Raw genomic sequence first — 57671 nt, 5'->3', positions numbered from 1 at the left:
TCAAAAAAGAATGGCTCTATGATCTGATTGATATGCCATACGAAAACATCGTAGTGAAGGCTCCGAGAAAATACCATGAAATTCTTGTCTACGAATTTGGAGCAGATTATATGACTCCACCGCCTGTTGAACAACAGGTTCCAGGAACTGATAAGAATTATTGGATTGATTAGTAAGAGATTGTTTTCATCGAGAAAGGAGTGTTCAAGATGAAGAATAAAAAATTAGTTAAATCAGTCAGTTATAGTTTATTTGCTTTCCTTTTTGTGTTGATTGGTTTATCACAACAAGTTAATGCAGACACCATTACTGCTGGTTCAGGCAATCGTATCCATTTCATAAATACTAAAGCAAAATCTGGGAGTGATGCTATCCTTCTGGAAAGCAATGGTCATTATGCCTTGATTGATATGGGGGAAGATTATGACTTTCCTGATGGGAGTGATCCACGCTATCCAAGTCGTTGGGGGATTTCCATGAGAAATTATCAAGTCTTGGAAGACCGTTTGATTCGCCATCTTGATCAGATTGGTGTTAAAAAATTAGATTTTATTATAGGAACTCATGTCCATAGTGACCATATTGGTGGAGCGGACGAAATACTCAATCGATATCAAGTCGGTAAGTTTTATTTGAAAAAATATTCAGATGATCGGATCACAGCAAACTGGGGACTCTGGGATAATCTTTTTAATTACGATAATGCTTTGAGAGCCGCACAAAAACGAGGGGTTACTCTTATTCAGAATATTACAGACGAGGATAGTCACTTTAAATTAGGTGATATGGATATCCAACTCTATAATTATAAAAATGAATATGATGCTGATGGTAACCTGAAAAAAGTTCGAGATGATAACTCAAACTCAATCGTTTCAGTGGTGACTGTGGCAGGAAAGAGAATCTACCTTGGTGGAGATTTGGATAATGCCGAAGGAGCAGAAGATAAGTTAGGTCCAGTTATCGGCAAGGTTGATATGATGAAATGGAATCATCATTATGATGCGACAATTTCAAATACGATTAATTTTCTTGAAAACCTATCACCAAAGATGATTATTCAAACAACTGGTGGTGATATTAATGTTGCTTCAACCAGAGAATATCTCCAAAAGAAAAATATTCAAGTTCTCAGAGCTTCTAGTCAAACTCAGGATGCAACTGTTTTTGATATTAGTGATAGCGGATTTGCTAATGTTTCTAATCTCTTCCCTGACATCCCTGTAGTTGACGAAAAATGGTATCAAGAAGGTGGCTACTGGAAATATCGTTTAGCAGATGGAGAAATGGCTATCGGTTGGAAAGAGATTGGCGGAGCCACTTACTTCTTTAATGGAAAAGGGCAAATGCAAGCAGGACGCTGGCTTCACCTTAATGATGATTGGGGAGAAAATGCTAAGGGGAATGATTACTATCTCAACTCAAATGGCAAAATGCAAACAGGCGGTTGGTTCAAGCTGGATGGCTCTTGGTATTATATCCAATCAAATGGCGCTAGACGATTTAGTGAACTTTCTGAAATTGGAGGGAAGAAATATCTCTTTGCAGCAGATGGAAAGATGCTAACAGGAAATCAAGTCTTTAATGGCAAGAAGATGTTCTTTGCAGACAGTGGTGCACTCCAAACAGCAGGTAATCCTTCAACTTGGCAAAAGATTGATTCAGATTGGTATTTCTATGATGAGGATGGGCTAAAGACCGTTGGTAAAAAGAATATCAATGGAAGCACATACTACTTTAATCAAGAAGGTGTCATGCAAACTGGCTGGGCCTTTGTTGATGGTCACTGGAACTATTTTGCAAGTTCTGGAGCTATGAAAACTGGTTGGGTCAAGGATCAGGATACTTGGTATTATCTGGACAACGATGGTATCATGCTCACTGGAAAACAAGATATAAATGGTACTCGTTACTACTTGAACGCTAGTGGTGCCATGCAAACAGGCTGGAAATGGCTAGAGAACAATTGGTATTACTATGCGAACTCAGGAGCTATGAAAACAGGCTGGATTAAGGATAATGAGAAATGGTATTACCTAAATCAAGATGGTATTATGCAGACTGGGAAACAAGAAATCAACGGTATTCGTTACTATTTGAATACCAGCGGTGCAATGCAAACAGGCTGGCAGTGGCTTGATAAACACTGGTATTACTACGCTGAGTCAGGAGCTATGAAGACCGGTTGGTTGAAGGATCAAGGAACATGGTATTACCTTGAAGCTCAGGAAGGCATCATGTTGGTCGGTTTCCAACAAGTAGATGGTAAGCAGTATTACTTTAGTGCATCAGGAGCTATGCAAACAGGCTGGAAATGGTTTGATAATCATTATCGTTACTTTGAAGCAAATGGAGCTATGAAAACAGGTTGGATAAAGGATAAAGAAATCTGGTATTATCTCAATCCTGAAGATGGCATCATGTTGGTTGGCCTTCATAAAGTAAATGGTGATCATTATTACTTTGATGAATCAGGAGCTATGCAGACCGGTTGGAAACGAATTGACGGTAATTGGTACTATTTCCAAACAGATGGTTCCTTGTTGAAAAATGCCACTACACCGGATGGTTATAAGGTAAACGAGGAAGGCATTTGGAGACAGGCTGTTGCTGCTGTCAATGGCGAAGCAGATCAGTCAGAGAAGAAGCAAGAAGCTAGTTCTTCTATTGCTGAACAGCCAAAACAAGATTCAAATCTAGAAGCCAATACTTCTGACAAGAAAGAAAAAGAATAAATAAGAAACACCCTACTGATAAACGAGCGTTTATCAGTAGGGTGTTCTTTTAGTTTCTTTTGATCTTAGCTAATACTAGGTTCAGTGCATAGTGAAGTGTTTTATCCTTAGTGAGAAAGAGTGTTAAGAGATAGTAGATTCCACAAGTAGCTATGGTAGAGAGAACCATGAGGATCATGTTGAGGTTCACCGTATAGGAACTGATTTGGAAAATCATCTTGAAAATATAGAAGATCGGAATAAATCCAAGGGATATGAGACCATAACGTGTTAAGGTCACAAAGATTTCTTTTAAATTGATTAGTTGATGTTTCCTAATAAAATGAATTTCTAAGAGAACAACGATGGCTTCTGCAATAATGGTAGTAGCAATATAATACTCAGGGGCAAAAATATTATTGATATATAAGATACAGTTGAAGAGGAGATTTGCGCCACCACCAGCAAAGTAGAAAGCAGTCAAGCGGTTCTCGTGGTCATTGATAAAGATAATTTGCTTACCAAGAATCAATTCAATAGCCCAGATAATGGTTCGAAAGGCGAAGACGCTGGTCACGATACCTGCCTCAAGATACTTTTCAGAAGAGTAGATAACCGTTGCGTACTTTCCTAAAATCATAATCCCGAAACTAGTTGGAATCATGAGAAAATAGAATAATGATGCCGCTTGATTTACAAGATAATTATAAGAATTGTAATCCTTTTTCCCAAGGTAGTAGCCGAGACGTGGAATGCTGACACTGATAGCTCCACTTAAGACACCAGCAATCAGCATGACGATGCTATAGGCAATTGTATAATAAGAAATATAGTTTTCATCTGGTCCCTTGGTGATAAACATTCTATCTAGCAAGGTGTAGAGCATATTGGCATTTGCCAGGAGAAGCATAGTAAAGAGTGGTTTAGAAGCCTTAGCTAATTCGATGAAACCAATTTTAACAAAAGAAACTTCTCTCTTAATCCAAAGAAAACTAAGGAGGTAGTTGAGGATAGTGGTCGCTGTCATGACGATAGCATAAGGAACGATATCATCAGCCGTTTTAACGAAGGCAAAGATAGCGACCAGCATGGTAATTCGAATAATCAATGTCTTGTAAAGGATAAAGGCATAGTTTTCATAGGCCTCATTCATCCATTCGATATTGAGGAATTGGAAGAGAGCTTGGGCTCCTAGGATGTAGTAGAGAACTTTCAGGTTCTCAATGCTGGTGTCAAAGAAGATAAAGAGGAAGTAGATACCAGTCGTCAGGAGAGAGGTGAAAACCGAGATATAAAACAACTTAGAAAAGACGTAGTTGATTTTATTCTTGTCATCCTTGACCTTACTGATAGCACGAATCCCGTAGTTGTATATCCCAAAGGCAGCTAGTGGAATAACAAAGCTAGCCCAGGTATTGGCGGTGTTGAAATAACCGTAGTTGGATTTGCTGAGGATCCGCGTCAGATAAGGGTTGGTTATCAGAGGAAAAACGATATTGAGAATATTGACCAGCAAGCTAGCCAAGGCATTAACTTTTATATTTTTCATTGAACTTTCTTTCTTAAATGTAACATTATCTCTAGTATTATATCACATTCCAGCTTCATTCTTTTGATAAAATCGTAAAAATCTAGTATAATAGATAGACTGAAAGTAAGAGGTTACTAGATATGAAGATGAAACAAATTAGTGATACAACACTGAAAATCACGATGACTTTAGATGATTTGATGGATCGAGGAATGGAAATTGCAGACTTTCTCGTTCCTCAGGAAAAAACCGAAGAGTTTTTCTATGCTATTTTAGATGAACTGGAAATGCCAGACAATTTCTTGGATAGTGGCATGCTGAGTTTCCGTGTGACGCCAAAACCTGACAAGGTCGACGTCTTTGTGACCAAGTCCAAGATTGACCAAAATCTGGATTTTGAAGATTTGGCGGATCTGCCGGATATGGAAGAATTGGCCCAAATGTCACCAGATGAATTTCTCAAAACTCTGGAAAAAAGCATCGCAGAAAAGACCAAGGATGATATTGAGGCCATCCAATCTCTAGAACAGGTAGAAGCTAAAGAAGAAGAGCAAGAGCAAGCGAACAAGGAGACGGAGAATAAGAAAGAACCTTATATCTACTACATCCTGCGCTTTGCAAGCCTTGCTGACCTAGTGGCTTTTGCTAAAACAGTGACTTTTGAGATGGAAACATCTGAACTCTATAAGATGAATGACCACTATTATTTGACAATTTTAGTCAATATTGAAAATCATCCAAGTCCATACCCAGCTTGGCTCTTGGCTCGTATGCGTGAATTTGCAGACGACAGTGACATCAGTCGTTCAGTCTTGCAAGAGTATGGGCAAATATTGATTAACCATGACGCAGTTCTCGGTCTGCAAAAGATTCGTTCATAATTTTTAAAATCAATTTTCATTTATCAAGAAAGACGAATCATGGGATTCGTTTTTTCTTTACTAGACTGAAATAGTGATTTACTATAATAGGAATTTTCACAAAATTCTGTTATAATGGCTATATCAGAAAATTTCTAGGAGACAAACATGACAGTTAAAATTGCTTTACTTGGATTTGGTACCGTTGCAAGTGGCGTGCCTTTCCTCCTAAAGGAAAATGGAGAAAAAATCGTTCAGTCAGCTCATTCAGAGATTGAAGTAGCCAAGGTATTGGTCAAGGATGAAGATGAAAAGAACCGCTTGCTTGCAGTAGGAAATGACTTTAACTTTGTAACCAATGTAGATGATATTTTAGCAGACAAGGACATTACAATCGTAGTGGAATTGATGGGGCGTATCGAACCAGCTAAAACCTTTATCACTCGTGCCTTGGAAGCTGGGAAACACGTTGTTACTGCTAACAAGGACCTTTTGGCTGTACATGGCGCAGAATTGTTAGAAATCGCTAAAGATCATAATGTAGCACTTTACTACGAAGCAGCAGTAGCTGGTGGGATTCCAATTCTTCGTACTTTGGCAAATTCATTGGCTTCTGATAAAATCACGCGTGTTCTTGGTGTCGTTAACGGAACTTCTAACTTTATGATGACCAAAATGGTCGAAGAAGGCTGGTCTTATGATGATGCTCTGGCTGAAGCTCAAAGATTAGGATTTGCAGAAAGCGACCCTACAAATGACGTGGATGGGATTGACGCAGCCTACAAGATGGTGATTTTGAGCCAGTTTGCTTTTGGTATGAAGGTTGCCTTTGACGATGTAGCCCACAAGGGAATCCGTAACATCACACCAGAAGACGTAGCTGTAGCCCAAAATCTAGGCTATGTAGTGAAATTGGTAGGTTCTATCGAGGAAACTCCTTCAGGCATTGCTGCAGAAGTGACTCCAACCTTCCTGCCCAAAACACATCCACTTGCCAGTGTGAATGGGGTCATGAACGCTGTATTTGTAGAATCTATCGGTATCGGTGAGTCTATGTACTACGGACCAGGTGCGGGTCAAAAACCAACTGCAACAAGTGTTGTAGCAGATATTGTCCGTATCGTTCGTCGTTTGAATGATGGTACCATTGGCAAAAACTTCAACGAATATAGCCGTGAATTGGTCTTGGCAAATCCAGAAGATGTTAAAGCAAACTACTATTTCTCAATCTTGGCACCAGATTCAAAAGGTCAGGTCTTGAAACTTGCTGAAATCTTTAATGCTCAAGATATTTCCTTCAAGCAAATCCTCCAAGATGGCAAAGAGGGTGACAAGGCGCGTGTAGTGATTATCACTCATAAGATTAATAAAGCACAGCTTGAGAATGTTTCAGCTGAGTTGGCCAAAGCTTCAGAATTTGACCTCTTGAATACCTTCAAGGTGTTAGGAGAATAAGATGAAGATTATTGTACCTGCAACCAGTGCCAATATCGGGCCAGGTTTTGATTCGGTCGGTGTAGCTGTAACCAAATATCTTCAAATTGAGGTCTGTGAAGAACGAGATGAGTGGTTGATTGAACACCAGATTGGCAAATGGATTCCCCACGATGAGCGCAACCTTTTACTCAAGATTGCCTTGCAAATTGCGCCGGACATACAACCAAGACGTTTGAAAATGACTAGTGATGTTCCCTTGGCGCGTGGTTTGGGTTCTTCTAGCTCGGTTATTGTTGCCGGGATTGAACTAGCTAACCAGCTGGGCAAGCTCAACTTATCTGACCACGACAAATTGCAGCTGGCTACTAAGATTGAAGGGCATCCTGACAATGTAGCTCCAGCAATTTACGGTAATCTCGTTATTGCCAGCTCCGTTGAAGGTCACGTTTCAGCAATTGTGGCTGACTTCCCAGAGTGTTATTTTCTAGCTTATATTCCCAACTATGAATTACGCACTCGAGATAGCCGTCGTGTCTTGCCTAAGAAATTGTCCTACAAGGAAGCTGTTGCTGCTAGTTCTATCGCCAATGTGGCCGTTGCAGCCTTGTTAGCAGGAGATATGGTGACAGCTGGACAAGCAATCGAGGGGGACCTCTTCCATGAGCGTTATCGTCAAAGTCTGGTCCGTGAATTTGCGACGATTAAGCAAGTAGCTAAAGAGAATGGTGCCTATGCGACCTATCTCTCTGGAGCAGGGCCGACAGTTATGGTCTTGGCTTCTCATGATAAGATGCCAGCGATTAAGGAAGAATTACAAAAGCAACCCTTCAAAGGCAAACTTCATGATTTGAAAGTTGATACGCAAGGTGTCCGTGTCGAAACAAAGTAAAGAAATAGAAGATAGGATGGGGAAAGTCTCGACTAGAGGGCTTCCTGTCCTTTTTTTGAAAAGAAGTTTATACTCAATGAAAATCAAAGAGCAGACTAGGAAGCTAGCCGCAGGTTGCTCAAAACATGGTTTTGAGGTTGTAGATGAAACTGACGAAGTTAGCTCAAAATACTGTTTTGAGGTTGCAGATGTAAGCTGACGTGGTTTGAATTTGATTTTCGAAGAGTATTAGTTAAAAACTTGATAAAGGAGAAACGAAGATGGCAGAAATTTATTTAGCAGGTGGTTGTTTTTGGGGCCTAGAGGAGTATTTTTCGCGAATTTCTGGAGTGCTAGCAACCAGTGTTGGCTACGCTAATGGGCAAGTCGAAACGACCAATTATCAGCTGCTCAAGGAAACAGACCATGCAGAAACGGTTCAAGTGATTTATGACGAGAAAACAGTGTCACTCAGAGAAATATTGCTTTATTATTTCCGAGTCATCGATCCCTTATCAATCAATCAACAAGGAAATGACCGTGGTCGCCAATATCGAACCGGAATCTATTACCAAGATGAAGCAGATCTGCCAGCTATCTACACAGTGGTGCAGGAGCAGAAGCGTATGCTGGGTCGAAAGATTGCAGTGGAAGTGGAGAAACTTCGCCACTACATTCTAGCAGAAGATTACCACCAAGACTATCTTAAGAAAAATCCTTCAGGTTACTGTCATATCGATGTGACCGATGCGGAGAAGCCATTAGTTGATGCGGCAAACTATGAAAAGCCTAGTCAAGAAGTGTTAAGGGAAAGTTTGTCAGCAGAGTCATACCGTGTTACCCAAGAAGCTGCTACAGAGGCGCCATTTACCAATGCCTATGACCAAACCTTTGAAGAAGGGATTTATGTAGACATCACGACGGGTGAACCACTCTTTTTTGCAAAGGATAAGTTTGCTTCAGGTTGTGGTTGGCCAAGTTTTAGTCGTCCGATTTCCAAGGAGTTGATTCACTATTACAAGGACTTGAGTCATGGAATGGAGCGAATCGAGGTTCGTTCTCGGTCAGGAAATGCTCACTTGGGTCATGTTTTCACAGATGGACCGCAGGAGTTAGGTGGCCTGCGTTACTGTATTAATTCTGCCTCTTTGCGCTTTGTGGCCAAGGATGAGATGGAAAAAGCAGGATATGGCTATCTATTACCTTACTTAAACAAATAAAACTGAGGGTGGGACTTCCCACTTTCTTCGTTTCCAGAATAAGAATAGAAGGGACTTATGAAACACTTACTATCTTACTTCAAACCCTACATCAAAGAATCAATTTTGGCACCCTTGTTCAAGCTGCTAGAAGCTGTTTTTGAACTCTTGGTTCCCATGGTGATTGCTGGGATTGTTGACCAATCCTTGCCTCAGAGAGATCAAGGACACCTCTGGATGCAGATTGGCCTGCTCCTTATCTTTGCAGTGATTGGCGTTTTAGTGGCATTGGTAGCTCAGTTTTACTCAGCAAAGGCAGCGGTTGGGTTTGCCAAAGAACTGACAGACGACCTTTATCGTCATATTCTTTCCCTACCCAAGGATAGCAGAGATCGTCTGACAACTTCTAGCTTGGTGACTCGCTTGACTTCAGACACTTACCAGATTCAGACTGGGATCAATCAATTCCTGCGTCTCTTTTTGCGAGCGCCTATTATCGTTTTTGGAGCCATTTTTATGGCCTATCGCATCTCGGCTGAGCTGACTTTCTGGTTTTTAGTTATGGTTGTGATTTTGACGATTATCATTGTAGGGCTCTCTCGGTTGGTCAATCCTCTCTACAGTAGTCTCAGAAAGAAAACGGATCAGCTGGTTCAGGAAACGCGCCAGCAATTGCAAGGGATGCGAGTTATTCGTGCTTTTGGTCAGGAAAAACGAGAGTTACAAATTTTTCAAACTCTTAACCAAGTTTATGCTAGATTGCAAGAAAAGACGGGTTTCTGGTCTAGTTTGTTAACACCTCTGACCTATCTGATTGTTAATGGAACTCTTCTTGTCATCATCTGGCAGGGTTATATTTCAATTCAAGGAGACTTGCTCAGTCAAGGTGCTCTTATTGCCCTTATCAACTACCTCTTGCAGATCTTGGTGGAATTGGTTAAGCTCGCCATGCTGATAAATTCTCTTAATCAATCCTATATCTCAGCCAAGCGAATTGAGGAAGTTTTTACTGAAGCTCCAGAAGATATTTTTTCAGAATTAGAACAAAAACAAGCTACCGGTGATCGGGTTTTGCAAGTCAAAGAATTAACCTTTACCTATCCTGATGCGGCCCAGCCTTCTCTAAGAAACATTTCCTTTGATATGAAGCAAGGGCAAATTCTTGGTATCATCGGGGGAACTGGTTCAGGTAAATCAAGCTTGGTGCAAGTCTTACTTGGACTCTATCCAGTAGATAAGGGAAGCATTGACATTTATCGAGATGGATGTAGTCCTCATAATCTTGAGCAGTGGCGGTCTTGGATTGCCTATGTGCCCCAAAAGGTCGAACTCTTTAAAGGAACTATTCGTTCCAACTTGACTCTAGGTTTCAATCAAGAAGTATCTGACCAAGAACTCTGGCAGGCCTTGGAGATTGCGCAAGCTAAGGATTTTGTCAGTGAAAAGGAAGGACTTTTGGATGCCCTAGTTGAGGCTGGAGGTCGAAATTTCTCAGGGGGACAAAAACAAAGGCTGTCTATCGCACGAGCGGTATTGCGCCAAGCTCCCTTTCTCATCCTAGATGATGCGACCTCGGCCCTCGACACCATTACCGAGTCCAAGCTCTTGAAAGCTATCCGAGAAAATTTGCCAAATACAAGCTTAATCTTGATTTCTCAACGGACTTCGACACTTCAGATGGCTGACCAGATTCTCCTCTTGGAAAAAGGTGAGCTCCTAGTTGTTGGCAAGCACGAGGAATTGATGAAAACTAGCCAAGTCTATCGCGAAATCAATGCATCTCAACATGGAAAGGAGGACTAGCATGAAACGACAAACTGCAAATCAAACACTCTCACGTTTGGCCAAAGATTTAGCAAACCATCCCTTCCTCCTTTTCCTAGCCTTTCTAGGAACCATTGCCCAGGTTGGCTTATCAATTTACCTACCTATTCTGATTGGGCAGGTCATTGACCAAGTTCTAGTGGCTGGTTCATCACCAGTTTTTTGGCAGATTTTCCTTCAGATGATCTTGGTGGTCATAGGAAATACACTGGTACAATGGGCAAATCCCCTTCTCTATAATCGCTTAATCTTCTCTTATACCAAAGACTTACGAGAGCGAATCATCCATAAGCTCCATCGTTTACCGATTGCTTTTGTGGATCGGCAGGGCAGTGGAGAGATGGTCAGTCGTGTGACCACAGATATAGAGCAGCTGGCAGCTGGTTTGACCATGATTTTCAACCAATTTTTCATTGGCGTCTTGATGATTTTGGTTAGTATCCTAGCCATGCTTCAAATTCACCTCCTCATGACCCTCTTGGTCTTGCTATTGACACCACTGTCCATGGTGATCTCGCGCTTTATTGCCAAGCGATCTTATCATCTCTTCCAGAAGCAAACAGAGACGAGGGGGATTCAGACTCAGTTGATTGAAGAATCGCTTAGCCAGCAGACTATTATCCAGTCCTTCAATGCTCAGACAGAGTTTATCCAAAGACTGCACGAGGCGAATGCCAACTACGCAGGCTATTCTCAGTCAGCCATCTTTTATTCATCAACGGTTAATCCTTCAACTCGCTTTGTTAATGCACTCATCTATGCCCTTCTTGCTGGAGTGGGAGCCTATCGTATCATGATGGGTTCAACCTTGACCATTGGGCGTTTAGTGACTTTTTTGAACTATGTTCAGCAGTACACTAAGCCCTTTAACGATATTTCTTCTGTTCTAGCCGAATTGCAAAGTGCTCTCGCTTGCGCAGAGCGTGTCTATGCTATCTTAGAAAGTCCAGAGGTGGCTGAAACAGGTAAGGAAGTCTTGACCAGCGACCAAGTCAAGGGCGCTATTTCCTTTAAGCATGTTTCTTTTGGATACAATCCTGAAAGGATCTTGATTAAGGACTTATCCATCGATATCCCAGCTGGTAGCAAGGTAGCCATCGTTGGTCCGACAGGTGCTGGTAAGTCAACTCTTATCAATCTACTCATGCGTTTTTATCCTATTAACTCGGGAGATATCTTGCTAGACGGTCGTTCCATTTACGACTATACCCGAGCGTCATTGAGACAGCAGTTTGGCATGGTACTCCAAGAAACCTGGCTCAAGCAAGGAACCGTTCATGACAATATTGTCTTTGGAAATCCTGATGCCAGTCGGGAGCAGGTGATTGCTGCTGCAAAGGCAGCCAATGCAGACTTTTTCATCCAACAGTTGCCACAGGGATATGATACTAAGTTGGAAAATGCAGGAGAATCTCTCTCTGTTGGTCAGGCTCAGCTCTTGACCATCGCCCGAGTCTTTCTAGCTATTCCAAAGATTCTTATCTTAGACGAGGCGACATCATCCATTGATACACGGACAGAAGTGCTAGTACAGGATGCCTTTGCCAAGCTCATGAAGGGACGTACAAGCTTTATCATTGCCCACCGTTTGTCAACCATTCAGGATGCGAATTTGATTCTTGTCTTGGTAGATGGTGACATTGTGGAGCATGGCAATCATCAAGAGCTCATGGCTAGAAAGGGCAAGTATTACCAAATGCAAAAAGCTGCAGCTTTTAGCTCTGAATAAGCCTTTCTATTTTAAAATCTTATGAACGAAAAAAGTTGCCTTCGGGTGACTTTTTTGTTACAATAGCTAGAAAAAATCAAGGTCTTAGAAGGAGAAAACAATGAAAGTCTATCAGCATGTAAATATCGTGACTTGTGACCAAGATTTCCATGTCTATTTGGATGGTCTCTTAGCTGTTGAAGCATCTCAAATCGTCTATGTTGGTCAAGAGAAGCAAGAAATTTTAGAGCAAGCTGAGCAGATTATAGATTATCAGGGAGCCTGGATCATGCCTGGTTTGGTCAATTGCCACACCCATTCTGCCATGACAGGCTTGCGAGGGATCCGGGATGATAGTAATCTCCATGAATGGCTCAATAACTATATTTGGCCAGCAGAAGCAGGATTTACTCCCGACATGACTACCAAGGCGGTCAAAGAGGCTTTGACGGAGATGCTCCAGTCAGGGACAACAACCTTCAACGATATGTATAATCCCAATGGTGTGGATATTGAGCAAATTTATCAGGCAGTCAAGGCTTCCAAGATGCGTTGTTATTTCTCACCGACCCTCTTTTCTTCAGAGGCAGAAACAACTGCTGAGACCATAAGCAGAACACGAGCTATCATCGAGGAAATCTTAGGATATGAAGATCCAAATTTCAAGGTTATGGTAGCGCCACATTCTCCATACAGCTGTAGCAAAGACTTGCTTCAAGCGAGCTTAGATATGGCAAAAGAGCTGGACATTCCTATCCATATCCATGTAGCGGAGACCAAGGAAGAGTCAGGAATTATCCTGAAACGCTATGGCAAACGTCCCCTCGCCTTTCTAGAAGAACTGGGTTACTTAGATCATCCGTCTGTTTTTGCTCATGGGGTCGAATTAAACGAGCGGGAAATTGAACGTTTGGCAACCTCTCAAGTGGCTATCGCTCACAATCCTATTAGTAACCTCAAACTGGCCTCAGGAATTGCTCCAATTATTCAACTCCAAAAAGCAGGGGTAGCAGTCGGAATTGCGACTGACTCGGTAGCTTCTAATAACAATCTAGATATGTTTGAGGAAGGACGGACTGCAGCCCTCCTTCAGAAAATGAAGAGTGGAGATGCCAGTCAATTTCCTATCGAAACAGCCCTCAAAGCTCTGACAATAGAAGGTGCTAAGGTTCTAGGAATGGAAAAGCAGATAGGAAGCCTAGAAGTTGGCAAACAGGCAGATTTTCTGGTCATTCAACCACAAGGAAAAATCCATCTTCAACCTCAGGAAAATATGCTCTCTCACCTGGTTTATGCTGTCAAATCCAGTGATGTCGATGATGTTTATATCGATGGAGAACAGGTGGTCAAGCAAGGTCAAGTTTTGACAGTAGAACTTTAAAAAATTTTTAAAAAAAGTTTGCAAAAATCTTGCATTCTTTTTTTGTCTATGCTATACTTATATACGGTTTGAAAAAACTGCCTAAGACAGTAGGGGAGCTCGACTCATAAATATCCTACCGAGGACAAAACGTATCATGTAAAAAGAAGCGTATTGTACTTTCGTGTCTAGGTTTGGGCGCGTTTTTCTTTTGGAAAAATTCCCCAAGCAAAATAATTACGGAGGTGAACACACTAATGAGTGAAGCAATTATTGCTAAAAAAGCGGAACTAGTTGACGTAGTAGCTGAAAAAATGAAAGCTGCTGCATCTATCGTCGTTGTAGACGCTCGTGGTTTGACAGTTGAGCAAGATACAGTTCTTCGTCGTGAGCTTCGTGGAAGCGAAGTTGAGTATAAAGTCATTAAAAACTCAATCTTGCGTCGTGCAGCTGAAAAAGCTGGTCTTGAAGATCTTGCATCAGTATTTGTTGGACCATCTGCAGTAGCATTTTCTAACGAAGATGTTATCGCACCAGCGAAAATCTTGAACGATTTTGCTAAAAACGCTGAAGCACTTGAAATCAAAGGTGGTGCAATCGAAGGCGCTGTCGCATCTAAAGAAGAAATCGTTGCTCTTGCAACTCTTCCAAACCGCGAAGGACTTCTTTCTATGCTCCTTTCTGTACTTCAAGCGCCAGTGCGCAACGTTGCTCTTGCAGTCAAAGCGGTTGCAGACAACAAAGAAGACGCAGCTTAATCTTAAGCTACGTAGCGTAGCCTAGCTACGAAAAAAACTATTATAAAATTTAAAACTTATTTGGAGGAAATAACAATGGCATTGAACATTGAAAACATTATTGCTGAAATTAAAGAAGCTTCAATCCTTGAATTGAACGACCTTGTAAAAGCTATCGAAGAAGAATTTGGTGTAACTGCGGCTGCTCCTGTAGCTGTAGCTGCTGCTGGTGGCGCTGAAGAAGCTGCTAAAGATTCATTTGACGTTGAATTGACAGCTGCAGGCGACAAGAAAGTCGGCGTTATCAAAGTTGTACGTGAAATCACTGGTCTTGGACTTAAAGAAGCTAAAGAACTTGTTGATGGTGCACCAGGTGTCATCAAAGAAGGCGTTCCAACTGCAGAAGCAGAAGAAATCAAAGCTAAATTGGAAGAAGCTGGAGCTTCAGTTACTCTTAAATAATAAGGGTACGCAATTACATTGCGAAATCCCAGTTTAGCAAGATTTTGAGTAATGTCAAATAGCGAAATATGGTGGAAAATGATTTCATTCTCCACCTAAATCCCACCAAACAAATGTTTGGTGGGATTTTCTTTATTTTTTGATATAATGAATATATTAGTTATTAAATTTTAGTATTATTTGTAAGACTGATATATTTTTTAATTAGAAAACACGGGTAAAAGAAATGAAATCAGCAATATACTGGAGTATTAGAAATAAAATATTAAATTTTATTTTTTATATTAAAAAAATACGTTTAAAAATAAATAGTAAATGGCAATTATCCAAAGAGTATAAATCTTTTAGAAATATTCTTTTTGCAAGATTTATCTCTGGTGCAATAAAAGGACTTGTTTTAGCTTTGCTTTTAGGGATAGTTGATAGAATTCTTCTAAATTTTAGTGTAACAACGATAATAGAAAGTAATCTATTAGGAGATGTTATTTTGGGGGAACTAGGTGTTGCTGGTGTGATTTTAGGTTTGTATTGTTCTAATATTTCAAGTGTATATTCCACAAGATATGCTAATGCACCTGAAAAAATTGCAATCGCTTTTCAATATGATCATTTGACTGTTAGGAGTTTAGATGTAATTAGTAGTTTTATTATTTATGGAACAATTATACTAGTTGAATTATTATTGAATTGTAAAGTTAGTTGGGCAACTGTTTCAGTATTGATAATATGGTCTATACTTGTAGTTATATACTTTGGAATTACAGGGAATAGAATTTATCAGTTATCTGATGTTTTTAGATTATCAGATGATGCACATTTATATTTAGAAAGAGTGATTTCAAAAAATCTTAAACATAAAATATACGTTAGTGATAATAGCTATCAGGCTTATTTTAGAAAAGTTACTTCAAATAGAATTGAGTTACTAAAAATAATTCAAAAATATGGTTGCAATCCAGACATAGCCGATAATTCTTCTGTATTTAATTTTATGTGTAAAAATTTAGGACTAATAAATAAATATTGGTCAATTAAACAGGGTTTACCAAAGGATTCACTCTGGTTTAGAAAAAAATCTAAATATCAACAATGGCATTTAGCAGATAATATAGAGGTATTAGTAGCATTAGATACGGGAACGCCGTTAAGTACAAAAGAAGAAGCAGATATTTATTGGTTTGAAAATGAATTGATGGCTATAAACAAGACATGTGTAAACTACTTGATAAAAGAAAAAGATTTTGAAACTGTATACAGTTATTTAGTTGTATTAGATAAAATTTGTCAATCTGCAATTAAATACAAAGAAGCGAGCTATTACCTAGAACATATAGACTGGATAAATAACATTATTCAAAATTCTATTGAAGTTCAAAATAAGGAAGAAAATATTTCCTTTATTGCAGTTATTGAATATATTTCTGTTCTATATTTAAATATCATTTTAGAATCAAGAGATTATTTTAAGACACTAGACATTGATAAAATAAGTAAAGCTGTTATAGATGGAATTGATACTGGAAAGTCATTTAATTCTATAGAGACTATTCGAGGTAGAAGAGATATAGATATTTTTAAAAAAATATTGTTAGAGATTAATGTCGAGAAGCAACGTATTACTCCTGTTTGGTTGATCAAGCAATATGTAGCTAAGGAAGAATTTGATTATGTAAATTTATTATATGATGTAGTAAAAGAAGGAATTGAACATATATATTTCTTAAGTAATATTATTTTTGAGAAAAAAATGTATTATGAATCTTGTATTTTAATCTCTAAATTTTATAAGTACGAATCTGAGTTGACAATTTTTTTAGAATTTGCAAAACAATTGGAGATTAAACTATTTAGTTGTCATATTGATTCTGAAGATTCATGGGAAGAGAGTAGATTGGATGAATTAAAAGAAAAATTTAGAGAAATCAAACAAGACATTCCAGAAATGTATAGAAAATGTTCAAGTATTTTTACTGTAAAAAATTGGGATAGAGAAGGAGAATTTCCTGACTTTTTAGGAGAATGCTTTAATCAAATCTCAAGAGATACTATTGAAGCTATTGTAAATTCAGATAAAAAACAATTTAAAAAGAATTTTGAAATTATTACTCAGATAATGCCTTTATATCAAGAATATATTAGATTATATTTTAATAAAAATAAAAATCTGTATAGGAAAGAATATATTTATTATATGATTACTTGTCCGATTGTTGAATGGGCTCAGCTTGGTGGTCTTGGTATAATATGGGGTGAATTTTTTAATGATAAAGAATGGAGTGAAATTGTTAAAGAAACTTCCGAAATATTCTTTCAAAATAATAATGAAGAAAATTCAAAAGAGCTTGCAATTCAGTATACGGAATATGTGAATTTAAGAAATCAGCTAAGGTACTTTATGAACTCAAGAGATCTCATAGCAAATAATTGGAATGACTATGTTGTAAAAGCAATAATAAATACTGCTAACATAGAAACTGAAAACACAATGTTTGGAACGAAAATTAAAACTGATAGCAAATTAATAAGAGTATTTTGCCCTAGTATTTTGGATGATGGATTCAGAACAAATCCTTCAGAATTATTCTGGGTTATCTGCATTAATCCTCTAGTCCCTGAAGAAAAGAGGTTTCATTCTAGTTTTTCGTGGGAGAAAGAATTAAATGATTAAGGATATAAAAGTAAGTAAAAAAATTGAAAAGTTATATAAACAACCCGAAGAAGGTTTGTATTTACAACTAATTTGTAGAGAATTATTTTCTGGGTACGAGTTTTCTTTAAATGAAGGAAGGCATAATGGAGAAGATTTTTATAAAATTACACCAAACGACTCTGAAATTGTTAAATTATTCCATAAGGCTTCCAGATATTATTTTTCCTACGATTTTGGACAAAATATAGATAGAGTTCTGTACAGCATTGCTATTTACGGAAAGGCATACATTTTTATTAAGCCAGAATATGAAGAGCAAATCGATAAACAAGGTAACACGTCTAAAATCATTAGTTCTATATATATTAGTGAAGTTAAGGGAATATTGAAGAAAAATAAATTTTTTTATAAGATAGGAAGGAATGAAATTTCTGAGTTTGATATCAACGAAGGTACGTTAATCACTTTTAACTTAAGAGAAATAGGTTTTAAAAAGAATCATTTTACAAAGCTTGCAAAACAGGCTGAAAAATATAATACAACATCTAAATCACTAGAATTAATAAAAAAAGTAGCAACATATAATTTTAGCGTTCATAGAGATAAAAACACTAAATTATTGCTTAGAAAAATGAGAGGTTTAGGTCTTAACTTTTCTTTAGATGACCTATCAGATAGTTATATACTGTATAATGAAATTCAGAGAAAACTATTCCAGAAAAAACTGCTTCAATATATACTTGATAAAATTAATAAATCACTGGTATCAAATTATATACATAACAAAAAATTCAAAATAAAAGCAACTATGAAAAACATAAATTATGAGGAGTCATGGGAAAAATTCCAACGTGGAGAACTCACGCGCTCTGAGTTGAGAAAGATTGTATGGGACTAATATATATTTAATCTAACTTTAAGTAAAAATTATTTTTAAATAATGAGATAATTTCATCTAAAAAAATGTAATCGTGATATTAAAAACAAGTTTAAAATTACAATATAAAATCTAAGAATAATAATTTTTGAATTATTTAAAGAAAAAATCGATTTATTAGTTCTTAATTTGTTTAATCTTTCCAAAGAAGAGAAGCAAATCATAAAGGAGCTCGAAGTGTAATTTTATTTAAAAAAAGTTCATTTTCTAATAGAAATTATTGTTACGATTTATAGTAACTACAACTAAAATATTATTTTTAAAAAAGGTAGAGTATATTGAATCTTTAGTAGCTTAAAAACATGATTAAACCGCTATTCTTAGGAGTAGCGGTTTTTCTTTATAATTGAAAAGAGAAAATTGATAAAGTGTCTCCAGTTGTTCCATAAGACTTTCATCATAAAGTTCTGGAGTTTGATTAGAGAACCATGTCAATCAAACTCCAGCGCTCGATAAAGCGATGATGTATCTGTGGAAGGAGATTATGTTTGCTAAGTTATTTTTTGCAGAAATAGTGGTACAATATCCTTAGAATAGTTCAAAATTTATCTTGGCTAGGGGAAAGGGAGATTGAACTCCCTGATGCATCCGTCTTAGTATGGGATTAATGTTCTATAAAAAGGAAATGTTATAAAGGTGATATTGATGGAAAGATATGAATTTACAGCGACAACAGCAAAATCAGATATAATAATTGGTGTCCTTTTTCCCATGTTCCTCATGCTTCCTGTATTGGGAATACAGTTGGCTGTATTCTATTTAAAACTGAATGATTTTTTTAAATCACAACCTCTTTTTCTTTATACGATAGTATTAGTGTTTTTTGGTATTAGTTTTCTTTTAATTAAAAAAATACAAGGTAGTCTAGTGAAGAATTTTGTCGTAGAATTATCTGGAAGAAATATTAGGATTTGGTGTAATGGAAAGGAGATTGTATCAGGAGAAGTTATCTTCTGTAGGATAAAAAATAAGGAGCCTAAACTGGGGGCGAAAGCCTTAAATGTAGACATAGACACCAAGGGGGATAATATTAAATTTCGAGTTCGGTCTAAGGAATATGAAAATTTATCATCTTCTACTTGGAATCCTCTCGGGACAAGCAAACCCTCTGATGTAGAAACGTTATTATCTTTGGGCAAAAAAATAAAAAATGCTATGGAAGAAGAAGTTTTGATAGAAGATGAAGCTTCAAAAAAACCTCGATCGTTTTGATTGAGGTTTTTAGCATATTTCTTAGACAATACCTTGTGCAATCATAGCGTTGGCTACGTTTTCGAAGGCAGCGATATTGGCACCTGCAAGGTAGTCAGTACCAAGTCCGTATGTTTCAGCAGTTGTTTTAGCTGTATTGAAGATGTTTGTCATGATGTCTTTGAGGCGTCCATCAACTTCTTCACGGGTCCATGAAAGGCGAAGGCTGTTTTGGCTCATTTCAAGCGCTGATACAGCTACACCACCAGCGTTGGCAGCTTTGGCAGGTCCGTAAAGGATTCCGTTTTCTTTGTAGACTTTAATCGCATCAAGATCGCTTGGCATGTTGGCACCTTCAGATACACAGATAACGCCTTGGTCAACCAAGCGCTTAGCTGCTTCGCCGTTGATTTCGTTTTGAGTCGCACATGGAAGAGCGATGTCGTAGTTACCAGCGTAAGTCCATACAGAACCTTCATGGTAAGTAGCAGTTGCTTTCTCAGCTGCATATTCAGTCAAACGAGCACGGCGTTTTTCTTTAACATCAACCAAAAGATCGAAGTCAATACCATTTTCGTCGATGACATAACCGTTTGAGTCAGATACAGAGATAACAGTAGCGCCGAGTTCAGTTGCTTTTTGAAGAGCGTATTGAGCTACGTTACCAGAACCTGAAATAACCACTTTCTTACCAGCAAAACTGTTACCATTAGCTTTGAGCATTTCTTCAGTGTAGTAAACCAAACCGTAACCAGTTGCTTCTGGACGAATCAAGCTACCACCGAATCCAAGAGGTTTACCAGTCAAGACACCAGCATCAAATTGGTTAAGGCGTTTGTATTGACCGTAAAGGTAACCAATTTCACGTCCACCAACACCGATATCGCCAGCTGGGACGTCGAGTGATGGTCCGATGTATTTTTGCAATTCAGTCATGAAGCTTTGGCAGAAGCGCATCACTTCAGCATCAGTCTTTCCTTTAGGATCGAAGTCTGATCCACCTTTACCTCCACCGATTGGAAGTCCAGTCAAAACGTTTTTAAAGATTTGTTCGAAGCCGAGGAATTTCAAGATTCCTTGGTTTACAGTTGGGTGGAAACGAAGTCCGCCTTTATATGGTCCAACAGCTGAGTTGAATTGAACACGGTAACCACGGTTGACTTGAACTTTTCCATCACGGTCAACCCAAGGAACACGGAAAGAAATCACGCGCTCAGGTTCAGTGATGCGTGCCAAGATATTTTCTTCGATATACTCAGGATGTTTTTCAAATACAGGTTCCAAAGTGCTGAAGAATTCTTCAACCGCCTGGAGAAATTCAGCCTCATGCCCGTTACGAGCTTTCACAATTGCAAACACGCTTTGGATATAGTCTTTAGCAGATGTCATATCGTTCTCCTTTTTGTTGTTATATTTTATTACATGAGCCATTATAGCAGAATTTTTTTTGAGTGTAAAGAAAAAAACAGAAATTTTCTAAAAATTCTTTCAATTTATAAAACCGAACGTTTTATATAGAAATTAGTTTCTCAAAGAGAAAATCTTAAATTATGGTATAATATTAGAAATAAAAGGAATCTGGAGGATCAGAATCATGGTATCAACGAAAACACAAATAGCTGGCTTTGAGTTTGACAATTGCTTGATGAATGCAGCGGGTGTGGCTTGTATGACGGTAGAGGAACTTGAAGGAGTCAAAAACTCAGCGGCGGGTACTTTTGTTACGAAGACTGCGACCTTGGACTTTCGTCATGGAAATCCTGAACCACGTTACCAGGATGTTCCACTTGGCTCCATCAATTCTATGGGTTTGCCAAATAATGGCTTAGACTATTATCTGGACTATCTTTTGGATTTGCAGGAAAAAGAGCCAAACCGAACTTTCTTTCTATCTTTAGTTGGCATGTCTCCAGAAGAAACACATGCCATCTTGAAAAAAGTTCAAGAGAGTGAGTTTAAAGGACTGACGGAGCTCAATCTCTCTTGTCCAAATGTTCCAGGAAAGCCTCAGATTGCTTATGATTTTGAGACAACAGACCGTATCTTGGCAGAAGTATTTGTCTACTTTACCAAACCTCTTGGGATCAAATTGCCACCTTATTTTGATATTGTCCACTTTGATCAAGCGGCTGCTATTTTCAATAAATATCCGCTCAAGTTTGTTAACTGTGTTAACTCTATCGGAAACGGCCTTTATATAGAAGGCGAGTCGGTCGTGATTCGTCCTAAAAATGGTTTTGGTGGGATTGGGGGAGAGTATATCAAACCAACAGCTCTTGCTAATGTCCATGCCTTTTATCAACGTCTCAATCCGCAAATCCAAATCATTGGAACAGGTGGTGTTCTAACGGGTCGTGATGCCTTTGAACACATCCTCTGTGGTGCTAGTATGGTGCAAGTAGGAACGACGCTCCACAAAGAAGGCGTCGGTGCTTTTGAACGCATTACCAATGAACTAAAAGAAATCATGGCGGAAAAAGGGTACGAAAACCTAGAAGATTTTCGTGGGAAATTGCGCTATATTGGTTAAAGTTACTAAAAGATCAGAAGAAAGGAGAGAAGATGCTAGCCATAGAAGACAGTCAGAAGTTGACTTTATCAAATCTATCTAGCTTGAACCTATTTACAGGGACAGATCAGGGTCAGTTTGAAGTTATGAAGAGACAAGTGTTGAAGCAGATTGGTTATGATCCAGCTGTTCTCAACTTTGCTTACTTTGATATGAAAGAAGTAGCTTATAAAGACTTAGAGTTGGAGTTGGTCAGTCTCCCTTTTTTTGCGGATGAGAAAATCGTGATATTAGACCATTTTGTTGATATTACAACAGCCAAAAAACGCTTTTTAACAGATGATGAGCTCAAGTCATTTGAGGAATACCTTGATAACCCTTCGCCAACAACCAAGTTATTGATATTTGCTGAAGGAAAGCTAGATAGTAAAAGACGGCTGGTCAAACTGCTCAAACGTGATGCGACTGTCTTTGATGCTATTGAACCCAAGGAACAAGAACTGCGCCAGTATTTCCAAAAATGGAGTCAGACACAAGGTTTGCAGTTTGTGGGGCAATCCTTTGAAAATCTCCTCATCAAGTCTGGTTTTCAGTTTAGCGAAATCCAGAAAAATCTCCTCTTTTTGCAGTCTTATAAGTCAGACGGCGTGATTGAGGAGAAGGATATTGTCGGAGCTATTCCAAAGACTTTGCAAGACAATATTTTTGATTTGACTCAGTTTATTTTAGCTAAGAAGATTGACCTGGCCCGTGACCTGGTTAGAGACTTGACCTTGCAAGGAGAGGATGAGATCAAGCTCATAGCTGTCATGTTAGGACAGTTTCGTACCTTTACCCAAGTGAAGATTTTATCAGAGACTGGTCAGACGGAATCGCAGATTGCAAGCAGTCTGGGAACTTACTTGGGGCGCAACCCTAATCCTTATCAAATCAAGTTTGCATTGAGAGATTCGAGAGGGATTTCCTTGGCCTTTCTCAAGCGAGCGATTTCTTATTTGATTGAAACAGACTACCAGATTAAGACAGGTGTCTATGAAAAAGGGTACCTGTTTGAAAAGGCACTTTTGCAGATCGCGGCAGAAGCAAATTGAGCAAAAAACTTGAAAAAAGAGGATGATTGCGTTATCATTTTCTTATAGAAAGAAAAAGAGGTATTACAGATGGCTATTATCTTACCAGACCTTCCATACGCATACGACGCTTTGGAACCATACATCGATGCAGAAACAATGCACTTGCACCATGACAAACACCACCAAACTTATGTCAACAATGCAAATGCTGCTCTTGAAAAACACCCTGAAATTGGTGAAGACCTTGAAGCTTTGCTTGCTGATGTAGACTCTATCCCAGCTGATATCCGTCAAGCACTTATCAATAATGGTGGTGGACACTTGAACCATGCTCTTTTCTGGGAATTGATGACTCCTGAAAAAACTGCTCCATCAGCAGAACTTGCAGCAGCAATCGATGCAACATTTGGTTCATTTGAAGAGTTCCAAGCAGCCTTTACAGCAGCAGCTACAACTCGCTTCGGTTCTGGATGGGCATGGTTGGTTGTTAACAAAGAAGGGAAGCTTGAAGTAACTTCAACAGCAAACCAAGACACACCAATCTCAGAAGGTAAAAAACCAATCTTGGGCTTGGACGTTTGGGAACATGCTTACTACGTGAAATACCGCAATGTTCGTCCTGACTACATCAAAGCTTTCTTCTCAGTCATTAACTGGAACAAAGTAGACGAGCTTTACGCAGCAGCTAAATAATAAAATATGGAGGGAAGAATTGTTCTTCTCTTTTTAAGGTTATAAAGCAGAAGTCTGACAGAATCGTCAGACTTTTTTCATTTTTATGAGAAATGTGCTAACTGCTAGAAATTATGGTAAAATAGAGTGTTAAGTAATCGTGGAAAAGGAAGACTATGCGTAAAGAAATTGCACCTGAATTATACAACTATAACAAGTTTCCTGGCCCAGAATTTCATGTAAATGGGGATAAGGTTGAGACTGAAGGGATTGCTTTTACCTTGGTTGAAAATATCAAGGATGCCTTCGATGTGACAGTCTTTAATCAACGCTTTTCAGAAGTGTTGACCAAGTTTGATTATGTCGTGGGGGACTGGAGCAATGAACAGCTTCGTCTACGTGGCTTTTATAAAGACGATCGAACAGATGAAAAAAATGAAAAGATAAGTCGCTTACAGGATTATCTTTTAGAGTACTGTAGTTATGGTTGTGCCTATTTTGTCCTAGAAAATCAAGCACCGAAGCGGGCTTCATTTGACAAAAAAATGCGTAAAAAGGATGAGGAAAACCTTCCTAGAAGAGGAAAGAAACCTTCGCAAAACAAGAGAAAACCAAATGCGGATAAGCGAAATAGACGTCGTCATAAGGACCAAAAGTCTCAGAAAGAGGACAAGGGACAGCGCCATTTTGTCATTCGTCAGAAATAGATAGAGAAATAAGGAGAAGAGATGAAACCGTCTATTTATAGTTTAACACGTCAAACCATGCAAGAATGGGTATTAGAACAAGGAGAAAAGAAATTCCGAGCAGATCAAATCTGGGAATGGCTCTACCGTAAACGTGTGCAGTCATTTGAAGAAATGACCAACCTTTCTAAAGATTTGATTGCTAAGCTCAATGACCAGTTTGTGGTCAATCCTTTGAAACAACGGATTGTACAAGAGTCTGCTGATGGTACCGTTAAGTATCTTTTTGAGTTGCCAGATGGCATGTTGATTGAGACAGTACTCATGCGTCAACACTACGGTTTATCAGTCTGTGTGACCACTCAGGTCGGCTGTAATATTGGTTGTACCTTCTGTGCATCTGGTTTGATCAAAAAGCAACGTGACCTCAATAACGGGGAAATCGTAGCGCAGATTATGCTGGTTCAGAAATACTTTGATGAACGTGGTCAGGACGAACGTGTCAGCCATATTGTTGTCATGGGAATTGGTGAACCATTTGATAACTACAACAATGTATTGAATTTTGTTCGTACCATCAATGATGACAAGGGGATGGCGATCGGTGCTCGTCACATCACGGTTTCAACCTCAGGTTTGGCCCATAAAATTCGTGACTTTGCTAATGAAGGCGTACAGGTCAATCTGGCTGTGTCCCTTCACGCACCCAACAATGAATTGCGTTCAAGCATCATGAAGATTAACCGTGCCTTTCCGATTGAAAAACTCTTCGCAGCTATTGAGTATTACATTGAAACAACCAATCGCCGTGTGACCTTTGAATATATCATGCTCAATGAAGTCAACGATGGTGTAGAACAAGCCTTGGAGCTGGCGGAATTGCTCAAAAATATCAAGAAATTGTCTTATGTAAACTTGATTCCTTATAACCCAGTTAGTGAACACGACCAATATAGCCGTAGTCCTAAAGAGCGCGTGATGGCCTTCTACGATACCCTCAAGAAAAAAGGGGTCAACTGTGTTGTCCGTCAAGAGCATGGTACAGATATTGATGCAGCTTGTGGACAATTACGCTCCAATACAATGAAACGTGACCGCCAGAAGGCAGTCGCAGCGGTAAATCCATAAAATGACTAAAAAAAGAGAATTAATCTTAAGATTGGGAGTGGCTGTTTACAGTCTTTGCATTGTCTGTTTTTGTTTTACTCCCCAACCTCAACTTCCTACAGGAGTGGAAACTCCAGGTATTCAAACTTTTGGACGCCTGGTTTTTCTTTTAACTCCCTTAAACTCCCTTTGGAATCTAGGTGAAGTGACTAGTTTGGGACAAGTCCTTTGGATCTTTTTGCAGAACATTTTAAATGTCTTCTTGCTTTTCCCACTAGTCTTTCAACTGATCTATCTCTGTCCAAATTTACGACAAACGAAAAAAATCATCCTTCTCAGTTTTCTACTGAGTCTAGGAATTGAGTGCACGCAACTAGTTTTAGATTTTTTATTCGACTTTAATCGGGTCTTTGAGATTGATGATTTGTGGACCAATACCCTGGGAGGCTATCTGGCTTGGCTTCTCTATAAAGGACTGCATAAAAACAAGATAAGGAATTAGAATGAGTATTTTAGAAGTTAAAAATTTAAGTCACGGTTTTGGTGACCGTGCAATTTTTGAAGATGTGTCTTTCCGTCTCCTCAAGGGTGAGCATATCGGCTTAGTCGGTGCCAATGGTGAAGGAAAATCAACCTTTATGAGCATCGTGACTGGTAAGATGTTACCTGACGAAGGGAAGGTTGAGTGGTCTAAGTATGTGACTGCTGGTTATCTGGATCAGCATGCTGTGCTAAAGGAAGGTCAAACTGTGCGCGATGTCTTGCGGACAGCCTTTGATGAGCTATTTAAAGCAGAAGCTCGTATCAATGACCTCTATATGGAAATGGCGGAAGAGGGAGCAGATATCGACGCGCTGATGGAAGAAGTTGGGGAACTCCAAGACCGTTTGGAGAGTCGTGATTTCTATACTTTAGATGCCAAGATTGATGAAGTAGCGCGTGCCCTCGGTGTCATGGACTATGGTATGGATACAGACGTAACAGCCTTGTCAGGTGGACAAAGAACCAAGGTCCTCTTGGCTAAACTCCTCCTCGAAAAGCCAGATATCTTGTTGCTGGACGAGCCAACCAACTACTTGGATGCTGAACACATTGACTGGCTCAAGCGTTATCTCCAAAACTATGAGAATGCCTTTGTTCTTATTTCGCACGATATTCCTTTCCTCAATGATGTGATTAATATCGTCTATCATGTGGAAAACCAACAATTGACTCGTTATTCTGGAGACTACTACCAGTTCCAAGAAGTCTATGCTATGAAGAAATCTCAGTTAGAAGCGGCCTATGAACGTCAACAGAAAGAGATTGCCGACCTTAAGGACTTTGTCGCTCGTAATAAAGCGCGTGTTGCAACGCGAAATATGGCCATGTCCCGTCAAAAGAAACTCGACAAGATGGACATCATTGAACTCCAAAGCGAGAAACCAAAGCCGTCCTTTGATTTCAAACCAGCTCGTACACCTGGGCGCTTTATCTTTCAAGCTAAGGACTTGCAGATTGGTTATGATCGTCCACTTACCAAACCCTTAAATCTTACCTTTGAACGCAATCAAAAGGTTGCCATTATCGGGGCAAATGGTATCGGGAAAACAACCCTCTTGAAGTCTCTCTTGGGCATTATTCCGCCAATCGCTGGGGAAGTTGAACGCGGTGACTACCTAGAACTCGGTTACTTTGAACAGGAAGTAGAAGGTGGAAATCGTCAAACACCTCTTGAAGCTGTTTGGAATGCCTTCCCTGCACTCAATCAATCAGAAGTCCGTGCGGCCCTTGCCCGCTGTGGTTTGACGACTAAGCACATCGAAAGCCAAATTCAGGTCTTGTCGGGTGGGGAACAAGCCAAGGTGCGTTTCTGTCTCTTGATGAACCGTGAAAATAACGTCTTAGTGCTGGACGAGCCGACCAACCACCTAGATGTGGATGCCAAGGATGAACTCAAACATGCTCTGAAAGAGTATAAGGGATCTATCCTTATGGTCTGCCACGAACCAGACTTCTATGAAGGCTGGATGGACCAAATCTGGGATTTTAACAAGCTAACTTAAAAGCACTAAAAGGGCCAAGTCGAAATGACTTGGCTTTTTTGACTAGTAATTTAAATAGTTTTCAACTTCAGATTTCTCAATTTCTTTACCGTAGTGGCAAATCGGACAAGAAACGAAGTAACTTTTACCATAAGGAAAAAGTGGAATCCAGTAGAGGGTAAATTTGCGCCCTGTTTCAACAATTTCCCACGTGTCGACATTGTTACAGTGACCACATTCGATCGCAGTTTGCGTATGTCCCAAATCTTTCTGATAACCTTTAGAACCCCAAAATAAAATCATGTCATCGTCTCCTTATCTGTTGATGGCTTATTTTTTGCTGAAATCGTAATCTTTTACCACTTCGATACTATCGATAGTGATAGCAGTAGTTGGTTTGTCTTTTTCATCTTTTTCAGCCTTGGCAATCTTGTCAACAATATCCATGCCGTCGATGACTTGGCCAAAGACTGGGTGTTTGCCGTCTAGACTTGGATTTCCACCTTCTTTATAGGCTTCGATGATTTTCTTTGGATACTTGCTTGTAGGGAGTTTAGCAGAGATATCTGTAGAGTTTTGGTTGATGAAGAACTGGCTACCGTTGGTATTTGGTTGACCAGTATTAGCCATAGCAAGGGCACCGCGGATATTGTATAGGTAAGGAGAGATTTCATTTTTGAAACCAGTTCCCTTGTCCTTCGTTTTATCCTTATCATGCCAGATAGATTGGCCCCCTGTACCATCTCCCTTAGGATCTCCAGTTTGGACCATAAAGCCATCGATGACACGGTGGAAGGTGATGCCGTTATAGTAGCCATCTTTAGCGTGAGTAAGGAAGTTTTCAACTGCTAGAGGAGCTAGTTTGGGGAAGAGTTTGATGCGAATATCACCCTGACTTGTGTGGAGAATGACTTCGGCTTCATCTTCAGCAACTTCCTTAGAAAGTTGAGGGAAGTTGGCATTTTCATTGGTTAAAGCGTCATTCAAATCTTTGGCAGCCTGAGCAGCTGCTTTAGAACTTTCTTCAGCTGAGATACTAGAGTCAACATAGTCATCGCCATGCAGACTGCGTTGGATACTAGTACATCCAGCAAGGGCTACAGTTGATAGTAAAAGAAGGGTTGCTAGTTTTTTCATTGTTTTCCTCTCAAAAATTCATTTCTATCATTGTACCCTAAAAGGAAGTGGATTTCAAATATTTGTGACAAGGTAGTTTAAGAGGAAGCCGACCAGAAAGTCGCTTGATTAGAGATTTTTCTTTGGATGACGGTCGATAATGTCCTGGTACTGTTCCAGTATCTGCTCTCCCTTTGGAGTCAATTTGTAACCACGAATTGAAAAGTAACTTGCTAATTCTTCTTCTGAAAAGTTGTCACGAAGGGATTGGTCCAAATCTGGAGCCCTCATCTTAGACAGTCCTGTCATTCCCTTGCTTTTCAGAATATTCTTTTTTGTGGTGGCATTTAGATGGTTAAGTGAATCAAAAGCTGTCTTAATGACAGCATAACCTTTTTCCACAGAGTTTTTAGATGCTTTGGGGTATCAATATCATAAGTGTACTCAAAGTATTTAGGAAACCAGGTCTCGAAAAGAATTATGCTTCCTCTTTCTGTCTGAGTTCAAAGAGGTCTTCTACTTTCAGATTAAAAACTTGAGCAATTTTAAGAGCCATTTCCAGCGAAGGATTGTAACGGTTATTTTCCAAGTGCAGAATTGTCTCGCGTCGCATGCCGATGAGGTCGGCTAACTCCTTCTGGGTCATGCCTGTGGACTCACGAACAGATTTGAGATTAGTAATAATCTTGCTTTCTTTGGTCATGCTTATCCTCTCCGTTCTAAGATAAGATAGACAACCGCAAATATGCAAATCAAGGCAGCTATGCTAATAAAGATTTGGCCCATGTAAAGAGTGAGAGACCCCATATACCCAATGATAACTGCTAGGATCATCAGTGCGCCTAGTATAAAAACAAACATCAAGCTAGCTGCCTTGGCTAAATTAGCATAAAAGCGTTCGTCCGGAGTTTCCTTGACATTTTTCAAACAGACAAAACCAAATACAATCACTTCAATAACGAGGCCAATTCCCAAAATCCATTCTTTAATACCAGGACTTTCGCTTGGGGTCGCAACCCAAATCCCTACTGTATAAAAAATGCTTGCTGCAAACAAAAGTATCGTGTAAAGCTTAGCAGACAAGTCAAAAATAATCTTTCCCTTACCTTTCTGACTCTTATGAGGCCATGGTTTCATATGTAGCCAGCCCCAAATAGCTACAATCTGCCCTAACACTGAAATACCAGCAATAACTAACTTGGGTCCCCAACTAAGATTAGAACCAAATAAAACAGTAAAATCAATAAAGAGAGCTGCGGAAATCATTGTAATGAGGCCACCCGTTTTTTGACTTTTTTTCATGATAGACTCCTTTCCTTATGTTAGAAATATTTAACAATCTTTATGTTATAAATATATCACACTTCAATTTGGAAAGCAAGAATTTATGTGTCAATGAGACAATTATTTGAAAAAATTTTTTAATAAAAGCCTTCGCTAGTCAAACAACTAAAGAATTCTTTGAAGCAATGCATCGGATTTGGTTTGAATAGTTTCGTTAATAATATTTGATGATAAAGAATTTTTGGAAAATCTAGATACTGTATGAATCCCTACTTTTTTCTTAGACTATTATAAAGTCTGTCAGAATAAGCTTTGTAGGTGTAGAAGTTAATTTTTACAGAAGTGAAGTAAGCATTCAATACGAATCAATACATAAGAAAAACTCTGATTTCAAGCGTTTTTTCTTTTTTCAATTTTAATACATTTCACTATATTTCAGTCCAATCTCTACCTTCTTATCTATACTTTGATGGAGCTGAAGTTGACATCTACAAAGTTTAATGTTAAAATTCATTCAAAAATATATTTGAATGGGGTGTTTTATGATTCAAAATGTTGTTACTTCAATAATCCTGTATTCTGGGACAGCCGTAGACTTACTTATTATCCTAATGTTATTTTTTGCCAAAAGAAAAAGCAGAAAAGACATCATTAACATCTATTTAGGACAATTTCTAGGCTCTGTTAGTCTAATATTGCTAAGTTTACTTTTTGCATTTGTCTTAAATTATATTCCTAGTAAAGAGATTTTAGGTTTGCTCGGTTTGATTCCAATTTTCCTAGGGCTCAAAGTTTTGCTTTTAGGAGATTCTGATGGAGAAGCTATTGCAAAAGATGGTTTGCGCAAAGATAATAAAAACCTGATTTTTCTAGTCGCTATGATTACTTTTGCAAGTTGTGGTGCTGACAATATTGGTGTTTTTGTCCCATATTTTATTACCTTAAATTTAGCGAATTTGATAGTGGCTTTACTTACCTTTCTAGTCATGATTTATCTCTTGGTTTTTTCTGCCCAAAAATTGGCACAAGTCCCTTCTGTTGGAGAAACTTTGGAAAAATATAGCAGATGGTTTATTGCCGTTGTTTATTTAGGATTGGGGATGTATATTCTGATTGAAAACAACAGCTTTGACATGCTAAGGACTGTGTTCGGCTAGGAGAAAAAATTATGAAAAAAGATAGTATCTGCCAAGTGAATATTATAAATCAACAAAATGTTACAACCGCAACGAACTACCTTGAAAAGGAAAAAGTCCAAAAATCACTTCGCATTTTATCAAAATTTACCGATAATAAACAGATAAATATCATCTTTTATCTCCTTGCCGTCGAAGAACTCTGTGTCTGCGATATAGCCTGTTTACTAAATCTCAGTATGGCATCTGCCTCCCACCATCTTCGTAAACTAGCCAATCAAAACATCTTGGACTCTAGAAGAGAGGGGAAAATTATATATTATTTTATAAAAGATGAGGAAATCAGAGATTTTTTTAATCAACTAGGATAACAACTATTTTTACTACTTTTCCATGATTATAGGGGATTATATATGAAATTTTTTGATGAAAATTTCCCATAAGAAATACCTACTCGTATCAAATGTTTAAGAAAAAAGTATAATTTAAAGCAAATCGACCTAGGTAATGCAGCTCAAGTTAGCCAAGTTGAAAAGGGAGGAATTTGAAAGAAAATGTATCTTTGATAGTAGTCATTTATTGTGAAATATGATATATTTATTAATTAGATGGATGAATATTTCTAAAGTTAAATAAAATATGACAGATACATGTTTTTTAGTGTATCTTGTTTGTACTCAAAGTATGAAATGAATATCTAATATTTAAGATTAATAAATATTATACGATGAGATAGAATGCTACAAAATGAAAGGTGATGTAATCTGATGAAGAAAGATAGATTAATTGCATTGACAGATGCGGTTCTAGCAATTATAATGACTATCCTAATCTTAGAATTAGAAAAACCAACGACACCAAGTCTTCAAGCTTTTTGGGATTTACGGCAAAATTTCTTTGCTTATTTTCTTTCCTTTTTCTGGTTAGGATCGTTATGGATGGCACTAAACACACTATGGGAAAAGGTTGAGAAAATTTCCCCACAAATTGTTTGGTGGAATTTGTTTCTTTTATTTTTTGTTTCATTTATGCCCTATGCTACTGGAATCGTTAGTAGTCATTTCATGAACCATACGGCACAGCTCTTTTATGGACTGATCGTTATTGTTTCAACGGTAGCAAACTGGTTTTTACATAAAGTAATTGATAAACCCAATATAGATCAGAAAGAATTACTTGAAGCTACCGCACAATATAGAAAGTTATTGATACCTGACCTAATAATTAAAGGAGTGGGATTGATTCTATCCTTAATTCTCTATCCTCCGATTATGATGTATAGTGTTTTAATTGCGACATTTTACATCATAACTTTAAAAACACTATCTGAAAAAAGAGTGAATAACTAAAAAACGGTGACCAAAGTTAGGTGTATTATTTTAATGATTACAGACCTAAACTATTCCCCTATTTAGAATCTATTAATTCATATTTTATAAATTAATTAGTAGATATCGTTCTTAAAATCCTTGATATTTCGCTGTTTTTAGTCCAACTGAAACGCATACTTTCCAAACCAGATTTTAAGAAAGCTCGTAAAGCTAGGTAGTTTTCTAAACGTTAAAAACTAGCTACAATACAGCATTTACAACACTTCATGGTTCACACCATTTAATTGAAAGTTATTTAAATTAGATGAAAATTTGTTTTCTGAAAAAGTGGGAAAACATTGATTTTAAGCGAATTTTGAATCATATTCGAATGGGAGTTTTTAAAATCATGTTTCGGTTGTAAAAGTGCCAAAGTTGATTCTCCATAGGAGAATGATATCTCCTGCTAGTAAATCATCTGCTAATAGGTCCATGTGTCATTTAGGAACGGGCTTGAGATTTAGTAGCCAAGCTTCGACATCACGATTAAGAGAGATATAGGGCTTGACAGGGTAGTTATCAAAAGTAGTATTCATAAATTTTTTCTTTCTAATTTATCTCTATTAGTCTAATAAATTTCTAAAAAATTTAAAAATTTTTAACTCTGTCAAGTTTTTTTCTTGACACCTCTCGAAAATCTGTTATAATAGAACATGTGCTAAATAGCTTAGCTATTTCACCGAAATAAAAAATAAGAAAAGAGACATTAAAAAATGGCAGTTAAAATCCGTTTGACTCGTATGGGTTCTAAGAAAAAACCTTTCTACCGTATCAACGTAGCAGACTCACGTTCACCACGTGACGGACGTTTCATCGAAACAGTTGGAACTTACAACCCACTTGTTGCTGAAAACCAAGTGACTTTGAAAGAAGACCGCGTTCTTGCATGGTTGGCTGATGGAGCTCAACCTTCAGATACAGTTCGCAACATCCTTTCAAAAGAAGGCGTATTGAAAAAATTCCACGATTCTAAATTCTCAAAATAAGTTTAAAGTAGGTTGACAGATGGATACGATTGAAAATCTCATTATTGCGATTGTGAAACCTTTGATTTCACAACCTGATGCCTTAACTATCAAGATTGAAGACACACCAGAGTTTTTGGAGTATCACTTGGATCTTGACCAAAGCGATGTCGGTCGTGTTATCGGTCGTAAGGGTCGCACTATCTCAGCGATAAGAACGATTGTCTACTCTGTCCCAACTGAAGACAAAAAAGTAAGAATCGTTATCGATGAAAAATAAAAAAAGCGGGACAGATGTCTCGCTTTTTTGTGAGGAAGAGAAGATGAAGGATTTAACGTTTAGACAATTACAAGCTTACTTACTAGATCATTACCAGCAATCTCGAACTGAGGAAGGCCTCTTTATCAAGTTAGTGGAGGAAGTCGGAGAAGTAGCCGAGGTCTTGAATGGGCGCTCTGGTCGAAAAGAGGGTGTCCAGGACTCAAATGAAGAACTAGCCAAAGAACTGGCTGATATCATTCACTACACTGTCGCAATTGCGACCATCAACGATATTGACCTAACCAAAACCATCTTTGAGAAAGATAAGAAGGCTGCCATTAAGTATCAGCATGAACGAGATTTGGAGAGTTTTTTGGAGGGAGATTTGAGAAATATTGAACACTGATTATTTTTTAAAAATAGACTGGGCGATGTATATTGATTGGTTATTACGAATTATACAGATTTCGACTTTTATAGGTGTAATTTTAAAAATTAGTTTCCAGAATAAGGCCTATATTAATAATATCGAAATTCAGGCAATTAAACCAATCGAATTTGATTCCTTACATACGAGATTTCATCATATTTATGAGTTTAAACATAATAAAAATGATAAACATTATAACCATTTGATTTTTTATCCAAAAGAAGTTGATATTGAAATTATAGAATTTTATTCTTTAATCTATGATTCAAAAAGTAATCGTTTAATCGTTCAAGATAAAATACATACAATTAAAAATTTAAAAAATTATACATGCTTATTGATTCATACAAATTTACCTGAGACTATACCTAGTTTAAGAATGAAATGGAAGACAAGTCAAGGTCAAATTGGGGAGTATACATTTTATAGTAATATGTATAATGGGAATATAAATATTTCTTCTTTCAAATATAAATTAACATTAAAGAGGAAACTACTAGCAATTTTGGGATTATAGCTGATTTTCTCCAACTTGTGAAAATCCCTGGAACGTGATAAAATAAAGGATAGAAATAGATACAGGAGACAAGATGAACTACTTTAATGTTGGGAAAATCGTTAATACGCAGGGTCTGCAGGGTGAGATGCGTGTCTTGTCTGTGACGGATTTTTCAGAAGAACGGTTTAAAAAAGGAGCAGAGCTGGCTTTATTTGATGAAAAAGATAAGTTTGTCCAAACAGTAATAATCGCTAGCCATCGTAAGCAGAAGAACTTTGACATTATCAAATTCAAAGATATGTACCATATCAATGCGATTGAAACGTACAAGGGTTATAGTCTCAAGGTCGCTGAGGAAGACCTAAATGATTTAGAAGATGGGGAATTCTATTATCACGAGATTATCGGTTTGGATGTTTACGAGGGAGACAACTTGATTGGAACCATCAAGGAAATCCTGCAACCAGGTGCTAACGATGTCTGGGTGGTCAAACGAAAAGGTAAGCGAGATTTGCTTTTACCTTACATTCCGCCAGTAGTTCTCAATGTTGATATTCCAAACAAGCGGGTCGAAGTGGAAATCTTAGAAGGACTAGATGATGAAGATTGATATTTTAACTCTCTTTCCTGAGATGTTTTCTCCGCTTGAGCACTCAATCGTTGGAAAGGCTCGAGAAAAAGGGCTCTTGGATATCCAGTACCATAATTTCAGAGAATACGCTGAAAAAGCTCGTCATGTTGATGATGAGCCCTACGGAGGCGGTCAGGGGATGTTGCTCCGAGCCCAACCCATTTTCGATGCCTTTGATGCTATTGAAAAGAAACATCCCCGCGTCATTCTTCTCGATCCTGCTGGAAAACAGTTTGATCAGGCTTATGCTGAGGATTTGGCCAAAGAAGAGGAACTGATCTTTATCTGCGGTCACTACGAAGGGTATGACGAGCGCATCAAGACCTTGGTAACCGATGAGATTTCTCTAGGAGACTATGTCTTGACTGGTGGTGAATTGGCGGCTATGACTATGATTGATGCGACTGTTCGCTTGATTCCTGAAGTGATTGGCAAGGAGTCTAGTCATCAGGACGATAGTTTTTCTTCGGGATTGCTCGAATATCCTCAATACACACGTCCTTATGACTATCGAGGCATGGTGGTTCCAGATGTGCTTATGAGTGGGCACCATGAGAAGATTCGCCAGTGGCGACTTTATGAGAGTTTAAAGAAAACCTACGAGCGCAGACCAGATTTGCTAGAAAACTATCAACTAACAGCAGAAGAAGAAAAAATGCTGGCTGAAATCAGAGAAAACAAAGAATAAAGGAGAACCTTATGCAAGTAATCAAACGTAATGGAGAAGTTGCAGACTTTGATCCAGATAAAATCTACCAAGCTGTTCTAAAAGCGGCTCAGACTGTTTATGTTTTGACAGATGACCTACGTCAAAACCTAGCTCAAGTCACTAAAAAAGTAGTCTTGGATTTGGAAGAAGCAAAAGTAGAACGTGCGACCATTAGCATGATCCAATCAATGGTTGAAAATCGTTTGTTGGGGGCAGGATATATCACCATCGCAGAACACTACATTTCTTACCGCTTACAACGCGATTTGGAGAGAAGTGGTTACGGAGACCATATCGCAGTCCACCTGCATTTTGAACAAATTCGTTAAGAAAAAGAGTGGGATGAAAAACATCTCACTCTTTCTTAAATCTATTTTTCTGAGCTGTTTGTACAGTTGAAGGGACGAAACGAAGTCTTTTGATATCAGTGATTCGGATGATACGTGTCACATTTTTTGTAAAATTTTTGACAATAATCTGCTGACGGCTGCTATCATATTTGATAATATCACCTGTAAAACTTGTCTCAGCAAGTATGACATGAACAGCCGTTTTTTTCTGGATGGCCTGTTCAATTGTAGCAATGAGGGAGTCGTTTTCAGAATAATCTCGTTCATCATGTCCACTGAGAAAGTCTTGTATCTTATCTAAGACTTGCTTGAATGTATATCTCATAGGCATCTCCCCTCTTATATAACCATATTATATAAAATTTTCCTAAAATCCACAAGATTTTACGAATAGACTAGAGAAAGCATATCACGTAAAGGAGTTAAAATGGCAGAATTTACATTTGAAATCGAAGAACACTTACTGACCTTGTCCGAAAATGAAAAAGGATGGACCAAGGAATTAAACCGAGTCAGCTTTAATGGCGCTCCAGCAAAGTTTGATATTCGAACTTGGAGCCCTGATCATACCAAGATGGGAAAAGGAATCACCCTTACAAACGAAGAATTTCAGGTAATGGTGGATGCTTTTAAAGGAAATCAATAAAAGGATATTGAGTTTTTGACTCAGTATCCTTTTTGGGTTAAATTGAGAAGTATGCTTGTCCCCTAAGTCGTTGTAATAGTGGACGACCAATGAAGCTAATCGCAATGATTTTACCAAGATCAGGGAGGATAAAGGGGAGGACTCCAACAGCGAGTGCTTTGTCAAGTGGCATACCAGCAAGGAAGTGGAGGCTGAGAATACCTCCGACAAAGACGAGTGAATCACCCAAGAGGTTGGCTAGGAAAATGCGGATATAGCCGCTATTTTGATGGATGAGATAAGATGTAAGTCCTGCATAGACAAGGTCAAACCAAAGATAGCCTGAACTTGGACCGACTAAAACGTGAAATCCTGCACCACCCCCTGCAAAGACAGGTAAACCAATGGCACCCAGCAGGAGGTAGAGAGCTACAGAAAGGACAGCTTCTCTAGGTCTAAAAACAGTAGCAATCAGACCGATCGCAAAGTTTTGCAGAGTGAAAGGTACAGGACCGATAGGGAGACTGATTTGTGCCAATACGGCGATGAGTGCAGCACCGATAGCAGGGATAGCATAGATATGAGCTTTTTTCAAAACTGTTAACCTCTTTTCAAAATTATAGTAACTATTATACTAATTCAGGAATAAAAGTCAACCTATTTTTAAAGTATAGGTAACAATTTTGTAACAGCCGATTTTACAAGTATAAAGAGACCACATGGGGTCTCTTTATACGATTAGCGCATGGTTACAAATTCTTCTGAAGAGGTTGGGTGGATAGCTACTGTAGCATCAAAGTCCGCCTTGGTAGCCCCCATCTTGATGGCAACAGCGAATCCTTGAATCATCTCATCCACTCCGTAACCAAGTCCGTGAAGGCCAACAACTTTTTCGTCTGCACCGGCAGTGATGAGTTTGAAGCGAGATTCTTGACGATGGCTTGTAACGGCAGAGTACATAGATGCAAAGCTTGACTTGTAGACTTTGATATTATCTTGGCCGTATTCTTTGATAGCTTGCTCCTCGGTCAAACCAACGGTTCCGATTGCTGGGTGGGAGAAGACAACAGTAGGGATAGTCGTGTAGTCCATCTTGGCATTTGTTTTCCCGTTGAAGAGGCGTTCAGATAGGGTGCGTCCTGCCTTGATGGCTACTGGGGTAAGTTCCTTCTCACCAGTAACGTCTCCAAGGGCGTAGATGCCATCTACAACTGTATTTTGATACTCATCCACTTGGATAAATCCACGTTGGTTGAGTGTGACGCCAGCCTTTTCTAACTCAAGACCGTCTACATTTGGACGTCGCCCGATAGCCCAGATAACTTTGCTTGCAGTGTGACTAGAACCGTCTTCAAAATGAATCGTAATGCCTTGCTCAGTTTCTTCGAGCTTGACGGGTACCTTATGCGTTTGCAAAGGTAAACCTGTTTTTTCCATTTCATTGACAAGACCTTCAACGATGTAGTTGTCAAAAGTGCGCAAGGGACGATCGCGACGCACAAACAAATCAGTTTTTACTCCAAGTGCGTGGAGAACACCAGCTAATTCAACAGCGATATAGCCAGCACCAAGGATTGCAACGGATTCAGGAAGTTGTTCCCAAGCAAAGACATCGTCTGAACTACCACCGAGTTCAGCTCCAGGAATAGTTGGGATGCTTGGACGAGCTCCAGTCGCAATCACGATATGCTTGGCACGAATCAATTCACCATTAACGCTGACTGTGTGGGAATCAACGAAATGAGCACGACCTTCAATCAAATCAACACCGTTGCGCTTGAAACTTCCATCATAAGACGAGCGGGCACGATCGATGTAGGCTTCACGGTTTTGACGAAGTTTTGCAAAATCAAATTGCACATCTGAACTTGTAAAACCATAGTCAGGGCCGTAGTGGTGGAAGCTTTCAGCGATTTGCGCTCCATACCACATGATTTTCTTAGGAACACAGCCAACGTTGACACAAGTTCCACCTAATTTTTTCTCTTCTATAACAGCTGCTTTAGCGCCGTGTTCACCAGCTCGGTTCATAGTGGCGATACCGCCACTCCCTCCACCGATGGCGATGATATCATATTCTCTCATGGAAAACTCCTTATAGTTTTGATAGTCATATTCTATCGTTTTTATTTTTTGAATGCAAAAATCTGCTACGCCCTAAAGAAATAGCAGAAATCACTTGCTAAATATAGAAATAAGGTGTATGATGTTACTAGTACAATTTCGCATAAATCAAATGGAAACAAGGTATGTTTCCTGAATTGTTCTCTTTTCTCTCTGAACAATCATTGTTTAGAGTAGGTAAATTTGCTATAATAGTCTTTGTATTGAAAATAAAATAGGAGTTTTGTGATGAAGGGGAATAAGAAAACTAAAAAATGGCAACTATACACAGCTATTGGTGCTGCAAGTATTATTATAATCAGTGCAGCGGGTATTTTGCTATTTAGACAGCCCTCTCAGGTTGCCAGTAAGGATGACACTTCGCATCTCGTAGTCGCAAAGGAAGGAACAGTTGCCTCCTCTGTTCTCTTATCTGGTACCGTCACCGCAAAAAATGAACAATATGTTTATTTGGATGCAAGTAAGGGTGAGGTAGATGAAATCTTGGTTTCTGTTGGAGATAAGGTTGACAAAGGACAAGCGCTCGTAAAATACAACAGCACAGAAGCGCAGTCTGCTTATGATGCAGCTAACCGTGCCATAGCCAAGGCTGATCGTCGTATCAATGACTTGAAGGAATCACGAAACAACACTCTAGCTGATTCGGAAGAATATGATGATGGAACGCAGGGTTCTTCTGTCTCTTCCATTGATTCTCAAATTAGTGATGCTCGTGATAGTCGTGCTGATGCAGAGGCGCAACTTAAAAAGGCGCAAGCCCAATTGGACGCAACAAAGGTTCTGAGTACGCTAGAAGGTACAGTTGTAGAAGTTAATCGCAATGTATCAAAGTCCACAACTGCTGCAAATCAAGTGATGGTTCATGTAGTAAGTAACGACAATCTACAAGTCAAGGGAGAACTTTCCGAGTACAATCTTGCCAACCTTTCTGTTGGCCAAGAAGTGACCTTCTCTTCTAAAGTTTACCAAGATAAAACTTGGACAGGGAAGATCAGCTTTATTTCAGCTTACCCTAAAAATAGTGGAGAAGGAACGAATGCTATAACTGGGGGGAATACTGGTTCTAAATATCCTTATACGATTGAAGTGACGAGTGAGATTGGTGATTTAAGACCAGGTTTCACCGTTAGTGTTGAGGTTAAAAGTGACAAGAAATCAATCCTCGTACCCTTAACCAGTGTCATTACTGAAGACGGGAAAAACTACGTTTGGGTGGTTGACGAAGAGAATAAGGCTAAGAAGGTTGAAGTTAGCCTAGGAAATGCTGACGCAGAAAACCAAGAGATCACATCTGGTTTGACAGATGGAACCAAAGTCATCAGTAATCCAACGACTTCCTTGGAAGAAGGAAAAGAGGTGAAGGCTGATGAAACAACTAATTAGTCTAAAAAACATCTGCCGGAGTTATCGAAATGGTGAACAGGAGCTGCAGGTCTTGAAAAATATTAATTTGGAGATCGGCGAAGGGGAATTTGTTGCCATTATGGGACCATCTGGTTCGGGTAAATCTACTCTGATGAATACCATCGGAATGCTGGACACCCCAACTAGCGGCGAATACTATCTAGAAGGTCAAGAAGTGGCCCGTCTAGGTGAAAAGCAGTTGGCACAGGTACGTAACCAACAAATTGGCTTTGTCTTTCAACAGTTCTTTCTTTTGTCAAAGATGGATGCTGTTCAAAATGTCGAGTTACCCTTGATTTATGCAGGAGTTCCAGCTGCCCAACGTCGCAAGTTGGCAGAGGAATATCTGAGTAAAGTAGAGTTGACTGATCGTATTCATCACCTTCCTTCGGAGTTGTCTGGCGGTCAAAAACAACGGGTGGCCATTGCGCGTGCTCTTGTTAACGATCCCTCAATCATCCTAGCTGATGAACCGACAGGCGCCTTGGATACGAAAACAGGAAGTCAAATCATGGAACTCTTGGTTGAGTTAAATGAAGAAGGCAAGACTATTATTATGGTAACGCACGAGCCCGAAATTGCAGCCTATGCAAAACGCCAGATTGTAATCCGTGATGGAGTTATTTCGTCTGATAGCGCTCGTTTGGAAGGAAAGGAGAACTAAGATGCAAAATCTGAAATTTGCCTTTTCATCTATTATGGCACACAAGATGCGCTCCTTTTTGACCATGATTGGCATTATTATCGGAGTTTCTTCAGTAGTTGTTATCATGGCTTTAGGGGACTCTATGTCTCGTCAGGTCAATAAAAATATGACAAAATCTCAGAAAAATATTCAGGTATTTTTCTCACCGATTAAAAGTAAGGACGGTTCCTTTACACAAAAGCAATCTGCACTGACACTATCTGGTAAAGAAGAAGATGTTCACGTAGAACCACCTAAAACACAGGAATCGTGGGTTAAGGAAGCTGCCAAACTAAAAGGCGTAGATGGCTATTATGTGACTAATAGTACAAATGTTACTTTGACCTATAAGGATAAAAAGGTAGAGAGAGCAAGTCTGACAGGTGGAAATATGACTTATATGTCTGCTGTAGAAAATAAAATTATTGCAGGTAGGGATCTGAGAGAACAAGACTACCGAGATTTTGCAAGTGTGATTTTGCTAGATGAAGAACTCGCTAAAAGTCTTTTTGACTCGCCTCAGGCAGCACTCAATCAAATCATTTCAGCCAATGGATATAGCTATCGTGTGATTGGTGTTTACTCTAGTCCTGCTGTTAAAAGTGCTAAGATGTTTGGTGTAGGTGGCTTACCGATTACAACCAATGCTTCTGTAGCAGCTAATTTTAATGTAGAGGAAATTTCTAATATTGTCTTTCGTGTGAATGATACGAGTCTAACTCCGACTTTGGGGCCAGAACTCGCACGCAAGATGACAGAAATTGCAGGAGTACAGCAGGGAGAATATCAGGTTGTAGACGAAACCGCCGCTTTTGCAGAGGTTCAGCAAATCTTTGGTTTTATGACCGCTATTATTAGTGCTATCGCAGGAATCTCTCTCTTTGTGGGAGGGACTGGAGTTATGAATATTATGCTGGTTTCTGTAACGGAGCGTACTCGTGAGATTGGTCTTCGTAAAGCATTGGGAGCTACACGGGCTAATATCTTGGTACAGTTTTTGATTGAGTCCATGATTTTGACCTTATTAGGTGGTCTTATCGGACTTGTTAGTGCAGCAGGCTTGACCGCACTAGCAGGAGCCTTGCTAAAAAATATGATGGAAGGAATAGAAATTGGTGTCTCGCTACCGATTGCTCTCTTTAGCTTGGCTGTTTCGGCCAGCGTTGGTATGATCTTTGGGGTCTTACCAGCCAATAAAGCATCTAAGCTTGATCCAATTGAAGCCCTTCGCTATGAATAAGATAGACAAGATGGACATTTGTCTATCTTGTTTTTGTATAGATTTCCCTATCGAAAATCACCGAAAATATGATATAATGAAGTGTTAGAAAAACAGGTTTCATTTGCCTGGAAAGGAAAAATTATGTCTGAAAAGAATTTTTATATTACAACACCGATTTACTATCCATCTGGTAAACTTCATATCGGTTCTGCTTACACAACTATCGCCTGTGATGTCCTAGCACGTTACAAACGCCTCATGGGCTACGATGTCTTTTATCTGACAGGTCTTGACGAGCATGGTCAAAAGATCCAACAGAAAGCAGAAGAAGCTGGTATTACACCACAAGCTTATGTTGACGGGATGGCGGTTGGAGTCAAAGAACTCTGGCAATTACTAGATATCTCATACGATAAATTCATCCGTACGACTGATGATTACCATGAAAAAGTTGTAGCACAGGTCTTTGAACGCTTGCTTGCTCAAGATGATATCTACTTGGGCGAATATTCTGGTTGGTATTCAGTATCAGATGAGGAATTCTTTACAGAAAGCCAGCTTGCAGAAGTTTTCCGTGACGAAGCTGGTAATGTAACTGGCGGTATTGCTCCATCAGGTCACGAGGTCGAATGGGTTTCTGAAGAATCTTATTTCCTTCGCCTCAGCAAATACCAAGACCGTTTGGTTGAATTTTTCAAATCGCATCCAGACTTTATCACTCCTGATGGTCGTCTCAATGAAATGTTGAAAAACTTTATCGAGCCAGGTTTGGAAGATTTAGCAGTTTCTCGTACAACTTTCACATGGGGTGTGCCAGTCCCATCAAATCCAAAACACGTTGTCTATGTTTGGATTGATGCCCTTCTCAACTATGCGACAGCTCTTGGATATGGTCAAGATGATCATGCTAACTTTGACAAATTCTGGAATGGAACAGTTTTCCACATGGTCGGAAAAGACATTCTTCGTTTCCACTCTATCTACTGGCCAATCCTTCTCATGATGTTGGATATGAAGTTGCCTGACCGCTTGATTGCCCACGGTTGGTTTGTCATGAAAGACGGCAAGATGTCTAAGTCTAAAGGGAATGTCGTCTATCCTGAAATGTTGGTAGAGCGTTATGGACTGGATCCGCTTCGTTACTACCTCATGCGTAGCCTTCCAGTCGGTTCAGACGGAACCTTTACTCCCGAGGACTACATAGGCCGTATCAACTATGAATTGGCCAATGACCTAGGAAACCTCCTCAACCGTACGGTTTCCATGATTAACAAGTACTTTGATGGACAAATCCCTGCCTATGTAGAAGGTGTGACAGAATTTGACCATGCTCTTGCTCAAGTAGCTACTGAATCAATTGCTGATTACCATACACACATGGATGCAGTTGACTACCCACGTGCTCTAGAAGCAGTTTGGACGCTTATCTCTCGTACTAACAAATATATTGATGAGACAGCCCCATGGGTCTTGGCTAAGGATGAAGCTCTTCGTGACCAATTGGCAAGTGTCATGAGCCACTTGGCAGCCAGCCTTCGTGTCGTAGCACACTTGATTGAGCCATTTATGATGGAAACCAGTCGCGCAGTCTTGACTCAGCTTGGTCTCGCAGAAGTTACTAGTCTTGAGAACTTGAGCTTGGGGGATTTTCCTGAGGGTGTAACAGTAGTAGCCAAAGGAACACCAATCTTCCCACGTCTGGACATGGAAGAAGAGATTGCCTATATCAAAGAACAAATGGAAGGCAACAAACCAGCAGTCGAAAAAGAATGGAATCCAGATGAAGTTGAACTCAAACTCAACAAGGATGAAATCAAGTTTGAAGACTTTGATAAGGTCGAGATCCGTGTCGCAGAAGTCAAAGAAGTTTCTAAAGTGGAAGGTTCTGACAAGTTGCTCCAATTCCGCCTCGATGCAGGTGATGGCGAAGACCGTCAAATCCTATCAGGAATTTCCAAATACTATCCAAACGAACAAGAATTGGTCGGCAAGAAGGTCCAAATCGTTGCCAACCTCAAACCACGCAAGATGATGAAAAAATATGTCAGCCAAGGAATGATCCTCTCAGCTGAACATGAAGGCAAGTTAACCCTTCTCACAGTTGATCCAGCTGTACCAAACGGAAGTGTGATTGGCTAATAGCAAAAAAACCAACGTTAGACACGTTGGTTTTTCTTGTTATGTACGAGATTTTCTAAGAAGTGGTCCATCTCCTTTTGCGACTTGAGGACAATTACTTTCTCAGGGTAGGTTTCTTGAACCCGTTGATAGCGTTCTTTAGCATTCTTTGTCCGCCCATCCCAGAGAATCCATCTGATAAAATCCCAGTCAAAGCGTTCAGGACAGCCTGCTGCCATACTTTCTCTGACCTTGCCTCGGTATGTGAGATACCGTTTAAAGGCTCGAAAGAGACAAGTCCATGGGGAAAAGTTGAGAAAGATGATTTGGTCAGCTTCCAGCATTCTTTCTTCATAGCAACACCAAGAGTAGTTGCCGTCGATGACCCAAGCTTCGTGCTTTGTGAGAAAGTTTTTCATCTCAGTCAACATCCATTCGCGGTCACTGTCTTGCCAACCAGGTTGAAATTGGAGTGTGTCCATATGCAGTTTGGGGATGGAGTAGTAGTTTGAAAACTTTTCAGCTAGAGTTGACTTGCCTGCTCCAGAATATCCTATGATTGCGATTTTCATTTTCTACCTTTTCTGATTAGAGGACAAAAAAACAGCCTCTATGGACTGTTTCTTATTTAGCAAGTTTAGCTGAAAGACGAGCTTTATCGCGGCTTGCTTTGTTTTTATGAATCAAACCTTTAGTTTCTGCTTTGTCGATAGCTGAGCTAGCAGCACGGAAAAGTTCTTCAGAAGGGTTTGCTTCGAAAGCTTTGATAGCAGTACGCATAGCTGATTTTTGAGCTGAGTTTTTTTCGTTTTGTTTAACGTTCAATTCAGCGCGTTTGATAGCTGATTTAATGTTTGCCAATGTTCTTACCTCCATATTTACTAACTATACCATTATATATGAAAACTTAGGTTTTGACAAGGGGAAATTATTTTTTTAGGTAAATTTCATCGATTTCATGGTTTTTGGTCTTGTGTAGAATGACCTCGGCGCGATTCCTTGTCGGTTCGATATAGTTTTGTAGATTTGTGAGATTAATACTGGTCCAAACTTGATGTGCAAAGGCTTCAACTTCTCCAATTGGCATCTGCGTAAAGCGGTGGTAGTAGCTGTTGGGATCATTTTGGGCAAAGCTGAGAAGTTTTAAGAAACGATCCAGATACCAACTTTCAATGTCCTCGACAGTAGCATCCACATAGATGGAGAAATCAAAGAAATCAGTAATGTAAAGGCGCTCATTTTGAGGGTTTTGAAAGACATTGATGCCTTCGACAATGACAAAATCAGCAGCTTTGACACGTTGTTTCTCTCCAGGAACGATGTCATACACTTCATGAGAATAGACAGGAATATCGACATCTTGCCCATTCTTTAGGCGGTCAAGAAAATTCAGCAAGGTTTCCATATCATAACTTTCAGGAAAACCTTTGCGATTTAAGATATCTTGGTCTATCAAGGTTTGATTGGGATAGAGAAAACCGTCAGTTGTCACCAATTCTACAGTAGCATCTGGGAGAGTGCGTGATAGTAGAATCTGAATCAAGCGACTAGTAGTAGATTTCCCCACAGCAACACTACCAGAAACCCCAATGATAAAAGGCTGAGATTTACTTTCGCGTTGAAGAAAAATTCCTTTTGAAAATGCCAAATCATCCTTAGTGCGCTTGTAAATATGGATAAGATGGACAAGGGGAAGATAGACGTCTGTTACGTCCTGCAGACTAATCTGGTCATTGAAACTCTTGATGGATTCTAACTCTTCCTCTGTCAAGGGAGGGGTTGTTTTGCGATGCAATGATTGCCAAGTCTGGCGACTGATTTTTTCAAAATGTAAAAATTCGTTGGTCATTTGTTTTCCCCTAGATATTTTGTTTATCATACCATAAAAAGCTAAAAAGATAAAGCGGTTTCTTGATGGTAGTAAGTCAATATCGTATAATAGAGGTAGATGGAGGTTGAATAATTTAATGATGAGATAGGGAATGGTTTCTGAAGACTTATCAGTTATTGAAAGTGGGCTTTTTGGTTTACAACTTATTGGAGGTGTGTCATGAAAATCTTAAAACGTTATATATTGGAACTCTGTTTTATTTTAAGTTTTGCCTTACCTTTTATAAGGGGAGCGAATGCGGATAATGGTAGACGCTTTGTGGAAATCTATTACGGTTTTACTTTTTTGATGGAACATGCCATTGTAACAGTTGTCTTTATCTGTTCGCTCTTGATTGCTTGGCTAGTAAAAAAGCAGTGGACGAAATGGCTTGCTGCTGGTAGTTATCTATTTTTGATTTTGTGGATTGCTACAGAAGGATATCTATTCCGTATGTCACTAGAAGATTTGATACGACTTTGGACAAGTTTGGAAATCTTGACACAAACTTATCAGTTGGGTTTTTATCTAAACATCATATTGGGAATCTTGTTGATAATAAAGTATTTTAAGGTTAAGAAATAGTGATAAAAATGCGCCTGATTACAGACGAACTGTTTTTTCCTGACTATGATGATTTGTAGTTCCCGATAGATTGTAATGTATTTCTAATAATTGAAAGAGATTGAAGAAAAGGTTTTTTGAATAGGATTCTTCAGTCTTTTTCATTTGATCATCACTTTGTAAACGATTTACAATTCAAGCTAAATTATGGTAAAATAGTTTTATGAGTAAAATGTATTATGCAGAAAATCCTGATGCTGCTCACGACATTCATGAGTTGAGAGTGGAGTTGTTGGGAGAAAACATGACCTTTTTGACGGATGCGGGTGTTTTTAGCAAGAAAATGGTTGACTTTGGGAGTCAGCTTTTATTGAAGTGTCTAGACGTTAACAAAGGAGAGACGGTCCTTGATGTGGGTTGTGGTTATGGGCCATTGGGCTTGTCATTGGTCAAGGCTTATGGAGTTCAGGCAACCATGGTCGATATCAATAATCGTGCCTTGGACCTAGCGCGACAAAATGCTGAACGTAATAAAGTAGAAGCGACGATTTTCCAATCCAATATCTATGAACAAGTTGAAGGGAAGTTTGACCATGTTATTTCCAATCCGCCGATTCGAGCGGGTAAACAAGTTGTTCATGAGATTATCGAAAAGAGCAGGGATTTTCTAGAAGACGGTGGTGACTTAACGATTGTCATTCAGAAAAAACAGGGGGCTCCTAGTGCTAAAGCTAAGATGGAAGACGTTTTTGGAAATTGTGAAATCGTAAAGAAAGACAAGGGATATTATATCCTTAGAAGTGTGAAAGAATGAGAGCAGTTGATGTAATCCAAAAGAAACGAGATGGTCAAGAACTGACTGCAGCTGAAATCAAATGGTTGGTAGAAGGCTATGTGGCTGGAACTGTTCCAGATTATCAAATGTCTGCTTTTGCTATGGCTGTTTATTTTAAAGGAATGACCACACGTGAGATTTCTGACCTGACGATGAATATGGTCAAGACAGGTCAGGAGTTTGACTTGTCAGCTATTGATGGGGTTAAAGTTGATAAGCATTCGACTGGTGGTGTAGGTGATAAGGTGACCTTAATCTTGGCTCCCCTTGTTGCGAGTTTCGGTGTGCCCGTTGCTAAAATGAGTGGTCGAGGTCTCGGCCATACTGGTGGGACAATTGATAAATTGGAGTCCATTAAGGGCTATCAAGTCGAGCGAAGTCAAGAAGATTTTATTCGTCAGGTACAGGATATTGGTGTATCTGTCATTGGGCAGTCCGATCAGCTGGTTAAAGCAGATAAACTTCTCTATGCCCTCCGTGATGTGACAGCAACTGTCGACACGATTCCTTTGATTGCTAGTTCGGTGATGAGCAAGAAAATCGCTGCAGGAGCGGATGCCATTTTGCTAGATGTAACGGTCGGTGAGGGTGCCTTCATGAAGACTGTTGATGAGGCGCGCGAATTGGCTCAAACCATGGTGGATCTTGGTAAGGCTGTTGGTCGAAAGACAGTAGCAGTCATTACCGATATGAGTCAGCCCTTGGGAAGAGCCATTGGCAATCGTCTCGAAATCCTTGAGGCAATCGAGATTCTTCAAGGAAAAGGCCGAGAAGATATTAGTCACTTTATCTGTGAATTGGCTCAGATTTTGCTTGGATTGGCTGATGTTGAGAAAACGATCGAGGAAATCCGTCAACATCTTGAAAATGGCCAAGCACTGGCTAAGTTTGAAGAAATGGTAGCAGCTCAAGGCGGTGATTTAGAAGACCTCTATCGCCCAGTCAAGGTTACTCATGTGGTGGAAATTCCAGCTCAAGATACAGGTGTTATTTCAGCTCTTCCAGCTATGGAATTTGGGCTCTATGCCATGAGACTAGGAGCTGGTCGTGCAGTCAAGTCTGATGACCTGGACTATGAAACAGGGATTGTTTTTGAAAAGAAAGTTGGAGACTCCGTTCAAAAAGGAGAAATTGTTGCAAAAGTTTATACAAATGGAAAAATTTCTTCTGAACTAGTTACAGAATTTCAAAAATATGTTAAAATAAATGATGGAGTGCAAAGTTTACGAGAAATTATAGAAATTATCTCATAAAACCAGGGAGAATCCGAATATGAAGTTAAATAAGTATATCGATCATACGCTTTTAAAGCAAGATGCAAGCCAAGAACAAATTGATCGTTTGCTATCTGAAGCGCGTGAGTATGACTTTGCCAGCGTTTGTGTCAATCCCACATGGGTGAAACATGCGAAAATAGGACTTGATGGTTCAGATGTAAAGGTTTGTACAGTAGTAGGTTTTCCTTTGGGAGCAACAACTTCAGATGTGAAAGCTTTTGAAACAAAAGAAGCTGTTCAAAACGGTGCAGATGAGATTGATATGGTTATCAATGTTGGTGCTCTCAAATCAGGCAATCTTGATTTAGTTGAATCGGACATCCGTGCTGTCGTCGAAGCAAGTGGTGACAAGTTAGTAAAAGTTATTATTGAAGCCTGCTTGTTGACAGACGATGAAAAGGTTGTGGCTTGCCAATTATCCCAAAAAGCAGGCGCTGACTTTGTCAAAACATCAACTGGATTTTCAACTGGCGGTGCTACGGTAGCAGATGTTAAATTAATGCGTAAAACAGTCGGGCCAGATATGGGAGTTAAGGCAGCTGGTGGAGCTCGTTCATATGCGGATGCTGTTGCTTTTGTGGAAGCAGGTGCTACCCGTATCGGAACATCTGCTGGCGTTGCGATTTTAAAAGGAGAATTGGCAGATGGCGACTACTGAGTTGATTGAACTAGCAATTGAAACCAGCAAACAAGCCTATGTCCCCTATTCTCACTTTCCCATCGGAGCTGTTTTAGTAGCCAAGGATGGTAGTATTTATACGGGTGTGAACATCGAGAATGCTAGTTATCCCTTGACTAATTGTGGAGAGCGTACCGCTATTTTCAAAGCAGTTTCGGAGGGACAACGGAAATTTTCAGAATTGATTGTCTACGGACAAACTGAAAAACCTATCTCGCCATGTGGTGCTTGCCGCCAGGTCATGGTTGAATTTTTTGAACAAGATCTAAAAGTGACTTTAGTCGCTAAAGATAAATCGACGGTCGAGATGACGGTCGGGGAGTTACTTCCATACTCATTTACAGACTTAAACTAGTCTGAGTCACTCTCTGAGTGACGTGGTCCTTGTGGCCAACCAATCCATACTTGCAACATCGTTGCACATCTTATTTAGGAGGTTCAGTAATGAACAAGAAACAATGGCTAGGCCTTGGTCTAGTTGCAGTGGCAGCAGTTGGACTTGCTGCATGTGGTAACCGCTCTTCTCGTAACGCAGCTTCATCTTCATCTGAAATGAAGACAAAAGCAGCGATCGTAACAGATACTGGTGGTGTTGATGATAAATCATTTAACCAATCAGCTTGGGAAGGTTTGCAAGACTGGGGTAAAGAACACAATCTTTCTAAAGATAAAGGCTTTACTTATTTCCAATCAACAAGTGAAGCAGACTATGCTAACAACTTGCAACAAGCGGCTGGAAGTTACAACCTGATCTTCGGTGTTGGTTTTGCACTTCACAATGCAGTTGAAGAGGCAGCAAAAGACCACTCTGACTTAAACTATGTCTTGATTGATGATGTGATCAAAGATCAAAAGAATGTTGCGAGCGTAACATTTGCTGATAACGAAGCAGCTTACCTTGCTGGTGTTGCAGCAGCTAAAACAACTAAAACAAAACAAGTTGGTTTTGTAGGTGGTATCGAATCTGAAGTTATTTCACGTTTCGCTGCTGGATTTAAGGCTGGTGTTGAGTCAGTAGACCCATCTATCAAAGTACAAGTTGACTACGCTGGTTCATTTGGTGATGCTGCCAAAGGTAAAACAATTGCAGCAGCTCAATACGCTGCAGGTGCAGACGTTGTCTACCAAGCAGCTGGTGGTACAGGTGCTGGTGTCTTTGCTGAAGCAAAATCTTTGAACGAAAGCAAAAATGAAAATGAAAAAGTTTGGGTTATTGGTGTAGACCGTGACCAAGCAGCAGAAGGTAAATACACTTCTAAAGATGGTAAAGAATCAAACTTCGTTCTTGTATCTACATTGAAACAAGTTGGTACAACTGTAAAAGATATTGCCAACAAAACAGAAAAAGGTGAATTCCCTGGTGGACAAGTTATCGTCTACTCATTGAAAGATAAAGGGGTTGACTTGGCAGTAACAAACCTTTCAGAAGAAGGTAAAAAGGCTGTCGAAGATGCAAAAGCTAAAATCCTTGACGGAAGTGTAAAAGTTCCTGAAAAATAATGGATAAAAGTCATTTCTTAGGAAGCGGCCATCGGTCGCTTCTTTAAGAATTGAGGCAATTTTTGTCTCAATAGAGCTTGTTAATGTGATTAGCAGGTTTTATTGAAATAAAATAAACCTCTGAAAGGAAGAGCATATGGCACACGAAAATGTCATTGAGATGCGGGATATCACCAAGGTGTTTGGTGAATTTGTAGCAAACGACAAGATCAATTTGCAACTGCGAAAAGGTGAAATCCATGCACTTTTAGGAGAAAATGGAGCGGGTAAATCCACTCTGATGAATATGCTGGCAGGACTTCTTGAGCCAACTAGTGGTGAAATTGCGGTGAATGGTCAAGTTGTCAAACTAGATTCACCTTCTAAAGCTGCTAGTCTAGGAATTGGGATGGTTCACCAACATTTTATGTTGGTTGAAGCTTTTACAGTAGCTGAAAATATCATTTTGGGGAGTGAAATCACTAAAAATGGTGTGCTAGATATAGCTGAAGCTACTAAAGAAATCAAGGCTCTTTCTGAACGTTATGGTTTGGCAGTGGATCCTGCTGCTAAGGTGGCGGACATTTCCGTTGGTGCCCAACAACGTGTAGAAATCTTAAAAACACTTTATCGTGGTGCTGATATCCTTATCTTTGACGAACCTACAGCTGTATTGACTCCTTCTGAGATTGACGAGTTGATGGCTATCATGAAAAACCTTGTCAAAGAAGGAAAATCCATTATTTTGATTACCCATAAACTGGATGAAATTCGTGCGGTATCCAATCGAGTGACGGTTATCCGTCGTGGTAAATCAATCCAGACGGTTGAGATTGCTGGAGCTACCAATGCTGATTTGGCAGAAATGATGGTAGGACGCTCTGTCTCCTTTAAAACGGAGAAACAGGCACCACAACCCAAAGAAGTGGTCTTGTCTATCAAAGACTTGGTTGTCAATGAAAACCGCGGTGTACCAGCAGTAAAAAATCTATCCTTGGATGTTCGTGCTGGTGAAATTGTCGGTATTGCAGGTATTGATGGCAATGGTCAATCTGAACTCATTCAAGCCATTACAGGTCTTCGTAAGGTTGAGTCAGGTAGCGTTGAATTAAAAGGCAAATCAATCGTAGGGATGCATCCTCGACAAATTACAGAACTAAGCGTGGGGCATGTTCCTGAAGACCGTCACCGTGATGGCTTGATTTTGGAGATGATGATTTCAGAAAATATCGCTCTTCAAACCTACTACAAAGAACCACTCAGCAAGAATGGTATCTTGAACTATGCTAATATCACTTCACATGCTAAGAAATTGATGGAAGAATTTGACGTTCGTGCGGCAAGCGAATTTGTTCCAGCAGCAGCTCTTTCAGGAGGAAATCAACAAAAAGCGATTATTGCTCGTGAGATTGATCGTGATCCTGAACTCCTTATCGTCAGCCAACCAACTCGTGGTTTGGATGTCGGTGCCATTGAATATATCCACAAACGTTTGATTGAAGAGCGCGATAACGGTAAGGCTGTCCTTGTTGTCAGCTTTGAATTGGATGAGATTTTAAATGTCTCAGACCGAATTGCTGTTATTCACGATGGTAAGATTCAAGGTATTGTATCGCCAGAAACGACTAACAAACAAGAACTTGGTGTCTTGATGGCAGGTGGAAACTTGGGAAAGGAGAAGAGTGATGTCTAAAAAATTACAACAAATTTCGGTTCCCTTGATTTCCGTATTCTTAGGAATCTTGCTCGGGGCCATTGTCATGTGGATCTTCGGCTACGATGCTATCTGGGGTTATGAGGAGTTGTTCTATACAGCTTTTGGTAGCCTTCGCGGGATTGGGGAAATTTTCCGTGCCATGGGACCTCTAGTCTTGATTGGTCTTGGTTTTGCTGTTGCTAGTCGGGCAGGTTTCTTCAACGTTGGACTTCCTGGTCAAGCGCTTGCCGGATGGATTCTCAGCGGTTGGTTTGCCTTGTCGCATCCAGACATGCCACGTCCAATGTTGATTTTAGCGACTGTGGTGATTGCTCTGATCGCAGGTGGAATTGTTGGTGCAATTCCAGGTATTCTCAGAGCTTATCTCGGTACGTCAGAGGTTATCGTAACCATTATGATGAACTACATTGTTTTGTACGTAGGGAACGCCTTTATTCATTCTTTTCCGAAAGACTTTATGCAAAGTACAGACTCAACGATTCGTGTGAGTGCCAATGCTAGTTACCAGACACCATGGTTATCTGAGTTGACTGGTAATTCTCGTATGAATATCGGTATCTTCTTTGCTATCATTGCTGTTGGGGTGATTTGGTTCTTGCTTAAGAAAACGACTCTCGGTTTTGAAATTCGAGCAGTTGGTCTCAATCCCCATGCTTCAGAGTACGCTGGTATTTCAGCAAAACGTACAATCATCCTATCAATGATTATCTCTGGTGCTTTGGCTGGTCTCGGTGGAGCTGTTGAAGGGCTTGGAACCTTCCAAAACGTTTACGTTCAGGGGTCATCATTAGCTATCGGATTTAACGGGATGGCAGTTAGTTTGCTTGCTGGAAATTCACCAATTGGAATTCTCTTTGCAGCCTTCTTATTTGGAGTTTTGCAAGTAGGAGCACCAGGTATGAACGCAGCGCAAGTTCCGTCTGAGCTTGTCAGCATTGTAACAGCGTCTATTATCTTCTTTGTCAGCGTTCACTACATTATCGAACGCTTTGTCAAACCTAAAAAACAAGTTAAAGGAGGTAAGTAAGGATGTCTATTACAACATTACTCACCCTCTTGGTCTCTTCTATGCTGATTTACTCAGCACCACTTATTTTTACGAGTATCGGAGGAGTTTTCTCTGAACGTGGTGGTGTCGTTAACGTCGGTCTTGAAGGAATTATGGTTATGGGAGCCTTTTCTGGGGTTGTCTTTAACCTTGAGTTTGCAGAACAACTTGGAGCAGCGACTCCTTGGATTTCCTTGTTAGTTGCTGGTATCGTGGGAGCTATTTTCTCTCTCATCCATGCCGTCGCAACGGTTCATTTCCGTGCGGACCATGTTGTCAGTGGTACAGTATTGAACTTGATGGCTCCTGCCCTAGCGGTTTTCTTGGTTAAAGTTCTTTATAACAAAGGACAAACGGATAACTTAAGCCAGACTTTTGGACGTTTTGATTTCCCAGTTTTGGCTGATATCCCTGTGATTGGAGATATCTTCTTCAAGTCAACAAGTTTGCTAGGTTATATTGCGATTGCCTTCTCTTTCCTCGCATGGTTTATTCTCTTCAAGACACGTTTTGGTCTTCGCCTTCGCTCTGTTGGTGAACACCCTCAGGCAGCGGATACCTTGGGGATCAATGTCTACAAGATGCGATATCTTGGGGTTGTTATTTCAGGTTTCCTTGGTGGAATTGGGGGAGCGATTTATGCTCAATCCATTTCTGTCAACTTCTCAGTGACAACTATTGTCGGTCCTGGATTTATCGCTCTTGCTGCAATGATCTTTGGTAAATGGAACCCAATTGGTGCTATGCTTTCTAGTCTTTTCTTTGGACTTTCACAAAGTTTGGCAGTTATCGGTTCTCAATTACCTTTCTTACAAGGAGTGCCAGCGGTTTACCTTCAAATCGCCCCTTATGTCTTGACCATCCTTGTCTTGGCAGCCTTCTTTGGAAAAGCAGTCGCACCAAAGGCAGACGGTATCAACTACATCAAGTCAAAATAAGCATACAAAAAAACGTCAGTTTCAAACTGACGTTTTATTTGTTAGGATTTTGATGGGTTAGGTTTAATCCCCATGGGACGAGATTTTCAGTTTTATTTTGGATGCGTGTGATATTATCCTTGTGACGAATGATAATCAAGCTAGCAAGTGCTAGGATAATCAGAATGAAGAGGGGGTCATAGCTGCTCAGGATAAATCCAAATAGTGGAAATAGGAGAACTCCGATAACGGCTGCGATAGAAGCAGTAACGCTAGACAGTGAAATCATACTACCTAGATAGAGGCTTCCAAAGAATACGATTGCTAGATAGAGACAGAAAACAGGCGCAAATCCGAAAATCACTCCAGCACTGGTTGCGACAGCCTTACCACCTTTAAAGCCTGCAAAGATAGGAAAGGTATGTCCAATTACGGCCAAAAGACCAAAGACGAGAGGTGAGATTCCTTGCAAATGGAAAAAGATTGGAAGCAGAGTGGCCAAGGTTCCTTTAAAGAAGTCAATCGCAAAGGTTGCCATACCCGCTTTCTTACCCAAAATACGGAAAGTATTGGTCGTACCAGTATTTCCAGAACCGTGTTCGCGCAGATTTGTTTGAAAGAAAACTTGTCCAATCCAAAGACCAGACGGAATCGAACCTAGTAGATAAGCTAAAATTAATAATACAAATGTCATCATGTACCTATTATACCATGAAATGGTGTAGAAAGGCTGAGAATCTCTTGTGAAATTGTGACAGCTGAACGGGAAAAACTTTGCAAAATCCCTAGAAAACCTGTAAAATAGAAAAGATGAACAAATAGGAGGTTCCTTGTGTCAAAAAAGGAAATCAATATTAATAACTACAATGATGATGCCATTCAGGTGCTAGAAGGGTTGGATGCGGTCCGTAAACGTCCGGGTATGTACATTGGATCGACTGACGGAGCTGGTCTCCATCATTTGGTCTGGGAAATCGTGGACAATGCAGTAGATGAAGCCTTGTCTGGATTTGGTGACCGTATTGATGTGACTATCAATAAAGACGGAAGTTTAACCGTTCAAGATCATGGTCGAGGGATGCCGACTGGGATGCACGCCATGGGAATTCCAACTGTTGAGGTTATCTTTACCATTCTCCACGCTGGAGGAAAATTCGGTCAAGGTGGCTATAAGACATCTGGAGGTCTCCATGGAGTGGGTTCTTCCGTTGTTAATGCCCTATCAAGTTGGCTAGAAGTTGAAATCACCCGTGACGGTACAGTCTACAAGCAACGTTTTGAAAATGGCGGGAAACCCGTCACAACCTTGAAGAAAATTGGTACAGCACCCAAGTCTAAGACAGGTACCAAAGTCACTTTCATGCCTGACGCGACGATTTTTTCTACGACAGACTTTAAGTACAATACCATTTCAGAACGTCTCAATGAGTCAGCCTTTCTCTTAAAAAATGTCACCTTGTCATTGACGGACAAGCGAACAGATGAAGCAATTGAGTTCCACTATGAGAACGGAGTTCAGGACTTTGTATCCTATCTGAATGAAGACAAGGAAACCTTAACGCCAGTCCTATACTTTGAAGGGGAAGATAATGGTTTCCAAGTGGAAGTTGCCCTCCAGTACAATGATGGATTTTCAGATAACATTCTATCCTTTGTCAATAACGTTCGTACTAAAGACGGTGGAACGCATGAGACAGGACTCAAGTCAGCCATTACTAAGGTCATGAACGATTATGCGCGTAAGACGGGACTTCTCAAGGAAAAAGATAAAAATCTTGAAGGGTCAGATTACCGTGAAGGACTAGCTGCCGTCCTTTCTATCCTAGTTCCGGAAGAACACCTCCAGTTTGAGGGTCAGACCAAGGATAAACTGGGGAGTCCACTAGCTCGTCCGGTTGTGGATGGAATTGTGGCTGATAAGTTGACCTTCTTCCTTATGGAAAATGGTGAACTGGCTTCCAATCTCATTCGCAAGGCTATCAAGGCGCGTGATGCTCGTGAAGCGGCACGTAAGGCGCGTAATGAGAGCCGAAATGGTAAGAAAAACAAGAAAGACAAGGGCTTGTTGTCTGGAAAATTGACTCCAGCCCAGTCTAAAAACCCTGCCAAGAATGAACTCTACCTAGTTGAGGGGGACTCTGCCGGTGGTTCTGCCAAACAAGGTCGTGACCGTAAGTTCCAGGCTATCCTACCTCTTCGTGGTAAGGTTATCAATACAGCCAAGGCCAAGATGGCAGATATCCTGAAAAACGAAGAAATCAACACCATGATTTATACCATCGGTGCTGGTGTTGGAGCAGATTTCTCCATTGAAGATGCCAACTATGACAAGATCATTATCATGACCGATGCGGATACCGACGGGGCCCACATTCAAACTCTTCTCTTAACCTTCTTTTATCGCTATATGCGTCCACTAGTCGAAGCTGGACATGTCTATATCGCCCTTCCTCCACTTTACAAGATGTCTAAAGGTAAAGGCAAGAAAGAAGAAGTGGCCTACGCTTGGACGGATGGTGAGCTAGAGGAACTACGTAAGCAGTTTGGTAAAGGGGCTACCCTTCAACGCTACAAAGGTCTTGGTGAGATGAATGCGGACCAACTTTGGGAAACAACTATGAATCCGGAAACTCGTACACTCATCCGTGTTACGATTGAAGACCTAGCCCGCGCAGAACGTCGCGTCAATGTCCTCATGGGTGACAAGGTTGAACCACGCCGTAAGTGGATTGAAGACAATGTCAAGTTTACGCTTGAGGAGAGTGGAGAGATGGTGTTTTGATATGAACAAATTCAATATTAGAAA

At 39.7% G+C, this 57671-nt stretch carries 60 protein-coding genes, 1 pseudogene and 1 other annotated feature (1 of these 62 cut by a window edge); of the genes and pseudogenes, 46 read left to right on the top strand and 15 right to left on the bottom strand.

Translation table 11 applies throughout. The annotated features are described in order from the left end of the window. Together I6G42_RS08195 and I6G42_RS08190 are read left to right on the top strand one after the other, a co-directional pair. On the top strand, positions 1-173 hold the 3' portion of the coding sequence (locus I6G42_RS08195; protein ID WP_038805444.1) for a LicD family protein. 640 nt of this gene lie to the left of the window's left edge; only the last 173 of its 813 coding nucleotides appear in the window; its start codon lies beyond the left edge, outside the window; it ends in the stop codon at positions 171-173. Positions 174-209: 36 nt separating this feature from the next. Beyond that, positions 210-2735 (top strand): MBL fold metallo-hydrolase, encoded by a 2526-nt coding sequence (locus I6G42_RS08190; RefSeq protein ID WP_038805443.1) that lies wholly within the window; start codon positions 210-212, stop codon positions 2733-2735. 49 nt (positions 2736-2784) lie between these two features. Here I6G42_RS08190 and I6G42_RS08185 read toward each other — a convergent pair whose 3' ends face one another. Next, complete coding sequence (locus I6G42_RS08185; RefSeq protein WP_038805442.1) at positions 2785-4263, bottom strand: oligosaccharide flippase family protein; 1479 nt, start codon at positions 4261-4263, stop codon at positions 2785-2787. 122 nt (positions 4264-4385) lie between these two features. Between I6G42_RS08185 and mecA the strand changes: the two genes are divergently transcribed. The 12 genes from mecA to I6G42_RS08125 all read left to right on the top strand — a co-directional run bounded on the left by mecA (position 4386) and on the right by I6G42_RS08125 (position 19499). Continuing rightward, positions 4386-5126 (top strand): adaptor protein MecA, encoded by a 741-nt coding sequence (mecA, locus tag I6G42_RS08180; RefSeq protein ID WP_038805441.1) that lies wholly within the window; start codon positions 4386-4388, stop codon positions 5124-5126. A gap of 147 nt (positions 5127-5273) precedes the next feature. Beyond that, on the top strand, positions 5274-6560 hold the full coding sequence (locus I6G42_RS08175) for a homoserine dehydrogenase (protein ID WP_038805440.1): 1287 nt from the start codon (positions 5274-5276) through the stop codon (positions 6558-6560). Position 6561: 1 nt separating this feature from the next. After that, the gene (gene thrB, locus I6G42_RS08170) at positions 6562-7431 is read left to right on the top strand and encodes a homoserine kinase (protein WP_038805439.1); all 870 of its coding nucleotides are present in this window, start codon (positions 6562-6564) and stop codon (positions 7429-7431) included. A 260-nt stretch (positions 7432-7691) separates the two neighbouring features. After that, positions 7692-8630: a peptide-methionine (R)-S-oxide reductase MsrB gene (gene msrB, locus I6G42_RS08165; protein WP_038805437.1), complete on the top strand. Its 939-nt coding sequence runs from the start codon at positions 7692-7694 to the stop codon at positions 8628-8630. 57 nt (positions 8631-8687) lie between these two features. Next, the gene (locus I6G42_RS08160; RefSeq protein WP_038805436.1) at positions 8688-10412 is read left to right on the top strand and encodes an ABC transporter ATP-binding protein; all 1725 of its coding nucleotides are present in this window, start codon (positions 8688-8690) and stop codon (positions 10410-10412) included. Between the two features lies 1 nt (position 10413). Then, a complete protein-coding gene (locus I6G42_RS08155; protein WP_038805435.1) occupies positions 10414-12162 on the top strand; it encodes an ABC transporter ATP-binding protein in 1749 nt (582 codons plus the stop codon). Positions 12163-12262: 100 nt separating this feature from the next. Next, positions 12263-13522 carry a TRZ/ATZ family protein gene (locus I6G42_RS08150; protein WP_038805434.1) on the top strand — a complete coding sequence of 420 codons (1260 nt, stop codon included), beginning with the start codon at positions 12263-12265 and terminating at the stop codon, positions 13520-13522. A gap of 62 nt (positions 13523-13584) precedes the next feature. After that, positions 13585-13720 (top strand) — a sequence feature (ribosomal protein L10 leader region). A gap of 38 nt (positions 13721-13758) precedes the next feature. Then, complete coding sequence (gene rplJ / locus I6G42_RS08145) at positions 13759-14259, top strand: 50S ribosomal protein L10 (protein ID WP_001287274.1); 501 nt, start codon at positions 13759-13761, stop codon at positions 14257-14259. Positions 14260-14334: 75 nt separating this feature from the next. Then, the gene (rplL, locus tag I6G42_RS08140; RefSeq protein ID WP_001196969.1) at positions 14335-14700 is read left to right on the top strand and encodes a 50S ribosomal protein L7/L12; all 366 of its coding nucleotides are present in this window, start codon (positions 14335-14337) and stop codon (positions 14698-14700) included. Positions 14701-14926: 226 nt separating this feature from the next. Next, complete coding sequence (locus tag I6G42_RS08135; RefSeq protein WP_038805433.1) at positions 14927-17368, top strand: hypothetical protein; 2442 nt, start codon at positions 14927-14929, stop codon at positions 17366-17368. Then, on the top strand, positions 17361-18248 hold the full coding sequence (locus I6G42_RS08130; protein WP_038805432.1) for a hypothetical protein: 888 nt from the start codon (positions 17361-17363) through the stop codon (positions 18246-18248). The genes I6G42_RS08135 and I6G42_RS08130 overlap by 8 nt, the downstream gene beginning before the upstream one ends. A gap of 684 nt (positions 18249-18932) precedes the next feature. Beyond that, a complete protein-coding gene (locus I6G42_RS08125) occupies positions 18933-19499 on the top strand; it encodes a hypothetical protein (RefSeq protein ID WP_038805431.1) in 567 nt (188 codons plus the stop codon). A gap of 21 nt (positions 19500-19520) precedes the next feature. Here the strand turns inward: I6G42_RS08125 and gdhA are convergent, their stop codons facing one another. Then, the gene (gdhA, locus tag I6G42_RS08120; protein WP_038805430.1) at positions 19521-20867 is read right to left on the bottom strand and encodes an NADP-specific glutamate dehydrogenase; all 1347 of its coding nucleotides are present in this window, start codon (positions 20865-20867) and stop codon (positions 19521-19523) included. 205 nt (positions 20868-21072) lie between these two features. Here gdhA and I6G42_RS08115 point away from each other — a divergent pair, with 205 nt between their 5' ends. The 7 genes from I6G42_RS08115 to I6G42_RS08085 all read left to right on the top strand — a co-directional run bounded on the left by I6G42_RS08115 (position 21073) and on the right by I6G42_RS08085 (position 27570). Continuing rightward, positions 21073-22008 (top strand): dihydroorotate oxidase, encoded by a 936-nt coding sequence (locus tag I6G42_RS08115; RefSeq protein WP_038805429.1) that lies wholly within the window; start codon positions 21073-21075, stop codon positions 22006-22008. Between the two features lie 32 nt (positions 22009-22040). Further along, positions 22041-23078 carry a DNA polymerase III subunit delta gene (gene holA / locus I6G42_RS08110; protein ID WP_038805428.1) on the top strand — a complete coding sequence of 346 codons (1038 nt, stop codon included), beginning with the start codon at positions 22041-22043 and terminating at the stop codon, positions 23076-23078. Between the two features lie 69 nt (positions 23079-23147). Next, the gene (gene sodA, locus I6G42_RS08105; protein WP_000974728.1) at positions 23148-23753 is read left to right on the top strand and encodes a superoxide dismutase SodA; all 606 of its coding nucleotides are present in this window, start codon (positions 23148-23150) and stop codon (positions 23751-23753) included. Between the two features lie 155 nt (positions 23754-23908). Next, complete coding sequence (locus I6G42_RS08100; protein WP_038805427.1) at positions 23909-24439, top strand: YutD family protein; 531 nt, start codon at positions 23909-23911, stop codon at positions 24437-24439. A gap of 21 nt (positions 24440-24460) precedes the next feature. Beyond that, entirely contained in the window at positions 24461-25546 is a 1086-nt protein-coding gene (rlmN, locus tag I6G42_RS08095) for a 23S rRNA (adenine(2503)-C(2))-methyltransferase RlmN (RefSeq protein WP_000804762.1), read from the top strand. Between the two features lies 1 nt (position 25547). Further along, positions 25548-26027, top strand: a complete 480-nt coding sequence (locus tag I6G42_RS08090; protein ID WP_038805426.1) for a VanZ family protein — start codon at positions 25548-25550, stop codon at positions 26025-26027. Position 26028: 1 nt separating this feature from the next. Then, positions 26029-27570: an ABC-F family ATP-binding cassette domain-containing protein gene (locus I6G42_RS08085; protein WP_038805425.1), complete on the top strand. Its 1542-nt coding sequence runs from the start codon at positions 26029-26031 to the stop codon at positions 27568-27570. Between the two features lie 42 nt (positions 27571-27612). Here the strand turns inward: I6G42_RS08085 and I6G42_RS08080 are convergent, their stop codons facing one another. From I6G42_RS08080 to I6G42_RS08060, 5 genes are all read right to left on the bottom strand, one after another. Next, complete coding sequence (locus tag I6G42_RS08080) at positions 27613-27852, bottom strand: zinc-ribbon domain-containing protein (RefSeq protein WP_000600214.1); 240 nt, start codon at positions 27850-27852, stop codon at positions 27613-27615. A gap of 27 nt (positions 27853-27879) precedes the next feature. Beyond that, the gene (locus I6G42_RS08075) at positions 27880-28686 is read right to left on the bottom strand and encodes a peptidylprolyl isomerase (RefSeq protein WP_000731939.1); all 807 of its coding nucleotides are present in this window, start codon (positions 28684-28686) and stop codon (positions 27880-27882) included. 108 nt (positions 28687-28794) lie between these two features. Beyond that, the gene (locus tag I6G42_RS08070) at positions 28795-29067 is read right to left on the bottom strand and encodes a hypothetical protein (RefSeq protein WP_004246172.1); all 273 of its coding nucleotides are present in this window, start codon (positions 29065-29067) and stop codon (positions 28795-28797) included. Positions 29068-29143: 76 nt separating this feature from the next. After that, positions 29144-29368 carry a helix-turn-helix transcriptional regulator gene (locus tag I6G42_RS08065; protein WP_000159795.1) on the bottom strand — a complete coding sequence of 75 codons (225 nt, stop codon included), beginning with the start codon at positions 29366-29368 and terminating at the stop codon, positions 29144-29146. A gap of 2 nt (positions 29369-29370) precedes the next feature. Continuing rightward, the gene (locus tag I6G42_RS08060; protein ID WP_000749564.1) at positions 29371-29967 is read right to left on the bottom strand and encodes a hypothetical protein; all 597 of its coding nucleotides are present in this window, start codon (positions 29965-29967) and stop codon (positions 29371-29373) included. Positions 29968-30491: 524 nt separating this feature from the next. Here I6G42_RS08060 and I6G42_RS08055 point away from each other — a divergent pair. The 3 genes from I6G42_RS08055 (at position 30492) to I6G42_RS10345 (ending at position 32434) form a co-directional block, all read left to right on the top strand. Next, positions 30492-31106 carry a CadD family cadmium resistance transporter gene (locus I6G42_RS08055; RefSeq protein ID WP_000615745.1) on the top strand — a complete coding sequence of 205 codons (615 nt, stop codon included), beginning with the start codon at positions 30492-30494 and terminating at the stop codon, positions 31104-31106. An 11-nt stretch (positions 31107-31117) separates the two neighbouring features. Continuing rightward, positions 31118-31456 carry a Cd(II)/Zn(II)-sensing metalloregulatory transcriptional regulator CadX gene (cadX, locus tag I6G42_RS08050; RefSeq protein WP_000711081.1) on the top strand — a complete coding sequence of 113 codons (339 nt, stop codon included), beginning with the start codon at positions 31118-31120 and terminating at the stop codon, positions 31454-31456. Positions 31457-31852: 396 nt separating this feature from the next. Then, positions 31853-32434 carry a TMEM175 family protein gene (locus I6G42_RS10345; RefSeq protein WP_038805424.1) on the top strand — a complete coding sequence of 194 codons (582 nt, stop codon included), beginning with the start codon at positions 31853-31855 and terminating at the stop codon, positions 32432-32434. A gap of 368 nt (positions 32435-32802) precedes the next feature. On the opposite strand, the pseudogene I6G42_RS08040 reads toward I6G42_RS10345, so the two are convergent. Then, positions 32803-32991 (bottom strand): annotated as a pseudogene (locus tag I6G42_RS08040) (hypothetical protein). 177 nt (positions 32992-33168) lie between these two features. Here I6G42_RS08040 and rpsP point away from each other — a divergent pair. The 7 genes from rpsP to I6G42_RS08005 all read left to right on the top strand — a co-directional run bounded on the left by rpsP (position 33169) and on the right by I6G42_RS08005 (position 36280). Next, a complete protein-coding gene (gene rpsP, locus I6G42_RS08035) occupies positions 33169-33441 on the top strand; it encodes a 30S ribosomal protein S16 (protein WP_000268760.1) in 273 nt (90 codons plus the stop codon). Positions 33442-33460: 19 nt separating this feature from the next. After that, complete coding sequence (gene kphA, locus I6G42_RS08030; RefSeq protein WP_000379617.1) at positions 33461-33700, top strand: RNA-binding protein KphA; 240 nt, start codon at positions 33461-33463, stop codon at positions 33698-33700. A 43-nt stretch (positions 33701-33743) separates the two neighbouring features. Next, positions 33744-34088, top strand: coding sequence for a MazG nucleotide pyrophosphohydrolase domain-containing protein (locus I6G42_RS08025; protein WP_038805662.1), 345 nt, complete (start codon positions 33744-33746; stop codon positions 34086-34088). Continuing rightward, positions 34078-34629, top strand: coding sequence for a hypothetical protein (locus I6G42_RS08020; protein ID WP_038805423.1), 552 nt, complete (start codon positions 34078-34080; stop codon positions 34627-34629). The genes I6G42_RS08025 and I6G42_RS08020 overlap by 11 nt, the downstream gene beginning before the upstream one ends. Positions 34630-34702: 73 nt before the next feature. Continuing rightward, positions 34703-35221, top strand: a complete 519-nt coding sequence (rimM, locus tag I6G42_RS08015) for a ribosome maturation factor RimM (RefSeq protein ID WP_038805422.1) — start codon at positions 34703-34705, stop codon at positions 35219-35221. Further along, the gene (gene trmD / locus I6G42_RS08010) at positions 35211-35930 is read left to right on the top strand and encodes a tRNA (guanosine(37)-N1)-methyltransferase TrmD (protein ID WP_004246690.1); all 720 of its coding nucleotides are present in this window, start codon (positions 35211-35213) and stop codon (positions 35928-35930) included. Before rimM ends, trmD begins: the two co-directional genes overlap by 11 nt. A gap of 11 nt (positions 35931-35941) precedes the next feature. Further along, positions 35942-36280, top strand: coding sequence for an ATP cone domain-containing protein (locus I6G42_RS08005; protein WP_001196053.1), 339 nt, complete (start codon positions 35942-35944; stop codon positions 36278-36280). Between the two features lie 25 nt (positions 36281-36305). Here the strand turns inward: I6G42_RS08005 and I6G42_RS08000 are convergent, their stop codons facing one another. Further along, positions 36306-36626 carry a hypothetical protein gene (locus I6G42_RS08000; protein WP_038805661.1) on the bottom strand — a complete coding sequence of 107 codons (321 nt, stop codon included), beginning with the start codon at positions 36624-36626 and terminating at the stop codon, positions 36306-36308. Between the two features lie 102 nt (positions 36627-36728). Here I6G42_RS08000 and I6G42_RS07995 point away from each other — a divergent pair, with 102 nt between their 5' ends. Continuing rightward, positions 36729-36947, top strand: coding sequence for a YdbC family protein (locus tag I6G42_RS07995; protein ID WP_000807436.1), 219 nt, complete (start codon positions 36729-36731; stop codon positions 36945-36947). A 37-nt stretch (positions 36948-36984) separates the two neighbouring features. Here I6G42_RS07995 and I6G42_RS07990 read toward each other — a convergent pair whose 3' ends face one another. Beyond that, positions 36985-37521 carry a biotin transporter BioY gene (locus tag I6G42_RS07990; RefSeq protein WP_038805421.1) on the bottom strand — a complete coding sequence of 179 codons (537 nt, stop codon included), beginning with the start codon at positions 37519-37521 and terminating at the stop codon, positions 36985-36987. A 143-nt stretch (positions 37522-37664) separates the two neighbouring features. Further along, positions 37665-39011: a glutathione-disulfide reductase gene (gene gor, locus I6G42_RS07985; RefSeq protein ID WP_038805420.1), complete on the bottom strand. Its 1347-nt coding sequence runs from the start codon at positions 39009-39011 to the stop codon at positions 37665-37667. Between the two features lie 267 nt (positions 39012-39278). On the opposite strand from gor, the gene I6G42_RS07980 reads away from it, so the two are divergent. The 4 genes from I6G42_RS07980 to metG all read left to right on the top strand — a co-directional run bounded on the left by I6G42_RS07980 (position 39279) and on the right by metG (position 44500). Beyond that, positions 39279-40433: an efflux RND transporter periplasmic adaptor subunit gene (locus tag I6G42_RS07980; RefSeq protein ID WP_068981920.1), complete on the top strand. Its 1155-nt coding sequence runs from the start codon at positions 39279-39281 to the stop codon at positions 40431-40433. Further along, positions 40417-41118, top strand: coding sequence for an ABC transporter ATP-binding protein (locus I6G42_RS07975; protein ID WP_000811477.1), 702 nt, complete (start codon positions 40417-40419; stop codon positions 41116-41118). The genes I6G42_RS07980 and I6G42_RS07975 overlap by 17 nt, the downstream gene beginning before the upstream one ends. Position 41119: 1 nt before the next feature. Beyond that, the gene (locus tag I6G42_RS07970) at positions 41120-42379 is read left to right on the top strand and encodes an ABC transporter permease (protein ID WP_038805418.1); all 1260 of its coding nucleotides are present in this window, start codon (positions 41120-41122) and stop codon (positions 42377-42379) included. Between the two features lie 123 nt (positions 42380-42502). After that, positions 42503-44500, top strand: coding sequence for a methionine--tRNA ligase (gene metG, locus I6G42_RS07965; RefSeq protein ID WP_038805417.1), 1998 nt, complete (start codon positions 42503-42505; stop codon positions 44498-44500). A 17-nt stretch (positions 44501-44517) separates the two neighbouring features. Here metG and I6G42_RS07960 read toward each other — a convergent pair whose 3' ends face one another. The 3 genes from I6G42_RS07960 to coaA all read right to left on the bottom strand — a co-directional run bounded on the left by I6G42_RS07960 (position 44518) and on the right by coaA (position 46328). Next, positions 44518-45051 (bottom strand): DNA topology modulation protein, encoded by a 534-nt coding sequence (locus I6G42_RS07960; RefSeq protein ID WP_038805416.1) that lies wholly within the window; start codon positions 45049-45051, stop codon positions 44518-44520. Positions 45052-45103: 52 nt separating this feature from the next. After that, positions 45104-45340 (bottom strand): 30S ribosomal protein S20, encoded by a 237-nt coding sequence (gene rpsT / locus I6G42_RS07955; protein ID WP_001274000.1) that lies wholly within the window; start codon positions 45338-45340, stop codon positions 45104-45106. Between the two features lie 67 nt (positions 45341-45407). Next, the gene (gene coaA, locus I6G42_RS07950) at positions 45408-46328 is read right to left on the bottom strand and encodes a type I pantothenate kinase (protein WP_038805415.1); all 921 of its coding nucleotides are present in this window, start codon (positions 46326-46328) and stop codon (positions 45408-45410) included. Positions 46329-46529: 201 nt separating this feature from the next. On the opposite strand from coaA, the gene I6G42_RS07945 reads away from it, so the two are divergent. The 9 genes from I6G42_RS07945 (at position 46530) to I6G42_RS07905 (ending at position 54886) form a co-directional block, all read left to right on the top strand. Next, positions 46530-46934, top strand: a complete 405-nt coding sequence (locus tag I6G42_RS07945) for a hypothetical protein (protein WP_038805414.1) — start codon at positions 46530-46532, stop codon at positions 46932-46934. Positions 46935-47136: 202 nt separating this feature from the next. Next, positions 47137-47727 carry a class I SAM-dependent methyltransferase gene (locus tag I6G42_RS07940; RefSeq protein ID WP_152417927.1) on the top strand — a complete coding sequence of 197 codons (591 nt, stop codon included), beginning with the start codon at positions 47137-47139 and terminating at the stop codon, positions 47725-47727. Continuing rightward, positions 47724-49001, top strand: coding sequence for a pyrimidine-nucleoside phosphorylase (locus I6G42_RS07935; protein WP_038805412.1), 1278 nt, complete (start codon positions 47724-47726; stop codon positions 48999-49001). Before I6G42_RS07940 ends, I6G42_RS07935 begins: the two co-directional genes overlap by 4 nt. Positions 49002-49020: 19 nt before the next feature. Further along, complete coding sequence (gene deoC / locus I6G42_RS07930) at positions 49021-49683, top strand: deoxyribose-phosphate aldolase (protein WP_038805411.1); 663 nt, start codon at positions 49021-49023, stop codon at positions 49681-49683. Continuing rightward, positions 49670-50059: a cytidine deaminase gene (locus tag I6G42_RS07925; protein ID WP_038805410.1), complete on the top strand. Its 390-nt coding sequence runs from the start codon at positions 49670-49672 to the stop codon at positions 50057-50059. Before deoC ends, I6G42_RS07925 begins: the two co-directional genes overlap by 14 nt. 89 nt (positions 50060-50148) lie before the next feature. Beyond that, a complete protein-coding gene (locus tag I6G42_RS07920; RefSeq protein ID WP_038805409.1) occupies positions 50149-51204 on the top strand; it encodes a BMP family lipoprotein in 1056 nt (351 codons plus the stop codon). Between the two features lie 136 nt (positions 51205-51340). Beyond that, positions 51341-52876: an ABC transporter ATP-binding protein gene (locus tag I6G42_RS07915; RefSeq protein WP_038805408.1), complete on the top strand. Its 1536-nt coding sequence runs from the start codon at positions 51341-51343 to the stop codon at positions 52874-52876. Next, positions 52869-53927, top strand: a complete 1059-nt coding sequence (locus tag I6G42_RS07910) for an ABC transporter permease (RefSeq protein WP_000038676.1) — start codon at positions 52869-52871, stop codon at positions 53925-53927. Before I6G42_RS07915 ends, I6G42_RS07910 begins: the two co-directional genes overlap by 8 nt. A gap of 2 nt (positions 53928-53929) precedes the next feature. Beyond that, positions 53930-54886, top strand: coding sequence for an ABC transporter permease (locus tag I6G42_RS07905; RefSeq protein WP_000029132.1), 957 nt, complete (start codon positions 53930-53932; stop codon positions 54884-54886). Positions 54887-54920: 34 nt separating this feature from the next. On the opposite strand, the gene plsY is transcribed toward I6G42_RS07905, so the two are convergent. Continuing rightward, the gene (plsY, locus tag I6G42_RS07900; RefSeq protein WP_038805406.1) at positions 54921-55562 is read right to left on the bottom strand and encodes a glycerol-3-phosphate 1-O-acyltransferase PlsY; all 642 of its coding nucleotides are present in this window, start codon (positions 55560-55562) and stop codon (positions 54921-54923) included. 135 nt (positions 55563-55697) lie between these two features. Between plsY and parE the strand changes: the two genes are divergently transcribed. Further along, entirely contained in the window at positions 55698-57647 is a 1950-nt protein-coding gene (gene parE / locus I6G42_RS07895; protein WP_038805405.1) for a DNA topoisomerase IV subunit B, read from the top strand. Positions 57648-57671 lie beyond the last annotated feature (24 nt).

It is taken from the genome of Streptococcus oralis (assembly GCF_016028255.1).
Lineage (GTDB): Bacteria > Bacillota > Bacilli > Lactobacillales > Streptococcaceae > Streptococcus > Streptococcus oralis_AC.
The sequence above is the reverse complement of the archived record's forward strand: the minus strand, read 5'-3'. Positions and strand labels throughout refer to the sequence as shown.

Bases quoted from the DNA above. Each gene is read 5' to 3' on its own strand.
- I6G42_RS08190 (WP_038805443.1), top strand. From the start codon at position 210: ATGAAGAATAAAAAATTAGTTAAATCAGTCAGTTATAGTTTATTTGCT.
- I6G42_RS08185 (WP_038805442.1), bottom strand. From the start codon at position 4,263: ATGAAAAATATAAAAGTTAATGCCTTGGCTAGCTTGCTGGTCAATATT.
- mecA (WP_038805441.1), top strand. From the start codon at position 4,386: ATGAAGATGAAACAAATTAGTGATACAACACTGAAAATCACGATGACT.
- I6G42_RS08175 (WP_038805440.1), top strand. From the start codon at position 5,274: ATGACAGTTAAAATTGCTTTACTTGGATTTGGTACCGTTGCAAGTGGC.
- thrB (WP_038805439.1), top strand. From the start codon at position 6,562: ATGAAGATTATTGTACCTGCAACCAGTGCCAATATCGGGCCAGGTTTT.
- msrB (WP_038805437.1), top strand. From the start codon at position 7,692: ATGGCAGAAATTTATTTAGCAGGTGGTTGTTTTTGGGGCCTAGAGGAG.
- I6G42_RS08160 (WP_038805436.1), top strand. From the start codon at position 8,688: ATGAAACACTTACTATCTTACTTCAAACCCTACATCAAAGAATCAATT.
- I6G42_RS08155 (WP_038805435.1), top strand. From the start codon at position 10,414: ATGAAACGACAAACTGCAAATCAAACACTCTCACGTTTGGCCAAAGAT.
- I6G42_RS08150 (WP_038805434.1), top strand. From the start codon at position 12,263: ATGAAAGTCTATCAGCATGTAAATATCGTGACTTGTGACCAAGATTTC.
- rplJ (WP_001287274.1), top strand. From the start codon at position 13,759: ATGAGTGAAGCAATTATTGCTAAAAAAGCGGAACTAGTTGACGTAGTA.
- rplL (WP_001196969.1), top strand. From the start codon at position 14,335: ATGGCATTGAACATTGAAAACATTATTGCTGAAATTAAAGAAGCTTCA.
- I6G42_RS08135 (WP_038805433.1), top strand. From the start codon at position 14,927: ATGAAATCAGCAATATACTGGAGTATTAGAAATAAAATATTAAATTTT.
- I6G42_RS08130 (WP_038805432.1), top strand. From the start codon at position 17,361: ATGATTAAGGATATAAAAGTAAGTAAAAAAATTGAAAAGTTATATAAA.
- I6G42_RS08125 (WP_038805431.1), top strand. From the start codon at position 18,933: ATGGAAAGATATGAATTTACAGCGACAACAGCAAAATCAGATATAATA.
- gdhA (WP_038805430.1), bottom strand. From the start codon at position 20,867: ATGACATCTGCTAAAGACTATATCCAAAGCGTGTTTGCAATTGTGAAA.
- I6G42_RS08115 (WP_038805429.1), top strand. From the start codon at position 21,073: ATGGTATCAACGAAAACACAAATAGCTGGCTTTGAGTTTGACAATTGC.
- holA (WP_038805428.1), top strand. From the start codon at position 22,041: ATGCTAGCCATAGAAGACAGTCAGAAGTTGACTTTATCAAATCTATCT.
- sodA (WP_000974728.1), top strand. From the start codon at position 23,148: ATGGCTATTATCTTACCAGACCTTCCATACGCATACGACGCTTTGGAA.
- I6G42_RS08100 (WP_038805427.1), top strand. From the start codon at position 23,909: ATGCGTAAAGAAATTGCACCTGAATTATACAACTATAACAAGTTTCCT.
- rlmN (WP_000804762.1), top strand. From the start codon at position 24,461: ATGAAACCGTCTATTTATAGTTTAACACGTCAAACCATGCAAGAATGG.
- I6G42_RS08090 (WP_038805426.1), top strand. From the start codon at position 25,548: ATGACTAAAAAAAGAGAATTAATCTTAAGATTGGGAGTGGCTGTTTAC.
- I6G42_RS08085 (WP_038805425.1), top strand. From the start codon at position 26,029: ATGAGTATTTTAGAAGTTAAAAATTTAAGTCACGGTTTTGGTGACCGT.
- I6G42_RS08080 (WP_000600214.1), bottom strand. From the start codon at position 27,852: ATGATTTTATTTTGGGGTTCTAAAGGTTATCAGAAAGATTTGGGACAT.
- I6G42_RS08075 (WP_000731939.1), bottom strand. From the start codon at position 28,686: ATGAAAAAACTAGCAACCCTTCTTTTACTATCAACTGTAGCCCTTGCT.
- I6G42_RS08065 (WP_000159795.1), bottom strand. From the start codon at position 29,368: ATGACCAAAGAAAGCAAGATTATTACTAATCTCAAATCTGTTCGTGAG.
- I6G42_RS08060 (WP_000749564.1), bottom strand. From the start codon at position 29,967: ATGAAAAAAAGTCAAAAAACGGGTGGCCTCATTACAATGATTTCCGCA.
- I6G42_RS08055 (WP_000615745.1), top strand. From the start codon at position 30,492: ATGATTCAAAATGTTGTTACTTCAATAATCCTGTATTCTGGGACAGCC.
- cadX (WP_000711081.1), top strand. From the start codon at position 31,118: ATGAAAAAAGATAGTATCTGCCAAGTGAATATTATAAATCAACAAAAT.
- I6G42_RS10345 (WP_038805424.1), top strand. From the start codon at position 31,853: ATGAAGAAAGATAGATTAATTGCATTGACAGATGCGGTTCTAGCAATT.
- rpsP (WP_000268760.1), top strand. From the start codon at position 33,169: ATGGCAGTTAAAATCCGTTTGACTCGTATGGGTTCTAAGAAAAAACCT.
- kphA (WP_000379617.1), top strand. From the start codon at position 33,461: ATGGATACGATTGAAAATCTCATTATTGCGATTGTGAAACCTTTGATT.
- I6G42_RS08025 (WP_038805662.1), top strand. From the start codon at position 33,744: ATGAAGGATTTAACGTTTAGACAATTACAAGCTTACTTACTAGATCAT.
- rimM (WP_038805422.1), top strand. From the start codon at position 34,703: ATGAACTACTTTAATGTTGGGAAAATCGTTAATACGCAGGGTCTGCAG.
- trmD (WP_004246690.1), top strand. From the start codon at position 35,211: ATGAAGATTGATATTTTAACTCTCTTTCCTGAGATGTTTTCTCCGCTT.
- I6G42_RS08005 (WP_001196053.1), top strand. From the start codon at position 35,942: ATGCAAGTAATCAAACGTAATGGAGAAGTTGCAGACTTTGATCCAGAT.
- I6G42_RS08000 (WP_038805661.1), bottom strand. From the start codon at position 36,626: ATGAGATATACATTCAAGCAAGTCTTAGATAAGATACAAGACTTTCTC.
- I6G42_RS07995 (WP_000807436.1), top strand. From the start codon at position 36,729: ATGGCAGAATTTACATTTGAAATCGAAGAACACTTACTGACCTTGTCC.
- gor (WP_038805420.1), bottom strand. From the start codon at position 39,011: ATGAGAGAATATGATATCATCGCCATCGGTGGAGGGAGTGGCGGTATC.
- I6G42_RS07980 (WP_068981920.1), top strand. From the start codon at position 39,279: ATGAAGGGGAATAAGAAAACTAAAAAATGGCAACTATACACAGCTATT.
- I6G42_RS07975 (WP_000811477.1), top strand. From the start codon at position 40,417: ATGAAACAACTAATTAGTCTAAAAAACATCTGCCGGAGTTATCGAAAT.
- I6G42_RS07970 (WP_038805418.1), top strand. From the start codon at position 41,120: ATGCAAAATCTGAAATTTGCCTTTTCATCTATTATGGCACACAAGATG.
- metG (WP_038805417.1), top strand. From the start codon at position 42,503: ATGTCTGAAAAGAATTTTTATATTACAACACCGATTTACTATCCATCT.
- I6G42_RS07960 (WP_038805416.1), bottom strand. From the start codon at position 45,051: ATGAAAATCGCAATCATAGGATATTCTGGAGCAGGCAAGTCAACTCTA.
- coaA (WP_038805415.1), bottom strand. From the start codon at position 46,328: ATGACCAACGAATTTTTACATTTTGAAAAAATCAGTCGCCAGACTTGG.
- I6G42_RS07945 (WP_038805414.1), top strand. From the start codon at position 46,530: ATGAAAATCTTAAAACGTTATATATTGGAACTCTGTTTTATTTTAAGT.
- I6G42_RS07940 (WP_152417927.1), top strand. From the start codon at position 47,137: ATGAGTAAAATGTATTATGCAGAAAATCCTGATGCTGCTCACGACATT.
- I6G42_RS07935 (WP_038805412.1), top strand. From the start codon at position 47,724: ATGAGAGCAGTTGATGTAATCCAAAAGAAACGAGATGGTCAAGAACTG.
- deoC (WP_038805411.1), top strand. From the start codon at position 49,021: ATGAAGTTAAATAAGTATATCGATCATACGCTTTTAAAGCAAGATGCA.
- I6G42_RS07925 (WP_038805410.1), top strand. From the start codon at position 49,670: ATGGCGACTACTGAGTTGATTGAACTAGCAATTGAAACCAGCAAACAA.
- I6G42_RS07920 (WP_038805409.1), top strand. From the start codon at position 50,149: ATGAACAAGAAACAATGGCTAGGCCTTGGTCTAGTTGCAGTGGCAGCA.
- I6G42_RS07915 (WP_038805408.1), top strand. From the start codon at position 51,341: ATGGCACACGAAAATGTCATTGAGATGCGGGATATCACCAAGGTGTTT.
- I6G42_RS07910 (WP_000038676.1), top strand. From the start codon at position 52,869: ATGTCTAAAAAATTACAACAAATTTCGGTTCCCTTGATTTCCGTATTC.
- I6G42_RS07905 (WP_000029132.1), top strand. From the start codon at position 53,930: ATGTCTATTACAACATTACTCACCCTCTTGGTCTCTTCTATGCTGATT.
- plsY (WP_038805406.1), bottom strand. From the start codon at position 55,562: ATGATGACATTTGTATTATTAATTTTAGCTTATCTACTAGGTTCGATT.